Raw genomic sequence first — 55,630 nt, 5'->3', positions numbered from 1 at the left:
AAATCGACCGAAGGCGGCCGCATTTTGCCCATCGACAAGGGCGCCGACCGCGAATGGCGGGTGCGCGAGGCAGACAGCCAGGGCGCCGGGGATGGCGAGTTGGTCGAGGCCGAACCGTCCGGGCCCAAGGGGCGGCTGGGTCTGCCGCAGGCGCGCATTCTCGACCGGCTGGGCGATCCGTCCGCGCCCAAGGCCGTCAGCCTGATCGCCATTCACCAGCACGGAATCCCGGACGCGTTCCCCCAGGAGGTCGTGGCCGAGGCAGAGGCGGCCAAACCCGCCGGGATGAAAGGCCGCGACGACCTGCGCGACCTGCCGCTGCTGACCATTGATCCGGCCGATGCGCGCGACCATGACGATGCCGTCGCCGCCATGCCGGACGACGACCCGACGAATCCGGGCGGGATGGTGATCTGGGTCGCGATTGCCGACGTCGCTCACTACGTGACGCCGGGCAGCGCGCTCGACCGCGAGGCGCGGCGGCGCGGCAACTCCACCTATTTCCCCGACCGCGTGGTTCCGATGCTGCCCGATGCGCTGTCCGGCGATCTGTGCAGCCTGCATGAAGGCGTCGACCGGGCGGTGATGGCGGTCAGGATGCGGCTGGACGCGCAGGGCAACAAGATCGGGCAGAAATTCCATCGCGGCATAATGAATTCTCGCGCCAGCCTGACCTATGAACAGGCCCAGGCCGGCGCGGACGGCAATCCCGATGCGCAAACCGCGCCGCTGATGGACAGCGCGATCACCCCGCTCTGGCAGGCCTATGATCTGTTGAAATCAGCGCGCGCGCGCCGCCAGCCGCTCGATCTCGACCTGCCCGAGCGGCAGATCATGCTGAGCGACGACGGTCGGGTGAAATCCGTTCAGTTCAAGGAGCGTCTGGATGCGCACCGGCTGATCGAGGAATTCATGGTGCTGGCGAATGTCGCCGCGGCCGAGGAACTCACCCGGCTGGGCCGGCCCCTGCTGTTCCGCGTCCATGAAGAACCGAGCGGCGAGAAGATGGAGGCGCTGCGCGAGGTGGCGCAGGCCTCCGGCTTTGTGCTGGCGAAAGGGCAGGTGCTACAGACAAGCCATCTTAACCGGCTGCTGGCGCAGGCCGAGGACTCCGATTTCGCCGAGCTCATCAATATCAGCACGCTGCGCTCGATGACGCAGGCCTATTATCACCCCGAGAATTACGGCCATTTCGGCCTGGCGCTGAAATCCTATGCGCATTTCACCTCGCCCATCCGGCGCTATTCGGACCTGATCGTTCATCGTGCGCTGATCTCGGGGCATGGCTGGGGCAAGGACGGGTTGTCGGAATGGGATATCGAGAATCTGGCCGAGACCGCGACCCAGATCTCGACCACCGAGCGCCGTTCGATGGAGGCGGAACGCGACACCACCGACCGCTACCTGGCCGCCTATCTGGCCGAGCGTGTCGGCAACGAGATGACCGGGCGGATCAGCGGTGTGCAGAAATTCGGCGCCTTCGTGAAGCTGGACGAGACCGGCGCGGACGGGCTGTTGCCGATCCGCGATATCGGCAATGAATATTTCCATTTCGACCGGGACGCCCAGCTTCTCTCGGGATCGGAGACCGGGCTGGAAATCGGCATCGGCCAGCGGGTCCGGGTGCGCCTGGCCGAAGCCTCTCCCCTGACCGGCGGTCTGACGCTGGAGCTTCTGGAGCTGGAAGGGGAGACCGTCGTGCGCGGGCCGAAAGCGAAGCGCGGTCGGGCGCTGCGCCGCAGGCCCGCCCAGGTGAAGGCCAAGGCGCGTGCGGCGGCCAAGAAGGCGAGGCGGCAGCGCCGAAGCTAGCGCTCTGACCAGACCGCCATCTCCGTCCCGCCCGGCTCGCGGAACTCGAACCGTCTGCCGCCGGGGAAATCGAAGATCGTCTTCGTGATCTCTGCGCCCGCTGCTCGGATCTTTTCCAGCGCGGCTTCCAGATCATCTGTTTTCAGAATGACCAGCGGCGGGGCGAGCGGACCGGACGCGATGCCGCCGGATACACCCGCATCCGCGAGCTCCTGATACTCGGGGCCGTAGTCATTAAACGTCCACCCAAAGGCCTGCGCGAAGAAATCTTTGGTGGCCGCCAACTCGGGCGAGGAAAATTCGATGTAATCGATTTTCATGGCATGTCCCTCGATGTGTTCCCGTTTTGTTTGCCCCGATTTCGGGCTCAGCGCAAGACCGGAGGCTGCCCGGCGGGACGCTGCTGATCCTCGACACCCAACCGCAGACCCGCCCCGATCCGGTGGGCGAGCGCAGACCATGCGTCGGCTGCGGGGTCCGGCAGCGTATCCCGCAGGGTCCGGTCGAACAGCGCCAGCCACGGGGTGAAATGCTCGGGGCGGACATCGCCGGCCTCCCGGTGCACGCGCATCGGATTGCCATCATAGCTCCGCTCGAACAGGATCGCATTGCGCCAGAAACGTGCGATTTTCTCCTCATGGGCGGGCCAGTCCGAAACATGGCGGGCAAAAACCGGACCCAGAGTCGTGTCGCGCCGGATGGCGGCGTAGAAACGGGCCACGACCTGGTCGATCTGCGCGGCGGAGATCTCGAAGCGGGACGGAATGCTCATTGCCGCAGCATGAAGGCTTCACCGGAACACCACAACTGCCGAAAACGTCGCAGCCGTCATGCAAGGCAGCGTGGTCATCGTATCAGATGCGCGCCCGGCCGCGTCGTGCGCAACCCGCCGGGGAAAAATCCCCGCGCAGCGACATGCATCGTCAGATGGGGATCAGCGCTGTGAACGACCGCCAGATGAAGATCTGCGCCGGCGTCCCCCGTGCCAGATGCTTCAACCACATGGGCGGACATCGCGTTAATCGGGAATGCCGTGACGAGGCGCAGCCAGATTTCGATATGCCGCTTCACGGCCACCGCACCTGCGGTCGAAAGTCTTCTCGGACTGATGGCGGCACTCGACTGCGCAGACAAATCCAGGCCGCCTGACTGGTGGAGAAAGCGTTTTGACGCGCGGAACTCAGGCTGCTAGGGCGGCGCCACCGGTCGCAGCCCACCCGGTCAAAACAGGAGCCAGACATGAGCCATTATACCGACGGTCTGACACAACTCGGTCAGGCCGCAGCCCTGCCTGCCAGCCCCGATGAGGCTGTGCTGGAACGCGTGCCGAACCCACAGCCGGGCGAGGCCTATGTCGTTCGCTTCATCCAGCCGGAATTTACCAGCCTGTGTCCGATGACCGGCCAGCCTGATTTCGCCCATCTGGTGATCGACTATCTGCCGCAGGACTGGCTGGTGGAATCGAAATCGCTGAAGCTGTTCCTGGGCAGCTTCCGAAATCACGGCGCGTTTCACGAGGATTGCACCGTCTCCATCGGCAAGCGTCTGGCAGAGACGCTCGCTCCGCAATGGCTGCGAATCGGCGGCTATTGGTATCCGCGCGGCGGAATGCCGATAGACGTGTTCTGGCAGACCGGCGCGGTGCCCGATGGGCTGTGGCTGCCCGATCAGGGCGTGGCGCCCTATCGCGGGCGGGGCTGATTTAGCTGCGCCAGCTACGCAGCAGGCTGAGCGCCGCATCCGAGAGATCGCCCATCCGCGCCAGCAGATGCTCGCGCGCGAGCCCGGTGGAGGGCGTGGTCTCGGCCCGGTCCAGACGGTCGAGCAGCCGTCGCAGCCGCCGCCGATGCGTCCCTGTCAGCACCTGCACCGGGTCCGCGATCAGCCCGGCAAAGGTGGTGACGACCGAGGCGATCAGCGCCAGCACGATGCCGGTCGCGATCACCTCCCACGGCCGCAGCTCGACCGGGAAGGCCCAGTACCAGGCCCGGCCCAGCCGGTCGCCCAGCCAGAAATTCTGCACCGCCCAGTCATGGGCGCGCATCTCGGCCAGCGGGCCGGCGAGAGAGATCACCCCCGGCGTCGCCCGGTTGAAGATCAGCAGCCCCAGCGTCAGCACGATCAGCGACGTGGTGATTTCGGCCACCGCGTTGCGCAGATCGGCATGGGCCGCAATCTCGCGCCGGATTGTCTCAGGCGGGGCGATGGGGCCGAGCCCCTTGCGATCCAGGTCGGCGATGAACCCGGCCAGATCCGCCTCGATCCGCCGCGCCACATCCGAGGTCAGAAACACCTGTTTCGACGCCAGCCAGGCACCCGCCCGCTTCGCGCCGATCAGTGACAGCAGTCCCGCGATCAGCTTGAGGATCAGGAAAAGCGGCGAGAGCGCCACGTTCAGCGGTGCCTTGAGCAGATCCCAGCCAAGTGCGGCGCGATGCAGCGCGAAGGTGCCGCGCAGCCCGTAGCGCCGCCGCACGAAGCGCCTTATCTCCACATCGCGCGACGCAGGGACAGCGTCGCCCGCCCGGCCCGAAATGATCGGGCGGGCGGGGCGTCGCCCGGTTCCTGCGCTGTCGTCTTCCGCCATGTCCGCCGCGTGATCCTCTGCCGCTCCTTCCCAGATAGGGGTGTCCTGTGACAGCGCAAGGACAGCGCGGCCGGACAAGGTGGCGGCTTCGGCTTGCGGCGCTGCGCTGCGCTTTCTATAACCGCGCCCATGTTCAGAACGGGCCGGGTCATACGAATTATCCGCCCGGTGGCGTAGGGGTTCCGCGCCGCCGGGATTTTGCGTGCCTGATCTCACCCCGAAGGATTCCCGCCGATGAGCGATACCACCGACTACCGCGACACTGTTTTCCTGCCACAGACCGATTTCCCGATGCGCGCCGGCCTGCCCGCGCGCGAGCCCGAATGGCTCGACCGCTGGGCGCGGCTGAACATCTATGACACGCTGCGCAGCCGCGCCGAGGGCCGCACGCCGTTCATCCTGCATGACGGCCCGCCCTATGCGAACGGCAATCTGCATATCGGTCACGCGCTGAACAAAGTGCTGAAGGATTTCATCACCCGCTCCCAGCAGATGATGGGCCGCGATGCGCGCTATGTCCCCGGGTGGGATTGCCACGGCCTGCCCATCGAATGGAAGATCGAAGAGCAGTATCGCCAGAAGGGCATGGACAAGGACGCGGTCGACACGGTCGAGTTCCGCCGCGAATGCCGCAATTTCGCCGATCACTGGATCGACGTGCAGCGCGAGGAGTTCAAGCGGCTGGGTGTCACCGGCAAATGGGACGATCCCTACCTGACCATGAACTACCACGCCGAGGCGGTCATCGCCGAGGAGTTCATGAAGCTGTTGATGAACGGCTCGCTCTATCAGGGTTCGAAGCCTGTGATGTGGTCTCCGGTTGAGAAGACCGCTCTGGCCGAGGCGGAGGTGGAGTATCACGACCATACCAGCCATACGATCTGGGTGCGGTTCCCGGTGGCGACGCCGCAGGGTATTTTCGTGAAAGAGAAAGACGCGAGCGTGGTGATCTGGACCACGACGCCCTGGACGATCCCGCAGAACCGGGCCGTCGCGTTCAATCCCGAGATTGCCTATGGGCTGTATCGGGTCGGCGCGGTGGCGGAGAAGGCGAGCGCGCAGCAGGGAGAATTGCTGGTGCTGGCCGATGCCCTGGCCGAAAGCGTGATGCAGGCGGCCAAGGTCGAAAGCCATGAGCGTGTCGGTGATGTGACCGAAGCGGATCTGACCGGCCTTGTGCTGGCCCATCCGCTGCGTGGCGTCGAGGGCGCCAATGACGAGTGGGATTACGATGTCCCCATGCTGCCCGGCGACCACGTCACGGATGAGGCGGGGACGGGCTTCGTGCATACCGCGCCCAGCCACGGTGACGATGACTATCAGCTCGGCCTGAAACACGGGCTGAAGATGACCTATAATGTCGAGCCGGACGGGTCTTACCGCCCCGATCTGCCGATCTTCGGCGGCGAGGCAATCATCGAAGCCGATGGCAAGGACGGCCCGGCGAATGTCAGTGTCATCAAGAACCTCGCCTGGGCCGGCAAGCTGCTGGCCAAGGGCAAGATCAAGCACAGCTATCCGCATAGCTGGCGCTCCAAGGCGCCGCTGATCTATCGCAATACCGCGCAGTGGTTCGCCGCCATCGACAAGAAGCTGGATGACGGGATGGGCAAATATGGCGACACGATCCGCGAGCGCGCGCTGACCAGCATCGACGATCTGGTCAAATGGACCCCGCAGACCGGGCGGAACCGGATTCATTCAATGGTCGAGAACCGTCCCGACTGGGTGCTGTCGCGCCAGCGGGCCTGGGGCGTGCCGCTGACCTGTTTTGTCCGCAAGGGCGTAAAGCCGGATGCAGATGGCTTCCTGCTGCGCGATGAGCGGGTCAACGCCCGGATTGTCGAGGCGTTCGAGCAGGACGGGGCGGATGCGTGGTATGCCGAAGGGTTCAAGGAACGCGTGCTCGACGGGATCTTGAACCCGGATGAGTATGAGCAGGTGATGGATGTGCTTGATGTGTGGTTCGATTCAGGCTCGACCCATGCCTTCGTGATCCGCGACCGGGCGGATGGTGCGGCGGACGGGATTGCGAATCTCTATCTGGAAGGCACCGATCAGCATCGCGGCTGGTTCCAGTCCTCGCTGTTGCAGGCAAGCGCGACCAAGGGGCGCGCGCCCTATCGCGGCGTGCTGACCCATGGCTTCACGCTGGACGAGAAGGGCATGAAGATGTCCAAATCGCTCGGCAATACCATCCTGCCGGCCGAGGTGATCAAGCAATACGGCGCAGATATCCTGCGGCTCTGGGTGGCGCAGGTGGATTACACCGCCGACAGCCGCATCGGGCCGGAGATCCTGAAAGGCACCGCCGACAGCTATCGCCGTTTGCGCAACACGCTGCGCTTCATGCTGGGCGCGCTCGACGGGTTCAGCGAGGCGGAGCGGGTCGATCCCGCCGAGATGCCCGAGCTGGAGCAATGGGTGCTGCACCGTCTGGCGCAGCTCGACCATGTCGTGCGGCGCGGCTATGACAGCTATGATTTCCAGGGCGTCTTCCAGGCGCTGTTCCAGTTCGCCACGGTCGATCTGTCGTCGTTCTATTTCGATGTCAGGAAGGATGCGCTGTATTGCGATGCACCGGACAGCCCGCGCCGCCGCGCCGCGCGGACCGTTCTGGACCTGCTGTATCACCGGCTGGTCACATGGCTGGCCCCGATCCTGCCCTTCACCATGGAGGATGTCTGGCTGTCACGCTTCCCGTCAGAGGATGACAGCGTCCATCTGCATGATTTCCCGGCGACCCCGGCGGATTGGCTGAATGAGCCGCTGGCGGCGAAATGGGCCGGGATCCGCAAGGTGCGCCGCGTCGTCACGGCAGCACTTGAGGTGAAGCGGACGGCGAAAGACATCGGCGCCAGCCTCGAAGCCGCGCCGGTCGTGCATGTCCGCGATGCGGAGGTGCTGGCCGCCCTGAAATCGGTCAGCTTCGAGGATATCTGCATCACCTCCGGCATCTGGCTGACCGCCGACCCGATCCCGGCCGAGGCCTTCCGCATGCCCGATGCCGAAGGGGTGGGCGTGGTGTTTGAGTTCGCCGAGGGCGAGAAATGCCAGCGCTGCTGGAAGATCCTGCCCGATGTCGGCACGCACGGTCATCCGGGCGTCTGCGCGCGCTGCGATGCGGTGCTGTCGGCGTGATCTGCCCCGCCTGATCCCGGATGAAGCCGGGGTCAGGTCAACCACCAGCCGCCCTGCTTGATGGCCTGCCGCACGGGTTGCTCATGGAAAGGCAAATGCGCCCGGTCAATGGCCGGGCGCAGCTCGCGCCGCCCGATCCCGTCATAGATCAGCTTCTGCGCCGGCTCCCATTTGCGCAGGATCGGGCGCAGATCCTCTGCGGCCGCCGCCTGTTCCAGCACCTCGACCACCCGGTCGCTCTCACGGCCGTAAAGCAGCGGCAGATTGCGCCAGTGGCAGGTCACCTCGCCATCCAGCCCGTCGAGATCCGGCCCCGGCCGCCCTCCCGCAAAGCTGTGAATGACCAGCGGCAGGGTGATCTGGTCCAGCCACGGGTCCAGCGACTGAACCGCCAGCGCATCACCGGGCGTCTTCTTGATCTCTCGCGCCCAGTCGAGGAAGCGACGGCGGAACTCACCCGGCTCCGCGCCGAAGAACCAGCCCGCGTTGAAATAGAGAAACCGCTCCCAATGCTCGTCGGGCTGGGACAGATCCAGAGAGGATTCGAAATCGAGCCCGAACCGGTCATAGAGCGAGCGCCATATCTGGGCATATCCCGGCCCGTAAAGCGGCGGTTTGGGCCAAGTCCCCTCGCGCCGCATCGAGGCGGAGGGCCGGGCGAAGTCGAATTCGACCTGTCCCAGATCGCCGGTAACGAGCGTATCGGTGTCGAGGAACAGGAAGGGTTTGTTCTTGGGCAGCGCCGACAGCGCCTCGATCTTGTTGCCATAGGGGTAGGCGGCGCCGAAATGCCGCGCGACGAAGGGGCGGATCACGGCACCGCGCGCCTCCAGCGCGGCGCGGGCCGGGCGGGAGAGCTGCGTGTCATGCCCGGCCCACGCGGCCTGCGGCTGCGGTTCGGCCACGATCAGCCGGCCGTGCAATCCCGGCGCGTTCAGCCGCAGCGATTCCGCCAGCAGCAGGGCCTCGTATTCCAGCCGTCCGGATTGCGCGACGACCAGGATGTTGAAATCGCTGCGGGGCGGCGTCACTGATCCGCCATTCGGATTGGCGGCGGATGGCGTGGCGCTCGCTCGCGGGGTCTCGGGCGCGGCGCCATTGCGCGCCGCCTTTTCCGCGGCGCGCGCCTCGCGCCGGGCGCGATTGGCGGCATTCTTCGCCCGCCGCGCAGATTTCTCTGCCTCGGACAGGGTCGGTTTGCTGTCACCCGTCTTCGCCATGCCCGTCGCCACACCCCTCGGATCGCCAGAACCTTAGCTTGTATGGCATGAATGAAAAACAGCCAATACGGCAGTGTCTTGCCGGTTTCCACCCCAACGGCATTGTGACCCGGACCACGCCCGACGGTGATTGTTCGCGCGGTTTCAGTCACCTAGGCTCGGCGCGATATCACCGGATTTTGGCAGCATTGGAACATCCTTATGGACAGAAGACATCTCCTGTCGGCGCTGGCGCTGAGCTTTCTGGGGGCCTGCGGCGCGGGCATGGACGGGATCGCGTCGCGCGACGCGGTGGAAGAGCAGCCGGATGCGATCCCGGAATATGTGCTGGCCCTCGCCGCGCCCGGCCAGAACCTCCAGACCGCCCGTCTGAACCCGGAGGATCAGTGCTACTGGTATATCCATAACGGCCCGGTCGAGACGACCGAGATCCCGCTGCGCTCCGGCCGGGGCCGTCATATCTGCCTGGTGCAGGAGGCCGCCGCGGCAAATTGACGCGGCATGGCGTGCGGGGCGGGGCGGCAGGCCAATGCCTGCCGCCCGGCAATCAACTTATCGCGCCGAGCGCGTTCTCGGCCGGGTAGAGCCGGGCCATCACGTCCAGCTCGACCTGCTCGTATAGCCCGTTGATATGGGCCATCACCATCCGCACGCAACCGGAGCTGGCGCGCGATCCGATGGATTTCGGAAAGGGCGTGCCGTGGATGCGCAGATAGGTGTCCCGGCCGCCCTCATACAGATAGAGCGCGCGTGACCCGAGCGCGTTTTCCGGCCCCGGCTCCATGCCGTCGGCGAATTGCGCGTACACCTCCGGTTCGCGATCGATCATGTTCTGCGTCGGGGTCCAGTGCGGCCAGCGGACCTTGCGGCTGATCGTGTAGGTGCCCGGCTCATACAGATCACCGCGCCCGATCGCGACACCGTAGCGCATCGCGGTCCCGCCCGGCTCGATATGGTAGAGATAGCGGGCCACGGCATCCACATGGATGTCTCCCGGCTTGAGCCCGTCATTCGCCATCACCCGCTGCGGCAGGAACCGGCGGTGCAGCCCCCAGGGATTGGAGGTGGCAGGGTCGTAATAGGGCGGCGTAACCTGCGCGTCCCAGGCCTGCTTCTGGCTTTCATCCGGCCAGACGGAGGCGCCCACCGGCGCCGCGATGGGAGCCGAAAACAGCGCCGCGGTGGTCATCACGAAATGTCGTCTTGTCAGCATGTGCCCTCTGTCCTTTTTCTGCGTCGGACCCGGCATTCTGCCTGCGCGCCCCGGATGGGAAGGCGGTCCAGCCAATTGCGCGCGATCCTGCCAGAGAAGCCCCTCTTTCAACAATGGACTATTCCGTGATCGCGCCGTGAACGGAACCGTGCGGCCCCTAACCGCCGCCCGACACGGTTCAGTCAGATGGCGACTGCTCGCCCAGGGCGATGAGTGCAATCTCCCCGTCCCAGACCGCCGACAGACGTTCCGCCGCCGTCCAGGCCCGCTGCCCGGAGCGGCAGCAGAACACCGCGCGCTGTCCCGCCGCCGGGCGCGGTCCGTCCGGCCCGAACCGATCGACCGTCAGGCGCCGCGCGTCGGGATGCGCAATCGGACCCTCCGACGGCGCACGAAGATCCACGACGAAATCGCGCGGCGCTATGGCAGAGGCGTCGATGAAGCGCGGGCGCCACGCAGGCTCCGCCGCGCCGATGAAGCTGAACCCGCCCGCCCGCTGCGCCAGACCGTCATAGGTCAGCATCCGGCCGAGCGGCGACGGCGTCAGACCGGCCAGGACCGCCAGTGCCATTTGAGCCTGAAACCCGCCGATCACCCCCACGACGGGGCCAAGCACACCATCCTCGGCGCAGGATCCGAGACGCTGCGGCAAGTCTGGAAACACCGCCCGCAGCGAGGGCGCGCCGCCGCAGAACCCGCCGGCGCTGCCATCGGTGCCGACAACCGAGGCGCTGATGAACGGCAGCCCCGCCTCCAGACAGTGGTCCGACAGCATATAGCTGACCGCGAAACTGTCCGCGCAATCCAGCACCAGCGTGACGCCCCGTGTCAGCGCGGCGATGCTGCCCGGCGACAGCGACATGATCAGCGGCTCGATCCGGCAATCCTCGTTCAGCCCCTCCAGGGCGCGCGCGGCCGCGACGGCCTTGGGCTGGCCCAGATCGCTGCGCCGGAACAGCGTCTGGCGATGCAGATTGCTCAACTCCACCCGGTCTGGATCGACAAGGCGGAGATGCCCGACACCGGCTGCGGCGAGATATTGCAGCACCGGAGCCGCCAGACCGCCCGCGCCGACGATCAGAACCGATCCTGCGCGCAGCCGGTCCTGCTTCGCCTGATCCATGCCAGGCACGGCAAGCTGGCGGGCATAGCGGCTCATCGCGTCGCCTCCATCCATTCGCGGATTCGGTCCTCGGGACGCGGGTTCAGCGTGATGTCGGTGACGACAGAGACGATATCGGCCCCGGCCGCGAAGGCTTCGGCGGCGCGCGGCACGCTCAGCCCGCCGATGGCGACCAGCGGCACATCCCCGATCAGCCGCTTCCATTCGGCCAGCTTCTCGACACCCTGCCGGTGCCATTTCATCTTCTTCAGGATGGTCGGCCAGACCGGACCCAGTGCGATGTAGTCCGGTTCGCAGGACAGGGCGCGGTCCAGTTCGTCCCGATCATGGGTCGAAATCCCCAGCCGGATCCCGGCGCGGCGGATGGCCAGCAGGTCGGCCGTGTCCAGGTCCTCCTGCCCCAGATGCACCCAGTCGCAGCCCAGATCCAGCGCCAGCCGCCAGTGATCGTTCACCACCAGCACCGCCGAGGCCGCCTGCGCCAGATCCCGGCCCCGCGCGATCAGGCCGCGCAACTCGTCCTCATCGCGGTCCTTGATGCGCAGTTGCACCAGCCTCACGCCAAGCGGCAGGGCGCGGTCCAGCCAGTCCGGATGATCGAAGATCGGATAGAAGCGGTCCAGCCTCATGCCAGCATCGCCAGACCGATCTGCGGCGTCGATGGCGCGGCCATGTCGCGCGGCTCCATCGGGTCGGCGGCACGCGCCATCCGCCCGGCCTCGACGGCGCGGGCAAAGGCTTCGGCCATGGCAGGCGGATCGCCGGCCCTGGCCACCGCCGTGTTCAGCAGCACGGCGTCAAATCCCATCTCAATCGCCTGCGCCGCCTGGCTGGGCAGGCCGAGCCCGGCGTCAATCACCATCGGCACATCGGGAAACTGCGCCCGCAATGTCCGCAGCCCGTAGATATTGTTCAACCCGCGCCCGGTTCCGATCGGCGCGCCCCAGGGCATCAGCACCTCGCAGCCCGCCTCCAGCAGCCGCGCCGCCAGGATTCCGTCCTCGGTGGTATAGGGGAACACCCTGAACCCGTCCGCCGACAGGATCGCCGCCGCCTCGACCAGCCCGAACGGATCGGGTTGCAGCGTGTCGGCATGGCCGATCACCTCCAGCTTGATCCAGTCCGTATCGAACATCTCGCGCGCCATCTGCGCCGTGGTCACCGCCTCGGCCGCGCTATAGCAGCCGGCGGTGTTCGGCAGCACCCTGACACCCAGCCTGCGGATGATGTCCCAGAAGCCCGAGCCGTCGCCACCCGCCGCCTCGCGCCGCAGCGAGACGGTGGCGATGCCCGCGCCCGACCGGCGAAACGCCTCCGCCAGATCGGCGGGGGAGGGGTATTGCGCCGTGCCCAGCATCAGCGCAGAGGCGATCTCCGTGCCATAGAAAACCGGCATTCAGCCCCCCTGTCTCGGTGCGAGGATCTCGACCCGGTCGCCGGGTTCGAGCGCGTGCGCCTGGCGCGCGGCGGCAGGCACGAAGGCCTCGTTGACGGCGGTCGCCACCCGCGCGTCGCCATAGCCCAGTTCGCGCAGAGCCTCGTCCAGTGTCTGCGCCGCCAAATCCTCGCTGGTTCCGTTCACGGTGATCTTCATGCGATCAGCTCCGGTTCTGTGCCGTTCAGGATCAGATCGGCCGTCATGCGCGCCAAGGCGGGCGCCATCAGAAAGCCATGCCTGAACAGGCCGTTGACATGGATCCGGTCGTCCTGCCGGACGATCCGGGGCAAGTGATCCGCAAAGGCGGGCCGGGCATCGGCGCCCAATTCCAGCACCTCCGCCTCGGCAAAGCCCGGATGGAGCGCGTAGGCTGCGCTCAGCAGCTCGACCACGGATCGCAGGCTGGCCGGGCCGCGCCCGTCGCTTTCGATCTGCGTGGCACCCAGCATGTAATGCCCGTCCCCGCGCGGCACGATATACAACGGGTGGCGCGGATGCAGCAGCCGGACCGGCCGGTGCAGCGTCACGCCGGGCGCGCGCAGCAGCGCCATCTCGCCGCGCACCCCGCGCAGCCCCGGAAGCCGGTCCCGCGCCGCCAGGCCACGGCAGTCGATCAGTATGCCTTCGGGCGCGGGCGGGGCACAGGTCTCGATCTCGACACCGCGTCGGGCGAGAGCCGCTTGAAGAACCTTCAGCGCGTCGCGGACGGAAAGATGCGCCTCGCCCGGAACATGCAGGGCGCGGCGGAACCGTCCGCCCAGATCCGGCTCCAGACCCGCAATCTGGTCGGCATCTAGCGTCTCATGGCCGGTGATGCGGCGCGCGAACAGGTCCAGCTCCCGCCGATCCCGGTCGAGCGCCACGACCAGCGTGCCCTGCGCGACGACCTCGGCCCCTGCATCGCGCCACCAGACCGCCGCCGCCTGACCGAGACGCGTGACCGGCTCCGGTGCGGTCTCGCCCTCGCAATACGGCGCCAGCATCCCCCCGGCCCACCACGAGCAGCCATGCGGCCCCGGCGCACCGGCTTGGTCGATGATGCGGATCTCTGCGCCCCGCGAAGCCAACTCATGCGCAACGCAGAGCCCCGCCACCCCTGCGCCGAGGATGGTCGCAACCGGGCTCACCGAACCAACTCCGGTGCGGTGCGGCAGGATCTCCGATTGGCGGTGGCGCGGCGTCCCATGCGGTCTCCAAGGCGGGGCGACACGGGCGGGAAGTCAGGCGGCAATCGCAAAGGATTGCATGAACTCCGTTCCCTCCGCCGGTATTGCCCGGATCAGGTTCCATGGGTTGGCATTGCGCCTCTCAGCCCCGTGCGGGGCACCCCAACGGTGAAAGGTAAATCTAGGGCGCTTCGCGGGCAGACGCAACAGGCGGCGGTGGCGCGGACGGATGAGGCGCGGAAACCAGGGCACTCGGCAAGGCTGCCCCCCGGCGCGGCGTCATGGATGCGCGTTCAGGCCCGCTCCTGCGCCTTCGCGGCATTCCACAGCGCGTCCATTTCTGCCAGATCCGCATCTTCCGGCCTGCGGCCCTGGGCCTGCAACGCGGCCTCGATGGCGGCGAAGCGGCGGGTGAATTTTTCATTGGCGGCGCGCAGCGCGCCCTCGGGATCGATGTCCAGATGCCGGGCCAGATTGGCCATGACGAACATCAGATCCCCGAATTCCTCGGTCAGATGCGCGTGATCGCCGGCATCGCGGGCCTCGACCAGCTCGGCGGTTTCCTCGGCGATCTTGTCCAGCACATCCGCCGCCCCCGGCCAGTCGAACCCGACCCGCGCCGCGCGGTTCTGCAGCTTGAGCGCGCGGGTCAGCGCCGGCAGGCCAAGCGCCACCCCGTCCAGCACCCCCTTCTCGGCCTTGGCCGCGCGCTCCGCCGCCTTGATCGCCTCCCAGTCCTTCACCTGCTGGGCTGCGGATTTGTCGCGCGATTCGTCGCCGAACACATGCGGATGGCGGTCGATCAGCTTGTCCGAGATCTTTGCCGCTACGTCGGCAAAACCGAACATGCCCTTCTCGGCCGCCATCTGGGCGTGAAACACCACCTGCAACAGCAGATCGCCGAGCTCGCCCGGAAACTCGTCCCAAGCCTCGCGCGCAATCGCGTCCGCGACCTCGTAAGCCTCCTCAATCGTATAGGGCGCGATCGAGGCGAAATCCTGTTCGATGTCCCAGGGGCAGCCTGTTTCAGGGTCGCGCAGCGCGGCCATGATCTCGATCAGCCGGGTGATCTCGGCCCGGTTGCGCTCGGCGTCGGCGCGGGGATCGGCGTTCGGGGCAAGATCGGTCATCGTCGGGCATCTCCTGAGGCGCTTCAGCCGTGCCACAGCGAAAGGGCCATGTCCATCGCCGCGTGGCCGGCATCGCCCGCGCGTGCCAATGCGCCGCGCCCTGTCCGCCTTTCCTTGCCATCCGGCCGCGCGAAGATTAGGTTGCGCCGCAATTCCGGGGCCCTGGCGTCCGGACCAAGCCTGACCTTTCCGAGAGGACCGAAGATGTTCGTGACCCCCGCATATGCACAGGCCGCCGGCGGCGGCGCCGGTGCCATCGCGCAGTTCATACCGCTGATCCTGATCTTCGTGATCATGTATTTCCTGATCCTGCGCCCCCAGCAGAAGCGGGTCAAAGAGCATCGCAACATGGTCGAGGCGCTGAAGCGCGGCGATCAGGTGATCACTCAGGGCGGGCTGATCGGCAAGGTGACCGACGTGAAGGATGACGAGCTGACCGTCGAGATCGCTCAGGGCGTCAAGGTCCGCGTCGTGCGCGCCACCATCGCTCAGGTCGTCAACAAGACCGCGCCCGTCGCCGCGAACAGCTAAGGCCCGCCCGCCATGTTGGACATCCCGCTGTGGAAACGCGTCCTGATTCTGGGCGTGGTGGCAATCGGCCTGATCTGGGCCATGCCGAACCTGTTCTATTCGCGGGTCGAGGCGCATAACGATGCCCTCGCCGCCTCCGAGCAGGCCGGTTTCGTCACCGATGAGCAGCAGGCCGCGATTGACGGCTGGCCAAGCTGGCTGCCCAGCGGGCTGGTCAATCTGGGGCTCGACCTGCGCGGCGGTGCGCATCTTCTGGCCGAGGTCCGGGTGGAGGATGTCTATAAATCCCGCATGGATTCGCTCTGGCCGGAGCTGCGCCGCAGCCTGGCCGAAGAACGCGACGTGATCGGCGCCGTGCGCCGGGTCGAGGGGCCGGCGGACGAGTTGCATGTCCAGATCGAGAATGGCGACCAGATGGCCCGCGCGGTGGAGATCGCCCGTGGGCTGGCATCGCCGGTCGTGTCGCTGACCGGAACGGGGCAGAACGATCTGGAGTTTTCCGCCAGCGGCAACACGCTGACCGTGCGGCTGTCCGATGCCGAAAAGACCGCCACCGACGATCGCACCATCCAGCAATCGCTGGAAATCGTGCGCCGCCGCGTGGATGAGGTCGGCACGCGGGAGCCGACGATCCAGCGCCAGGGTGCGGACCGCATCCTGATCCAGGTGCCGGGCATCGGCTCGGCCGCCGAGCTGAAAGAGCTGATCGGCACCACCGCGAAGCTGACATTCAACCCGGTGATCGGGCGCGGCACCGACGCCGAGGCGCGGGCCGGGATCGGCAATGTCGTGCTGCCCTCGCAGGACGAGAACGGCGTCTTCTATACCGTCGAGGAGGCCCCCGTCGTCACCGGCGAGGAGCTGACCGATGCCTCGCCCAGCTTCGACCAGAACGGCCAGCCGGCCGTCGATTTCCGCTTCAACCCGTCGGGCGCGCGCAAGTTCGGCGCCTATACGGCCGCCAATATCGGCCAGCCCTTCGCCATCGTGCTCGATAACGAGGTGATCTCGGCCCCGGTGATTCGCGACGCGATCACCACCGGCTCCGGCCAGATCTCGGGCGCGATGGATGTCGAGGGCTCGACCCGGCTGGCGGTGCTGCTGCGCGCCGGTGCCCTGCCGGCGGAGCTGACCTTTCTCGAGGAGCGCACCATCGGCCCGGAACTTGGCCAGGACAGCATCGACGCGGGCAAGATCGCATCCATCGTGGCGATCATCGGCGTGGTCGCCTATGTCGTCGCCAGCTACGGCATTTTCGGGGTGTTCGCCTCCGTCGCGGTCATCACCAACGTGATCCTGGTGCTGGCCTTCATGTCGGCCATCGGCGCGACGCTGACCCTGCCCGGCATTGCCGGGATCGTGCTGACCGTGGGCACGGCGGTCGATGCCAATGTCATCATCTACGAACGCATCCGCGAGGAGCTGCGCCGCGGCAAGCGCGTCGCCAGCTCCATCGACACCGGCTTCCGCGAGGCGATGTCGGCGATCATCGACGCCAATGTCACCACCTTCATCGCCGGGCTGGTGATGTTCTTCCTGGGCTCCGGCCCGGTCAAGGGCTTCGCGGTGACGCTGACCATCGGGCTTGCGACCTCGGTGTTCACGGCGATCTACTTTACCCGGATGATGATCGTCATCTGGCTCGACCGGCGCCGGCCGAAAGAACTGGTTCTGTAAGGGGAAATGACATGGCATTCCGTCTGAAACTCGTCCCCGACCAGACCAGCTTCAATTTCTTCCGCTGGCAGAAATACACCTTCGGCCTGTCGGCAGTGCTGATGGCGCTGTCGGTGATCCTGCTGCTGACCATGGGCCTGAATTTCGGCATCGACTTCCGCGGCGGCACCACCATCCGCACCGAAAGCACGACCGCGTTCGAGATCGGTGACTACCGCGACGCGCTGACGGCGATTCCCGATCTTGGCGACATCTCGATCACCGAGGTGTTCGATCCGACCTTCGGTGAGGATAGGCATGTGGCCCAGGTCCGCATCGGCGCGACCGAAGGCATGGAGGCGATGACGCCCGAACAGATCGGGCAGGTCGAGACGGCGCTGAAAGAGGTCGATCCGAACGTCACCTTTGCCGCCGTCGAATCGGTCGGACCGAAAGTGTCGGGCGAGCTCATCAAGACCGCGATCTACGCCGTTCTGGCGGCGTCCTTGGGGATCCTCCTCTATATCTGGATGCGGTTCGAATGGCAGTTCGCCGTCGGCGGCGTGGTGGCGATCGTCCATGACGTGCTGCTGACCATGGGCATCTTCTCGGCGCTGCAACTGCGATTCGATCTGTCCACCATCGCGGCGCTGCTGACGATTCTGGGCTATTCGATCAACGACACGGTGGTGGTGTTCGACCGGCTGCGCGAGAACCTGATCCGCTTCAAGAACATGCCCCTGGTCGAGGTGATGAACCTCTCGGTGAACGAGACCCTGTCGCGCACGGTGATGACCGCGGTGACAACGGCCATCGCGCTGTTTGCGCTGTTCGCGCTTGGCGGCGACGTGATCCGGGGCTTCGTCTTCGCGATGCTGTGGGGGGTGTTCGTCGGGACCTATTCCTCGATCTACGTGGCCAAGAACATCGTGCTGTGGCTGGGCGTGAAGCGCGACTGGTCCAAGCCCGACCCCGACAAGCTGCCCGAACAATTCACCGAATCGCCCTGATGCAGCTCACCGACGCCCGATATCCCGGCGGTGCCCTGCCCGTGGACGGGTATGGTCCGGGCTATTTCCGCGTCGGCGGCAAGATCCATGACGGCCCGGTGCTGGTCGCGCCGGGGCAGGGGGCAATCGATTGGGCCGGGCTGGACGACCAGGCTCCGCTTCTGGCGCTGGAAGGCGCGGTGGATGTGCTTTTCCTGGGCATGGGTGCGGACATCGACCGGCCGCCCCACGATCTGGTCGCCGCACTCGATCAGCGCGGCATCATGGTCGAGGCGATGTCGTCGCCCTCTGCCGCGCGCAGCTACAACGTGCTTCTGTCCGAGGGCCGCCGCGTCGCCTGCGCGCTCCTCACGGTATGAGCATGCTTGCCGTCCGCGACCTGGCCGTTGCGCGCGGCGGGATGCGGGTGGCGGAGGGGATCAGCTTCACGCTCGACCCCGGCAAGGCGCTGATCCTGCGCGGCCCGAACGGCATCGGCAAGACCACGCTGCTGCGCACGATTGCCGGGCTTCAGCCTCCGGCCGCCGGACAGATCGAGACGACGCCGGACAGCCTGGCCTATGCCGCCCATGCCGACGGGCTGAAATCCGCGCTGAGCGTGGCGGAGAATCTGCGATTCTGGGCATCCATCTTCGGCGCGCAAGGCATTGACGCGGCGCTGTCGGCGCTGGATCTGACCGGGCTCGCCGACCGGCCCGCCGGCACGCTCTCCGCCGGTCAGAAGCGACGGTTGGGGCTGGCCCGGCTGCTGGTGACGGGCCGGCTGGTCTGGCTGCTGGACGAACCGACCGTGTCGCTGGACGCCGATGCCGTGGCGTTGTTCGGGCAGGTGATCCGCGCCCATCTTCGGACGGGCGGTGCCGCGCTGATCGCCTCGCATATCGATCTGGGTCTGCCAGAGGCGGAGATGCTGGACCTGACGCCCCACCGCGCCGCACCGCGCGGCGCAAACGCCGTCCCGGCCGGTTTCAACGAGGCCTTCGGCTGATGCCCGGTTGCCGCGTCCGCGCCGCACCGGCCCCGCACCATGCAGGATCGCGGCCCTTGCTGCGACAGCCGGGGGCACCGGCATGAGGGCGCTGCTGATCCGCGATCTGCGCCTCGCCACCCGCGCGGGCGGGGGGTTCGGGCTGGGCCTCGCTTTCTTCCTGATCCTCTGCACGCTGGTCCCGTTCGGTGTCGGACCCGACGCCGCGATGCTGTCGCCCATTGCGCCGGGGATCCTGTGGGTCGGGGCGCTTCTGTCCTGCCTGCTGTCTCTCGACCGCATCTTTGCACTGGATCACGAAGACGGCTCGCTCGACCTTTTGGCCACCGCGCCGATCCCGCTGGAAGCGGTGGTCGCAGTCAAGGCCGCCGCGCATTGGCTGACCACCGGCTTGCCGCTGACGCTCGCCGCCCCGATCTTCGCCCTGCTGCTGCACCTGCCGGGCGCGGCGACCGGAGACCTGGTGCTCTCGCTCCTCATCGGCACGCCGGCCCTGTCGCTTCTGGGCGCGTTCGGCGCCGCGCTCACGGTCGGGCTGCGCCGGGGTGGGCTGCTGCTGTCGCTGCTGGTCCTGCCGCTTTATGTGCCGACGCTGATCTTCGGGGCCGAGATCGTGCGCCGCGGGGCCATCGGCGCGGATGCCGCAAGCCCGCTGGCCCTTCTGGCGGGCATCACCCTGCTCTCCGCCGCGCTGATCCCCTTTGCCGCGGCTGCGGCATTGCGTATCAATCTGCGCTGACCCCTTCACCGCATCGCCGCCACGCGCTAGGACTGCCGCCATGTCGATCTGGGAATACGCCAATCCGGTCCGGTTCATGCGAAGCACCGCGAAGCTGCTGCCCTGGGTGGTGGCGGCTGCGGCCATCTGCGTGACCGCGGGGCTGGTCTGGGGGGTCCTGACCCCGCCCGATTACCGCCAGGGCAGCACGGTCAAGATCATGTTCCTGCATGTCCCCGCGGCGCTCATGGCGATCAATGGCTGGCTGATGATGCTGGTGGCCTCGCTGATCTGGCTGATCCGCCGCCACCATGTCAGCGCGCTCGCCGCCAAGGCGGCCGCCCCGATCGGCGCGGTGATGACGGTCATCGCGCTCGTCACCGGCGCGATCTGGGGCCAGCCGATGTGGGGGACATGGTGGGAATGGGATCCGCGCCTGACCAGCTTTCTGATCCTGTTCCTGTTCTATCTGGGCTATATCGCGCTCTGGTCCGCCATCGAGGATCCCGACAGCGCCGCCGACCTGACCGGGGTGCTGTGCCTGGTCGGATCCGTCTTCGCGCTTCTGTCGCGCTACGCGGTGAATTTCTGGAATCAGGGGCTGCATCAGGGCGCATCCCTCTCCGTCGCGCCGGGGGAACGGATGAGCGAGGTCTATCGCTATCCGCTCTATCTCTGCATGCTGGGCTTCTTCCTGCTGTTCCTGGCGCTTCTGCTGATCCGCACCCGGACCGAGATCCGCCTGCGCCGCACCGCCGCCCTGCGCGCAAGGGAGGCGCGGAGATGATCGAGCTGGGCAAATATGCCGGCACCGTGCTGCTGGCCTACGGGGTGAGCCTCGCCCTGCTGATCGCGCTGATCTGGCACAGCGTGGCGCGCAATGCCCGCGCCCGCGACGAGCTCGAGGCGCAGGAGGGACGGCGCGATGCGCGTTAAGCCGCTGATGCTGCTACCGCCGGTGATCTTTTTGTCGCTGGCACTGGTTTTCCTGTGGGGCATGGGGCGCGAGGATCCGACAACGCTGCCCTCGACCATGATCGGGCGCGAGGCCCCGCCGCTGCCTGAGACCGCGCTGCCCGGCACCGATCTCCTGACGCCCGAGATGCTGCGCGAACCCGGCGTGAAGCTGGTGAATTTCTGGGCGAGCTGGTGCCCGCCTTGCCGCGCCGAACATCCGACGCTGACCGAGCTGTCGCAGCGCCTGCCGGTCTATGGCGTCGATCTGAAGGATCAGGAGGCGGATGCGCTGCGCTTCCTCGCCCAGGACGGCAACCCGTTCCGCGCCATCGCCACCGACCCGCGCGGCCGCGCCGCCATCGACTGGGGCGTCACCGCCCCGCCCGAGACCTTCATCCTCGACGGCCAGGGCCGCGTCGTCTACCGCCATGTCGGCCCGCTGATCCGCGAGGATTACACCAACCGCTTCCTGCCCGAGCTGGAGAAGGCGCTGGCGGCGGAGGCGGGCTAGTCGCGCGTTTCCAGATCCTGCTGGATCCATTCCGGGCTGTGGTGCACATCCACCGTGCGCAGCCGCCCCGGCCCGAGATTCCAGAATTTATGCGGCACGTCTGGCGGCCCGATCAGCACATCGCCCGCCGTGGCGTCGATCACCTGATCGCCGACCTGATAGCGGCCATTCCCGTCCAGCACGATAAACGTCTCGGCATAGGGATGGGTGTGCAGCACCGGCCCTATGCCGATCTCGTCGGTCTCATAAAAGGCCAGCGTGATCTCGGTTCCCATCCGTGCCCCGGTGAGGCTGCCACGCCATGTGTCGGGAAAGCGTTCCCATTCGGATTGGGTGAATTTCCGGGTCTCGACCATCTTGCCCTCCGACTCGCTATGCTCCCGAACAGATCACCGCATTGCCGGAAAAAGCGCAACAGAGGGCGCGCGCCTGCCCGTGGGACGGCGCCGCATCGGGCCGGGCTGCGCGCTTTATCGCGCAACCCGCATTTCTTCGCTGAGCTGTCGGCCAAGCGTCACCAAAGCGCCAGCCCGCCGGGACGGGCAGGCGCTCGCCCGGCGGGCTGCGCCCTTGTTCCGGGCGGGGTTATATCTGGAGGCAACGTCGGCTTTGAGCCCTTCGGCGACGTTCGGCGGAGCAACAGGCGCATTCAAGAACCAATCAGAGGGAACCGAAAAGACAGTCTCTCGCGGCATGCCAGCTGTCTTGATCGGTGGCGCAAATCAAGCCCCCTGTGGTGTGGAAGGGCTTGTAATGGGAGCCATCGAAATGCGCGCTGAAGCCACCAGCTTCCTGATGCAAAAGCCACCCGGCGGCGTGATCCCACGGCTTCAGCTTGTTGTAGACCAATAATTCGCAATTCCCGCTCGCAGCGAGTCTGTACTCGTGCGCCGCACAACGCAGCCAGAAGTTCATAGCGAATTTCGACAAGTTCTTCTGGACGACCGGGCGAAGCTCGGGAGGCAGGAAGTTCGTTCCGGCAACGATGTTCATTTGGGACGGCTCGCAAGGCAAGGCGACCCTGAGACGCTGGTCATCGCCTTCTGCTCGCCGAAGCCATGCGCCCGCCCCGCGGAGTGCAGTTGCCGTCCCCACAGTGATGGGGTCGTGAATTGCTGCGAACACAATCTCCCCTTTGGATACCGCTGCGATCATCGCTCCGAAGAGGGGCAGCCCCGATGTGAAATTCTTCGTTCCGTCAATTGGGTCGATCAGGAAGGCGATTGGCGCATCAGCCAACTTCTCTATGGTCCCCGGTGCATTGCCGGTTCGTTCCTCGCCGATGATCAGTGCATCGGGGAACATGACGGCAATCGCTTCCGAAATGCGATCTTCGGCAGCTTCGTCGGCTTCACTGAACACGTCGAAGGACGAGGTCTTTTCGTGAACAGGGTTCGGGACTTGTGCCCGAAACCTGGGAAGTAACTCCTCGTCTCCGACACGGCGCAGAAGGTCACACAACTGATCGACATGAGTGGCGCTGAGCAAGGCTACGGCCTTTCATTGATGGGTGCACGTGGACGCGGAAGAATGTTATTCGTCACGAACGTCGATGTCAGCGGCAGAACGTTGGGTCAAGCGCCAGGCCACTTGTAGCCAGGGTCCTCTGAGACGAACTTCCGCTTTGTCCGCATAGCCGACCTTCAACCAACCCCTCAAAACGGCACATCATCCCCAGCCCCCACCGGCTGCACATATCCCGCCTTCACATTCTTGAACCCGGCCCCAAACTGGATCGTCAGCGTGTCCTCGGCGATGCCCATCACCACGCCTTCGCCGAATTTCACATGGCGCACCCGGTCGCCCACCGAAAACCCCACCGCCTCCGCGTCGATCACCACGGCCGCCGGCGCGCGCGGTTTTGCGCGCATATCGCCGCGCGCCGCCATCCGCTTCCACCCCGGAGAGCTATAGACATCCGCATGTGCCGCCCGGTTCTGCATCGCTGCCCCGAATTCCGTGCCCGCCGCTGTGGCCGACGCCCCGTAACCCTGCCCATACAGCCCCGGCGCGGTCAGCACCTCGACATGCGCCTCGGGCAGCTCGTCGATAAAGCGCGAGGGCAGGGAGCTCTGCCATTGCCCATACATCCGGCGGTTCCCGGCAAAGCTGATCGTGGCCAGCTTTTCGGCCCGCGTGATGCCGACATAGGCCAGACGCCGCTCCTCCTCCAGCCCCTTCATGCCGGTCTCATCCATGCTGCGCTGCGACGGAAACAGCCCGTCCTCCCAGCCCGGCAGGAACACGATCGGATATTCCAGCCCCTTCGCGGCGTGCAGCGTCATGATGCTGACCGCATCCTGCGCCTCGTCATTGTCGCGATCCATGACTAGCGCGACATGCTCCAGAAAGCCCTGAAGATTGTCGAACTCTTCCAGAGCCTTCACCAACTCCTTGAGGTTCTCCAGCCGCCCCGGCGCATCGGGGGATTTGTCGTTCTGCCACATGGCGGTATAGCCGGTCTCGTCCAGGATCCGCTCGGCCAGCTCGACATGGTTGGCGCTGGAATCCAGCACATCGGCATGAAACCGGCCCATCGCCGCGACGAATTCGCGCAGATTGGCCAGCCCCTTGCCGCCCAGCAGCCCATTCGCCACCACCGATTGCGCCCCGATCAGCAAGGGCTGACCCAGTTCGCGCGCCTCGGCCTGGATGGTCTTCACCGCCTTGTCGCCCAGCCCGCGCTTCGGCGTATTTACCACCCGCTCGAAGGCGAGATCATCCGCGGGCGACACCGCCAGCCGGAAATAGGCCATCGCATCGCGGATCTCCTGCCGCTCATAGAAGCGCGGGCCCCCGATGACGCGATAGGGCAGGCCGATGGTCAGGAACCGGTCCTCGAAGGCCCGCATCTGGTGGCTGGCGCGGACCAGAATCGCCATATCGTTCAGATCGTGCTTGCCGACGCTGCGCCGCGTGCCCGAATGAAAATCCTCGATCTCCTCCCCGATCCAGCGGGCCTCGGCCTCGCTGTCCCAATGCCCGATCAGCCGGACCTCATGCCCGCCGGTCGCCTCGGTCCATAGCGTCTTGCCGAGCCGGCCCTTATTCGCCGCAATCAACCCCGAGGCCGCGCCCAGGATATGCGGCGTCGAACGGTAATTCTGCTCCAGCCTTATCACCTGCGCGCCAGGAAAATCCTGTTCAAAGCGCAGGATATTGCCGACCTCGGCCCCCCGCCAGCCATAGATGGACTGGTCGTCATCGCCCACGCAGCAGATATTGCGACGCGCCTGCGCCAGCAGCCGCAGCCACAGATATTGCGCGACATTCGTGTCCTGATACTCGTCCACGAGGATATAGCGGAACCGCCCCTGCCATTGCGCCAGCAGATCGGGATGGGCCTGGAACAGCGTCACGCAATGCAGCAGCAGATCGCCGAAATCCACCGCGTTCAGCGCCAGCAGCCGGTCCTGATAGGCGCGGTACAGCTGCACCCCCTTGCCATCGAACCCGGCCCCCTCGTTGCGGCTGACCTTGTCCGGGGTCAGCGCCCGGTTCTTCCAGCCATCGATCAGCCCGGCCAGCTGCCGCGCGGGCCATCTTTTCTCGTCGATATTCTCGGCCGCGATCAACTGCTTCAAGAGCCGGATCTGATCGTCGGTATCGAGGATGGTAAAGCTGCTCTTCAGATGCAGATCGCCGCGCCCGACCAGCTCGGCATGGCGGCGCAGGATCTTGACGCTGACGCTGTGAAACGTGCCGAGCCAGGGCATCCCCTCCACCGCCTCGCCCAACAGCCGCCCGATCCGGTCGCGCATCTCCCGCGCCGCCTTGTTGGTGAAGGTCACCGCCAGGATCTCGCGCGGATAGGCCCGCCCGGTCGAGATCAGATGCGCGATCCGCGTGGTCAGCGCCCGCGTCTTGCCGGTCCCCGCCCCCGCCAGCATCAGCACCGGCCCGTCCAGCGTCTCCACCGCCAGGCGCTGGGCCGCGTTCAGCCCGTCCATGTAAGGCGGCGGCCCCGCAGGCACCCCCATGGCGCGCTGCGACAGGCTCAGCCGCGCCTCGGCCGCCTCGAAAGCATCATCATCACTCATGGCCCCACCATAGCCGCACCACCGCGCCGCGAAAAGTGGTGTTCGCTAATTGTTCATTTCTTCTTCACCCCAATACCCCGGGGGAGAGGCGCGTTCCGCGCCTCGGGGGCAGCGCCCCCTCAACCCCGGTGCAGCAGGCTCGCAAAGGCCGTGGGATCCAGGCTGTCCTGCGCGAAGGTCTCGCCATTGACCAGCATCGACACCGCATCATGGGAGTGCAGCGATTCCTGGTGGCTGGCGATGATGCGGAAATCGCCGACGCGGGGCTCTGCGATCAGCTGCTCGGCAAAGCTGCGCACCGCATCCTCGACAAAGATCGGGTTGGCGGCGTTGAGTTCCGCGAAAGCCTGCTCATCCTCGCGCTTGACCATCACCTGCGTCTCGGTCGGCACGGCGCGGCGGCACAGCGCGATCAGATCCTCGAACCACAGCCGCTCGCGCCCTTCCATCACCACCGACAGCCGCGCGACCGAACGCTGCGAATGCGGCGTGGCCAGCCGGGCGCGGCTTTCGCGGGCATGTTCGGACAGCTCCAGCGAGCAGGGGCAGGTCGAGCTGTAGACATAATCCAGATGCAGGATCCGCCGCCGCTGCCCGCCATGCTCGATCAGCTCCTGCGCGATGTCGTAATATTGCCAGCCCGACAGGCCCGAGCGCAGCGAATCCACCCGCATCGGATAGGAGAGCCGCATCTGGATGCGCGCATCCATGCTGTCCAGATCGTCCTTGTAGTCATCCAGCGCGGTTTCCATCACCGCCATGCTGAATTCCTTGTCGGCATGGGCATAGAAGCTGCGCATGATCCGCGACATGTTGATGCCCTTGCGATCCGCCTCCAGGCTGACCGTGCCGGTGACGCTGGTCTCCAGCGTGATCTCGCCCTTGTCGCGCATGCGATAGCGGATCGGCAGGCGGAAATTCGAGATGCCCACATGCTGGATCAGCACATTCGCACCCACGATCAGGCTGGCCGGCCCGTTCTGCAGATCGGGCAGGCCGGCCTTGTATTGCGGGTCCACCTTGAAATCGGCGTCATATTCGCGCGAAAGCGCGGGATAGAGGGCAGGCGGGCGCGGCGTGTTCACGGGGCGGCTCCTTCATGTTCGCGCCTTGGGATATATGACAATATTCCGCAGACCAAAGGGTTCCGCGCCAATTTCGGACGTCTGATCCAGAAAACACCGCAATCCGGGTGAGATTATCCAAGGGCCTGCCGTAGATCCGCGATCAGATCATCGGGATCTTCCAGCCCCACCGACAGCCGCACCAGACCCGGGGTGATGCCCAGCGTCGCGCGCTCCTCGTCGCTCAGCCGCTGATGGGTGGTGGTGGCGGGATGAGTCACGATGGTCTTCGCATCCCCCAGATTGTTCGAGATCAGCACCAGATCCAGCCGGTTCAACATCTCGAAGGCGGCGTCCTTGCCGCCCGCGACCTCCATCGCGATCATCGTGCCGCCCGATCCCATCTGCGCCATGGCCAGATCGCGCTGCGGATGGTCGGGCAGGCCGGGATAGATCAGCCGGATCAGCCTGTCATGGCCGCGCAGCGCCTCGGCGATGCTGCGGGCGCTGTCAGCCATGGCGCGGACGCGCAGATCGATGGTGGTCAGCCCGGTCAGCATCAGCCAGGCATTGAACGGGCTGATCGCGCCGCCGGAATGTTTCAGATAGGGCTCGGCCACCTCGCGCACGAACTGCCGGGCGCCGCAGATCACCCCGCCAAGCGCCCGGCCCGCCCCGTCGATATGCTTGGTGGTCGAATAGATCACCACATCCGCGCCCTGTTCGACGGCGCGAGAGAAGACCGGCGTGGCGAACACATTGTCCACCATCACCAGCGCGCCATGTTCATGCGCGATTTCCGCCACCGCCGCGATGTCGATCACCTCCAGCGTCGGGTTGGAGACGGATTCGAAGAACACCGCCGTGGTGCCCGGCCGCACCGCGGCGCGCCACTGCGCCAGATCGGTGCCGTCAACCAGCGTCACCTCGACCCCGAAGCGCTGCATCACGTCCAGCAGATACAGGTTCGACCCGAACAGCGCGCGGGCGGCGACGATATGGCTGCCGGATTGGCACACCGCCATCAGCGCCCCGTTCACCGCCGCCATGCCGGAGGTGGTGGCGAACGCGTCCTCGGTGCCTTCCAGCGCCGCGATCCGGTCCTCGAACATGCGGTTGGTCGGGTTGCCATAGCGGGCATAGATGAACTCGTCCTCGCCCACCTGCTGGAACCGCGCCTCGGCCTGCTCGGCGGTGTCATAGACAAAGCCCTGGGTCATGAACATCGCCTCGGCCATCTCGCCATACTGGCTGCGGCGGGTGCCGGCGTGGACGGCAAGGCTGCGCTTGTGCAGGTTGCGGGTGGTCATCTCGGGCCTCTTGCGTTGCGCATCTGCGATACGCCGCCCATGGCGGATTGGCAAGGATCGCGGCCGAGGGCCCCGGCGGCGGAGGGCGCCGCAGGGCTGTTGCGCTTGTGCCACAGCACGGGGCATCGCCGCGATGCGCCACAAGATATGGTGGTTTGTCACCAACCCGTCACAACCCGGTCACGCCGCTGTCGCGCAACGCGCCTATCCGGCAGGGGACGGAAATGCTGCGTGACATCGAGCCATGGCGATCATCCCGATCAATGCCGGACAGACGCTTCCCCCGCATCTCTTGCGCCGGGCCGCGGCGCTGCCGGAGGGCGCGCCGGTCATCGTGATGATCCACGGCTACCGCTTCTGCCCCTCGCGCCCCGAACATGATCCGCATCGCCATATCCTCGGGCTCGGCCCGGTGGCGCCGGGGGCGCGGCGGATGCGGTCCTGGCCGCGCGCGCTGGGCTTTGCCGAGCACGGGGCCGAAGGTCTGGGCCTGCCCTTCGGCTGGCCCGCCCGCGGCAGCCTGCGCGCCGCCTATCGCCGCGCCGCGGCCTCCGGGGCGGATCTGGCGCGCAGCCTCGATCTTCTGTCGCAGGCGGCGCAGCGCCCGGTCCATCTCATCGCGCATTCGCTGGGGGCGCGGGTGGCCATGCAGGCGCTGGCGCGGGCGCGGCCGGGCAGTGTCGGGCGGCTGGTGCTGATGGCCGCGGCAGAGCTGCGCCCGCAGGCTCAGGCCGCCATCGACAGCCCCGCCGGGCGGCGGGCCGAGATCATCAACGTCACCTCGCGCGAGAATGACCTCTTCGATCTCGGGCTGGAAATGCTGGTCGGCGCGGGCCGCCACCGGGCGCTTGGGCTGGGGCTTGCCCAGCCGCGCGGCAACTGGCTGGATCTTCAGATCGACGCGCCGGATGTGCGCGCCAGCCTGACCCGTCTCGGCTTTCCCATCGGCCAGGACATCGCCCGCGCCTGCCACTGGTCGCCCTATCTGCGCGACGGCCTGTTCGAGTTCTACCGCGTGGCGCTGGGCCAGCCCTGGGCGCTGCCGCTGCCCATGCTGCGCAGCCATCTGCCCGCGCGCCAGGCGCCCCGCTGGTCGCGCCTGCTGGAGATGCCGATCCGGCGTCAGCCCTCGTCATTGTCCAGCGCATAGCGGTTGAACAGCCGCGCATTCGCCATGAAGAAGGCGAACATGATCAGCGGCAGGCCGAATGTCTTGAAATTGACCCAGGCGGTGTCAGACATGGTCCGCCAGACGAACTCATTGGCCACCGCCATCGCCGCGAACAGCAGGACCAGCCGCCGCGTCAGCCTGACCCAGCCCTCATGCTGCATCGGCAGCGCCTCGCCAAGCACCAGCTCCAGCCAGTTCCTGCGCAGCGCCAGACCCAGCCCCAGCAGCCCGGCGAAGATCGCATAGATGATCGTCGGCTTCATCTTGAAGAAGCGCTCGTCGTTCAGCCACACGGTCAGCCCGCCGAACACCACCACCAGCACCAGCGTCATCACCTGCATGGCCGACAGCCTGCCGGTCAGCCGCCACAGCGCCAGGATCGAGGCGGCCAGCACCGGCACGAACACCATCGTCGCCAGCACGAAGCCGCCATAGTCCTCGCCGCCCAGCGTCACCACCCGGTCGCGGGCCAGCATGAACACGGCGAAGAACACGATCAGCGGCCCGTATTCCAGCGCGATCTTCAGGCCGGGGCTGATCTTGCGGTTGTCAGTGTCGCTCATTGCCTTGCCTCGCTTGCTGGCGTCATCGCGCGCCGAATTCCATGATGACCGCACCGGCGGCGATCAGCGCCATAAGCGCGGCCCGGCGCGGCCCCACCTTTTCGCCCAGCACGAGCCAGCCGACAAGGGCCGCGAACACGGTCGAGGTCTCGCGCAGCACCGCCGCCCGGCCCACCTCGTCGATCCGCGTCGCCATCATGATCGATCCGAAGCTGGCAAAGGCCACGAAGGCGCCGATGAACCCGCGCAGCGACAGCGCCGCCCAGTCGGCGCGGGGCAGGGCGGCCAGCCTGCGGCGCGACCAGATCGGCATGAAGATCCCGTCCAGCAGGAAGAACCACGCCAGGAAGGTGAACGGATCCGCCGCCTGCCGGATGCCCCAGGCGTCATAGGTGGTATAGGCGGCGACGAAGACCCCGGTGATCAGCGCCCAGCCCAAGGCCGGGATCAGCGTCTCGCGCCCCACCTCCAGCTTGCGGTAATTATAGACGGCGAGCCCCAATATCCCCGCCACCAGCGTAGCCACCCCGGCCCATTGGGTCAGGTTGTAGCGTTCACCGAACACGATCCCCGCGGCGATCACCGTGACCAGCGGGCCGGTGCCGCGCACCACCGGATAAACCACCGTATAGGCGCCGCGCTGATAGCTCATCGCCTGCGCCAGCTTGTAGCCGATATGGATCGCCATCACGCCCGCAAAGATCGGCCACATATGCGGCTGGGGCCACGGCACCACGAACAGCGCCACCGGCAGCGCCAGGATCATCACCCAGATGTCGATCGCCGCCCGGCTGACCCACGGGTCGTGCCGCCCCTTCTGCAACGCCCCGAAAATCGCGTGCAGCAGTGCGGCGGACAGCGCCAGAAGCGAGGCGATCCGCGCGCCCTCCGGCGTGCCCGAGATCTGGTTGATCCATTCGACCATGCTGCCGTCATGCGACCGATCGGCGGCAAGGTCCAGTGCTGAACATCGCGGGGCCATGCGGATGGGAACCCGGCTGACCCGCCCGCCACGCGACGCGGGGCCGGATCAGTCCAGCGGAATCGCCGCGAAGATCTCTCCGGGCAGGTCGCCCTGCTGATGCTGGACGAGGATCGCGTGGCGCGTGTCCTCGGGCAGATCCGCAGCCTTGCCCGCCCCCAGCGTCACCGTCATCCGCATCACCGCGCGCCCGTCCCACATCGCCAGGACCTCGCTGGCCGCGACGATGTTGCGCATCCCCAGCACGCGCCCGGCATTCTCGCCCGCGCCCACCTCGACCTCGCGGTAAGGGAGGTATCGCACCAGCCGCACCGCAATGGAGCGGGGCAGCTTCCCCAGCGGGGTCAGCGCGATCTCGCGGCGCGGCCCCGTGCTGCGCGTGTCGATGGCGACATGGTCCGGCTCGGCCCGCTCGGCCTTGACGGCTTCCATCAGATCGGCGGGGCGCGGCAGGTTGATCGCGCGCTGCCCGCCCACGATGATCTGCGGCGTGAACAGCATCCGCGAGCCTGCGGCGACGTTATAGCCCTTCTGCCGCTTGCTGAAGGCGGGGCGCGCGAAGGGATCGGGCCAGCCCAGGTAATCCCAGTAATCGACGTTCCAGCTCAGCGCCAGCACGTCACCGCCGCGGGCCAGATCGGCCAGCAGATCGTCGGCCGGCGGGCAGGCGGCGCAGCCCTGCGCGGTGAACAGTTCGACCACCACCGGCGAATGCTGGGCCGGTCCCTGCGGCTGTGGCGCGTTGGGCGTGATATCCTCGGGCGCAAGCCCGCGCGGCGTCCCGAGGGCAGGCGCACCGGAGGCTTCCGCCCGCGGCGACGCGGCCATCCGCCCGGAACCTCCATCGCCCGCCCGCGCGCCGCCCGCACGCTCGCCCGGTCCCGCCTCGGCGGATCCGCGCTCCGGGGCGGCGTCGCGCATCGCGTCGATCACCGCGTTCACATCGTCCATGATGTCGTCATAACCGCGCGCGGCCTCGCCCGGCGTATCTTTGCCCTGCCAGCCGCCCGCACCGGTCAGCCCCGCCCCGTCCTGCGCCAGCAGCGGCAGCGGCAGGATCAGCGCCAGCGTCAGCATCAGCACCCATCCCGGCGCCAACGCCCGGATCATCGCCGCAATCTCACGCCCTCTTCGCATCATGTCCTTTCCCGCCAGGGTCTCTGGGGGATAGGGCATCGCGCGCGAAATCCCAAATCAACGCTATGTGACGCCGCGCCGGGAGCGGGCAAGTTGCAGTTGCGCAACAAGCGCGTGATTGGTATACAATCGCATACACAACGCGCGCCGGCCTCTTGAATCGTGCCCCTGAATGGGGCATTTCAATCCCGAACCGACCCGCCGTACCCATCCAATTGACAGGGAGGCCCCCATGCCCATCGTTACCGGAACCGACACCGCCAAGACCCGCCGCCAGCTCAGCGCCGGCGGGCAAAGCGTCGATTACTACTCCATCCCCGCCGCGACCGAAGCCGGCCTGGGCGATTTCTCGAAACTGCCCGCGGCGCTGAAAGTGGTGCTGGAGAACATGCTGCGCTTCGAGGATGGCGGCAAGACCGTCTCCACCGATGACATCAAGGCCTTTGCCGAATGGGCGGAAAAGGGCGGCAAGAACCCGCGCGAGATCGCCTATCGCCCGGCCCGCGTGCTGATGCAGGACTTCACCGGCGTCCCCGCCGTGGTCGATCTGGCGGCGATGCGCGACGGCATCGTGGGTCTGGGCGGCGACGCGCAGAAGATCAACCCGCTCAACCCGGTGGATCTGGTCATCGACCACTCGGTGATGATCGACGAATTCGGCACGCCCCGCGCCTTCCAGTTCAACGTGGAGCGCGAATATGAACGCAACATGGAACGCTACACCTTCCTGAAATGGGGCCAGAAGGCGTTCAACAATTTCCGCGTCGTGCCGCCCGGCACCGGCATCTGCCACCAGGTGAACCTGGAATACCTGGCCCAGACCGTCTGGACCGACAAAGACCAGGACGGCCGCGAGGTCGCCTATCCCGACACGCTGGTCGGCACCGACAGCCACACGACGATGGTCAACGGTCTGGCCGTGCTGGGCTGGGGCGTCGGCGGGATCGAGGCCGAGGCCGCGATGCTGGGTCAGCCGATTTCGATGCTGATCCCCGAAGTCGTCGGCTTCAAGATCTCCGGCGCGCTCAAGGAAGGCGTGACCGCCACCGACCTCGTGCTCAAGGTGGTGGCCATGCTGCGCGAACATGGCGTGGTGAACAAATTCGTCGAATTCTACGGCGACGGGCTGTCCAACATGCCGCTGGCCGACCGCGCCACCATCGCCAACATGGCCCCCGAATACGGCGCCACCTGCGGCTTCTTCCCGGTGGACGAGGAAACCCTGCGCTATCTCGAACAGACCGGCCGCGACAAGGACCGCATCGCGCTGGTCGAGGCCTATGCCAGGGAAAACGGCTTCTGGCGCGACGAAAGCTACGATCCGGTCTATACCTCGACGCTGGAGCTGGATCTGGGCGATGTCGTCCCCGCCATCTCCGGCCCCAAGCGCCCGCAGGACCACACCCCGCTGGATCAGTCCGCCCGCGCATTCTGGGAACTGGTCATGGGCGAGCGCTACCCCGAGGAATCCGAGCGCGCCGAGATCCGCTGGGACATGGAAGGCGGCGCGGACGAGCCGGGCTATGTCCCCGGCGGCCGCCACAAGGGCTTCTCCGAAGGCGCGGTCGAGGGCGAGGAGTACACGCTCCATGACGGCTCCATCGTCATCGCGTCCATCACGTCGTGCACCAACACCTCGAACCCCTATGTGCTGATCGCCGCGGGTCTCGTGGCCCGCAAGGCGCGCGAGCTGGGTCTGGACCGCAAGCCCTGGGTGAAAACCTCGCTGGCACCCGGCTCGCAGGTCGTGTCCGAATATCTCGAAGCCGCCGGGCTGCAGGACGATCTGGACGCGATCGGCTTCAACCTGGTCGGCTACGGCTGCACCACCTGTATCGGCAATTCCGGCCCGCTGGAGCCGGCGATCTCCAAATCGATCAACGACAACGACCTGATCGCGGTGTCGGTGCTCTCCGGCAACCGCAACTTCGAAGGCCGGATCTCGCCCGATGTGCGCGCCAACTATCTGGCCTCGCCGCCGCTGGTGGTGGCCTATGCGCTGGCCGGCGACATGAATATCGACCTGACCCGCGATCCCATCGCGCAGGACAAGAACGGCAAGGATGTCTATCTGAAAGACATCTGGCCCTCGACCCAGGAAGTGGCCGAGATGGTCAGCCGCGTCGTCACCCGCGAGATGTTCCAGGAAAAATATGCCGACGTGTTCAAGGGCGATGAGCGCTGGCAGGGCGTCGAGGTCACCGACAGCGAGACCTATGACTGGCCTTCGACCTCGACCTATATCCAGAACCCGCCCTATTTCCAGAACATGTCGAAACAGCCCGGCGAGATCGAGGACATCAAGGGCGCCCGCGTCCTGGCCCTGCTGGGCGACATGATCACCACCGACCATATCTCGCCCGCGGGGTCGTTCAAGGAATCCACCCCGGCCGGGAAATACCTCACCGACCGTCAGGTCCCGCCGCGGGAGTTCAACTCCTACGGCTCGCGCCGCGGCAATCACGAGGTGATGATGCGCGGCACCTTCGCCAATATCCGCATCAGGAACGAGATGCTGGACGGCGTCGAGGGCGGCTATACCAAGGGCCCGAAAGGCGAGCAGGAATCGATCTATGACGCCTCGATGCAATATCAGGATCAGGGCACCCCGCTGGTGGTGATCGGGGGCGAGCAATACGGCGCCGGCTCCTCGCGCGACTGGGCGGCCAAGGGCACCAACCTGCTGGGCGTCAAGGCGGTCATCGCTGAATCGTTCGAGCGTATCCACCGCTCCAACCTGGTCGGCATGGGCGTCATCCCCTTCGAGTTCACCGAGGGCGACAGCCGCAAATCGCTCAATCTGACCGGGGATGAAGAAATCACCATCGAGGGTCTGGGCGATGTGAAACCGCTGGAAGTGGTGGACGCGCAGATCAAATATGCCGACGGCACCGAAAAGACGATCAAGATCAAGGCCCGCATCGATACCGAGGTGGAGATCGAGTATCTGAAAAACGGCGGCGTGCTGCATTACGTGCTGCGCAACCTCGCCGCCGCCTGATCGGCCGATCCGGTTCTCACCGGCTGACATGCAAAACCCCCGGCCGCCATGCCGGGGGTTTTTTCGTGCCGGGTTTCGCCCCATGCATTGCTGCCGCAGACCCGGCCCGTAAACGAGGGGCGCAAGCCCCGCCCGGCCAACCGCAGATCCGGCCGTTTAAGACGGACGCATCACCCACAGACCCGGCCCGGAACAAGGGGCGCAGCCCCGCCGGGCCAGCGGCCGACCGCCCCCCAGGGCGGCCGCTTCGGCGCCGGTCCGCGCCGAACGGTCGTTCAGCGGGGATGCGAGATAAAGGGATCAGCTCACCCGCCGGCGGCGGCCCCCCGCGGTCGTCCGCTGGCCCTCTGTGATCGCTTAGAAGTAACCCAACCTAGAATCATCCCGAATTGATTGGTGATCAGACCCTGCCCGGCACCTTCTCCGCCGCCTTCCACCGCCTCCCGCCATGACCCCCGGCCCGGAACAAGGGGCGCAAGCCCCGCCGGGCCAGCGGCCGACCGCCCCACAGGGCGGCCGCTTCTTCGCCGGTCCGCGCCGACCGGCCGTTCAGCGGTGATGCCCGATAAAGGCGCTGACCACAGCAGCCGGCGGCGGCCCCCCCGCGGTCGTCCGCTGGCCCTCTGTGATCGCTCAATGGCACTATGCCGCAGTTCATCCCGGACCAGATGGCGATCAGACAAGACCCGGCAGCTTTCTCGCTTCTCCCCCATTGCCGCCCGCCATGACCCCCGGCCCGGAACAAGGGGCGCAGCCCCGCCGGGCCAGCGGCCGACCGTCCCCAAGGGCGGCCGCTTCTTCGCCGGTCCGCGCCGACCGGCCGTTCAGCGGTGATGCCCGATAAAGGCGCTGACCACAGCAGCCGGCAGCGGCCCCCCCCGCGGTCGGCCGCTGGCCCTCTCTCAGCGCAAGGCAACCACGGGGGTGCAGCGCTCCGCAGCTTGCACCGTCACGGCCGTCCGCGCCCCCGCCTCAATCCTCCGCCGGATCCTCGTTGATATGGCTGGCCATGTCCTTGAGCATATCGCTCACATGCCGGTCGGAGAGCTGGTAGAACACCTGCCGCGCCTGCCGCTCCGCCCGCACCAGCCGCGCCCCGCGCAACAGACGCAGATGATGGCTCACCAGCGTCTGCGACAGATCCAGGCTCTCGGCGATGTCGCCCACCGGTTTCGGCGCGTCGAGGCAGTGGAACAGGATGCGCAGCCGCGTCGGATCGCCCAGCAGGCGGAAGGTCTCGGCCAGGATGGTGATCTCGTGCTGCGACGGCACCGGCCCGCTCATGTGGCGCGCCCGGCGATGAGGCTGGCGTCATCGGGCGTGTCGTCATGGGGATGGCCCGCCTCCTCCTGCGTCAGGCTGCACCCGCCCGGCGCGTCGCCCCAGTCAATCGCAATCGTCGCGTGCTCGATCGAGAATTCCGCGAACAGCGCCGCTTCCGCCGCCGCCACGACCGCGCGCGCCTGCGCCGGATCCTCGGGGCGGACATGCATCGTCGCCAGCACCCGGCCCGAGGTGATCGACCAGACATGGATGTGATGCACCGCCGCCAGCCCCGGCACCGCGCCCATCAGATGCGCCTCGATCTTCGCCGGCGTGGCGTCGTCCGGCGCGCCCTCCAGCAGGATATGCATCGCGTTGCGCAGAAGCGACCGGGCGCTGCGCAGGATCAGCAGCGAGACCACCACCGACAGGATCGGGTCGATCGGCGTCCAGCCCGTCGCCATGATGATGATCGCCGCCAGGATCGCCCCGACCGATCCCAGCAGATCGCCCATCACATGCAGCGCCGCGCCCTTGATGTTCACATGCTCCGAATCGCCGCGGGTCAGGATCCAGAAGGCCAGGATATTGACCAGAAGCCCGGCCACCGCGACCGCCATCATCGAACCGGCCAGCACCGGCTGCGGATCGCTGAAGCGCCGCCAGGCCTCGAACATGATCCAGGCCACGATCAGGAACAGCGTGGCGGCGTTCAGGAACCCGGCCACCACCTCGAACCGCGCATAGCCGTAAGTCCGCTTCTCATCCGCCGCGCGGCGGCCCAGCCGGAACGCCATGTAGGACAGCGCCAGCGCCGCCGCATCGGTCAGCATATGTCCGGCATCGGCCAGAAGCGCCAGCGAGCCCGAAATCAGCCCCCCGATCACCTCCACCACCATGAAGCTGGCGATCAGGAAGAAGGAGATCAGCACCTTGCGCTCATTCTCGTTCGTCACCGTCGGCGCGTGGGAGTGGTCGTGCCCGGCATGGTCATGGGCATGGCCGTCGCCATGGCTGTGACCGGGCCGATGGTCGTGGCCTTCCGGGCCGGGGGCGGACGGGCGGGGCGAATCGGACATGCGGGCTACTCCATACAGATTTGCACATATGAATATGTGATCATGTATGGGCAGTCAACCGCTGTGCCGCAGCGCGGTCAAGACGCCCGGCCGCACCGCCCAAGGCCGACGCAATCTGACAAATTCAGCGGAATATCCCGCGAGTCCGGTGTACGCGCGGTGTACAGGCTGTGCACCCGCGGTGCACGCATTGTGCGGCCCTGTTTCGCGCCGCTCAGCGCCGGAACAGCGCCGCGATCCGGTCGGCCTCTCCGGCCAGCCCCCAGGGCGGATTGACCACGAACATCCCCGATCCGACCATGCCGTGACCCGGCTTCGCGGGCGGGAATCCGACCTCCGCGCGCAGCCCCTCGGGGAAGCTGTCGCACAGCGCCTTAATCATTTCTGTCTGCAACTTGTCATCGCGCAGGATCGGGTACCACAGCGCCAGGATCCCGACATTCCATTTTCGCGCGATGTCGCGCAGAAACCCCGGAATCGCCGCGTAATCCGCCTTCACCTCATAGCTCGGATCGACCAGCATCAGCCCCCGCCGCGGGGTGGGCGGCGTCATCGCGCGGGCCATGGCAAACCCGTCCTGGCGGTGCAGCGTCGCCCGGCCCGCGACCTCCGCCAGCGCCGCGTGCTCAGCCGGATGCAGCTCCGCCAGATGCATGCTGTCGCCGTCGCGCAGGACATGCCGCGCAATCAGCGGCGATCCCGCATAGGCCTCTGCCCCGTATCGCGCCCGTATCGCCTGCAGGGCCTGTGCCAGCGGATGGTCCGGCGCCAGCCATCCCTGCGCCTCGGCCCGCCTTATCCCGGCATCCGCCTCGGCCGTCTTGCGCGCCTCGGCCGCGCCCAGATCATACAGGCCGCGCCCGGCATGGGTCTCGATATAGCTCAGCGGTTTCGGCTTGGCGGTCAGGTAATCCAGCATCCAGGCCAGCAGCGCGTGCTTGTGGAAATCGGCCGCGTTTCCGGCGTGATAGATGTGCTGATAGGAAAGCATCCCCCCTTTTTCCACGCGCCCCGCGAAAAGAAAAGCGGCGGCGCCCAGGGAGGAGGAGGGGCGCCGCCGCATCAACGCTGGCCCAGGGAGGAGGAGGGGCCGCGTATGGGTTGCGATACAGGCAGGGAGGAGGAGACGCCTGCATCGCTGTCCCCGGCCTCAGGGAGGAGGAGGGCCGGGTATGGGGTGCGACGCAGGCAGGGAGGAGGCGCCCGCATCGCAAACGTCTCACCCGGGGAGGAGGTCGGGCTGACGTATCCGGTGTTCAGCGGGCCCTCGCAGGGAGGAGGAGGGCGAGGGCCCGCTTGCACCAACAGGACCGGGGAGGAGGATCGGTCCCGTCGTATCTGGTTGGCGGCACCTCCAGGGAGGAGGAGGGGAGGTGCCGCCGCAACCCGGACCCAGGGAGGAGGAAGGGTCGGGTATTCGCGTTCTTACTTGCCCCAGGCCGCTTCGTGGGCGATCCGGGTGATCATGCTGCGGTGGATGCCCAGATCGTCCAGTTCGCGGCTCGACAGGCTGTTCAGCTCCGCAACGGTCTGGCGGTAGACGGCGCGGCGCGCGCGTGCCTCTTGCAGGCGCACGATCATCCCCATGAGGCCGGTGCCTGCAGCGCGGTCGTCGCGGGCGGTGTGGGTCAGTGTGTTCGTCGCAGCCATGTGTCTATCGCTCATCTTTCGGTCTGGTCTAACGATGCGGCCCATCCGCGTCGTTGGGATGAAGATGGCCCCAATGCTGCGATTGCACAACGAATAATGCGGCAATGCTGCTATGCAGCAAGTGCAAGACAGGTGCATGATCTCTCAACAATGTGAGAGACTTGTAGTTGAAATGTCGCAAATGACCGCGGTGAAGCGGCAGGAAACCTGACGTTTTGGGCAGGTTTCGCTGTCCGCGGGCCGAAACGGGCCGCCGCGCACGACTTCAAGCGCCATCAGGTTCCGTGTGACGCCGCGTCTCGACGTGTCGGCCGCACCCGCGCGATTTCGGTCGCGACGATGCTCGATCGGCCCCGCTCACGCCGCGCCCGGTGACATTTAAGCGGTGACGTTCGCGCTTGCGCCGGCTCAGCCGATCAGCGTCAGCGCAACCCCGCCCGTCGCGCCCAGGATCACCACCGCCCAGGAGGGCAGATTCCAGACGCTCAGCGCCACGAAACAGGCAAGGGCCAGGTTGAAATCCCGCATATCCGAGATAGCGGAGGTGAATACCGGCATATACAGCGCCGCCCCCAGCACCCCCACCACCGCCGCGTTGGCCCCCCGCAACCCGGCGCGAATCGCGTTGATCCGGCGGACCCGGTTCCAGAACGGAATCACCGCGATCAGCAGCAGGAAACCCGGCAAGAACAGGGCGATCAGCGCCAGAGTCGCGCCCGCGATGCCGTTCGGCTCCGGTCCCAGGACCGCGCCCAGATAGGCCGCGAAGGTGAAAAGCGGCCCCGGCACCGCCTGCGCCGCGCCGTATCCGGCAAGGAAGGCATCCGGCGTCACCCAGCCCGGCGCCACCACCCCTGATTCGAGCAGCGGCAGCACAACATGCCCGCCCCCGAAGACAAGCGCACCCGCCCGGTAGAAGCTGTCGATCACCGCGAATCCCTGCGACCAAACCGCCAGCAGCGGAAGCAGCAGCAACAGCCCGCAAAACGCCAGCAAGGCCGCCCATCCCTCGCCGGTCGTGACCGGCATGTGCAGCGCCGCCGCGCCCGGCTCCGCACTCCCGCGCGGCAGCGCCAGCCCGGCTACGGCACCCGCGACAATCGCGGCGATCATGCCCGCCGCGCCGGGCAGAAACGCGATCAGCGCCACGGACAGAACCGCGATCCCCGCGCGCGCAGCGTCGGGGCAGAGTTGCCGCGACATGCCCCAGACCGCTTGCGCCACGATCGCGACCGCCACGATCTTCAGCCCGCCGAGCGCCCCCGTCGCCACCGGCCCGGACACCGCCGCAGCCGACAGGCCGAAGACCAGCAACAGCAATGCCGAGGGCAGGGTAAAGGCGGTAAACGCGGCAAGCGCCCCCCACCAGCCGCCGCGCATCAGACCGATCGCGAACCCCGCCTGCGAGGAGGCCGGGCCGGGCAGGAACTGGCACAGCGCGATCAGCTCGGCATAGGAGTCGTCGCTGAGCCATTTGCGCCGAATGACAAATTCCTCGCGGAAATACCCCAGATGCGCGACGGGACCGCCGAAGGAGGTGAGGCCGAGTTTCAGGAACGCCCGGAACACCTCTCCGGCATGCCCGCCGGACGGCGCGCCGCTCATGCCGCCACCACAGCAGCGCGCGAGAGGCGACGAGCAGGGCAGACGATCGGCCCTGCGGCAGGGCTGAATAAGCTGCGAACGGTCATCCGGTCATCTTCAACGATTTCGCGTGACGCGTCATCTCGCAGATTGTCGTGGCAGTTCCGTGACATTCTGCCGACAGCGATGCGGCCGGGTTGGTGGACCGGGAAATTCCGGGAACGATCTGCGCGTAGAACTGGGAAAGCGTGGGAAACAGCCGCGAAACCCGAATCACTCCGCCGTGACTCGCCGTGATTCCGCCGGGTCTCGCGCGGCCGTCGGGCAGGAATCCGGCGCACTCGACCGGTTGAGCCGGCTTTTTTGGGAATTTCTGGGACTGGGATTATGCTGCGAGTGCAGCACCATATTTGGTATGATTTGCTACCGTCCTGCCCAAATTTGCTCGGATCGCCGCGCCGGTGCTCTGATGTTCACGAATAGTTCACGGGCCCTCGCCGGCCGGGCTTCGTGCCTTGCCCGTGATTTTCCATTGCGTCCCATAAAATCCCATGGCATCACAAGGTCACGGAGACGGGCACAAGGGGCGCTCAAGACCCCGAAGGCGACAAAGGCTTCATACAGGCACCCGCATCCGAAGACGACGGTTCCAAGCGTGTGAGCAGCACCTCCCCCAAGGTGACACCAGGAACCGGCCCGCGTCGGACGCGGGACCCAGAGATGGGAACGAGGGCGGCGGATCGGGCGGTGGCAGCGGCCCGGTCCGCCTTTCTTTTCCGGGCGGCCGGAAGGGGAGTGACGGGATCGTAGGAAAGGCTTGCCGGTGGCGCGCAAGTTCAGAGGCTCTGAAGAGGTCAAGGTGGATGGCAAGGGTCGCATGTCGATCCCGGCCCGGTTCCGCCGTATCTTCGAGGCCGGCGATCCCGACTGGAAGCCCTCGGACCGCACCCGTCTGATCGTGGTTTACGGTCCCGAAAGCTGGAAGAAACTGGAATTCTATACGGTCGAGGCGGCCGATCGGATCGACCGGGAAATCGACGCCCTGCCGCGCGGCTCGCAGCAGCGCCTGTGGCTGGAAACCCTGATGAACGGCACCGCCACCGAGGCCGAGATCGACACCGATGGCCGGCTGGTGCTGCCGCAGAAGCTGCGCGACAAGGTCGGGCTGGAGAGCGAGGCGTTCTTCACCTCGAAAGGCGATTTCATCGAGGTCTGGAACCCGGGGAATTACTCGGAGGCCAGCGGCACGTTGCAGGAGTTCATGGCGCAGTTCCCCGCCGATTTCGATCCGCGCAGCTTCCTGTCGGCCGGGCCAGCCCAAGCACCGCAAGAGGGCTAGGCCATGGCCGCGCCCGGCAGCCCCGCCACAGATCCCCATATCCCGGTCCTGATCGCGCCGCTGATCCGGGCGGTCGCGCCGGTCGAAGGCGTCTGGGTCGATGGCACCTTCGGAGCGGGCGGCTATGCGCGGCATCTGCTGGAGGCGGGCGCAGCGCGGGTCATCGGGATTGACCGGGATCCGACCGTGTTTGCGATGGCGGCGGATTGGGCCGGGCAATACGGCGACCGGCTGGAGATGGTCGAAGGGACGTTCTCCGATCTCGACCGGCTGGCATCGCAGCCGCTCGACGGCGTGGTGCTGGATCTGGGCGTCAGCTCCATGCAGCTCGATCAGGCCGAGCGGGGTTTTTCGTTCCTGCGCGAAGGTCCTCTGGACATGCGCATGGGCGGCGACGGGCCGAGCGCGGCCGATCTGCTGAATGCGGCCGATGAGACCGAGATCGCGGATGTGCTCTATCACTATGGCGAGGAGCGCGCGTCGCGCCGGATCGCGAAAGCGATCGTCGCGGCGCGTCCGCTGCGGACGACGGCAGAGCTGGCCGAGATCGTCGCCAGCCAATTGCCGCGCGCCAAGCCGGGTCAGAGCCATCCCGCGACGCGCAGTTTCCAGGCGATCCGCATCTGGGTGAATGACGAATTCGGCCAGCTTGCCGCCGGTCTGGCGGCGGCGGAGCGGGCGCTGAAACCCGGCGGCGCGCTCGCCGTGGTCAGCTTCCATTCGCTGGAGGACCGGGTGGTGAAACGCTTTTTGCAATCGCGCGCGGCCACGGCGGGCGGCGGGTCGCGCCATGCCCCGGTGGAAGAGGTCGCGGCGCCGACCTTCACCCTGCCCACACGCCGCGCCATCGGCGCGGATGAGGCGGAGCTTGCGGCGAACCCGCGTTCCCGCAGCGCCTTTCTGCGCGTCGGCATCCGCACCGAGGCGCCCGCCCGCGACATCGACCCGGGGTCTATTGCCCTGCCGCGCCTGCCGCAGAAAGGCGGGCGGAAATGAGGCCGGTTCTGTATCTGCTGGTCGCCATGGTGGTGATGTCGCTGGCCTTCTGGGCTTACCGCGAGAATTACCGCACGCAGGATGCGCTCAACGAGATGGAAGACGTCCAGTCCGACATCGCCGGGCTGCGCGAGGAGTTGGTCGTGCTGCGCGCGGAATGGGCCTATCTGAACCGCCCGGCGCGGCTGCGCGAACTGGTGGCGCTGAATGCCGACCGGCTGAACCTCGCGCCGATCACCGCAGACCAGTTCGTCGGCAGCCGCAGCATCGACTATCCGCCGCCGCCGGTGAAATACCCGCCGCGGCGGCCCGAGAATTTCGTCCCGCCCACGGACGGCGCCATCACCGACGCCGATCCGACCCCGTCCGAACAGGAGCAACAGTGATGATCCGCATCCCCCTGCGCCCGCTGGCCCGCATCCTCCGCGCCCGGGAAACCGGGCAGGATCCCGACGCGATCGAGGCCGAGAACCGCGCCCGGCGCCATGCCGAGATCCAGGACCGCGCCCGCAAGCGGGCCGAGGGGCGGCTGGTGCTGATGGCGCTCGGGTTTCTGGCGGCGTTTGGCACGGTCGGGTTCCGCATGGGCGCGCTTGCCTCCTCTGATCCGTCCGAGCCGAGGGTGCAGGCGACGGGGGCGCAGATCCTCAGCCAGCGGGCCGATATCACCGACCGCAAGGGCAGGGTGCTGGCGACGAACATGCTGACCCACAGCCTCTATGCGCAGCCGCATCAGATGGTGGATGGCAAGGGCGCGGCGGATGCGCTGGCGAAGATCTTCCCCGATCTGGACCATGAAAGGCTGGTCAAGGATCTGACCAATGACAAGCGCAAGTTTATCTGGATCAAGAAGAAGATCAGCCCCGAACAGATGCAGGCGGTGCATGACATCGGCGAGCCCGGCCTGCTCTTCGGCCCGCGCGAGATGCGGCTCTATCCCAATGGGCGGATCGCAAGCCATATCCTCGGCGGCTCTGGCTTCGGCGCGGAGGGGGTCAACAGCGCCGAGGTGATCGGCACGGCAGGGGTGGAGAAAGCCTTCGACGGCTGGCTGCGCAACCCGGCCAACGAGGGCGCGCCGCTGACCCTGTCCATCGACCTGACCGCGCAATCGGCGATGGAGGAGGTGCTGGATTCCGGCATGCGCCGCCTGAACGCCAGGGGTGCGGCGGGGATCCTGATGGAGGTGGAGACCGGAGAGATCGTCGCCATGGCCAGCCTGCCGGATTTCAACCCCAATGACCGGCCGCGCCCGGCGCTGAAGGGCGATCCGTCGGACAGCCCGCTGTTCAACCGCGCGGTGCAGGGGCAATACGAGCTGGGCTCGACCTTCAAGATCTTCCCGGTCGCGCAGGCGATGGATCTCAAGCTCATCAACCCCAACACCCACATCAATTCGCGCAGCCCGATGAAGATCGGCAAATACAAGATCAACGACTATCACAATTACGGCCCCAGCCTGTCGGTGACCGATATCATCGTGAAATCCTCGAATGTCGGCACGGTGCGGATCGCGCAGATGATCGGCGTCGACCGGCAGAAGGAATTCCTGGACGAGATGGGGTTCTTCGATCCCACCAGCCTGGAAATGGTCGAGGCCCCCACCGGCCGGCCGATCGTGCCGGAGCGTTGGCCGGCGGTGACGGCGGCGACGGTCAGCTTCGGTCACGGGCTGGCCGCCAGCCCGCTGCACCTGGCCGCGGCCTATGCCACGCTGGCCAATGGCGGGCGCAAGGTCTCGCCCACGCTGGTCCATGGCCGCAAGCGGGCGGCGGGCGAACAGATCGTCTCGCCGCAGGCGGCGAAGCTGTCGCTGGGCCTGCTGCGTCAGGTGGTCGAACGCGGCACGGCGCGATCGGGCAATGTCGAGGGCTACGAGATCGCCGGCAAGACCGGCACGGCGGACAAGCCGCGCCCCGGCGGCGGCTATTACGACAACCGTGTGGTCGCGAATTTCGCCGCCGTCTTCCCCTATGACGATCCGAAATACGTGCTGGTCGTCACGCTGGACGAGCCCACCGCGGTGCTCGGCGGCGGCGAGAGCCGGGTGGCCGGTGCGACCGCCGTGCCGGTCGCGGCCGACGTGATCGCCCGCCTTGCCCCGGTGCTGGGGCTGCGCCCGGTCGGCACCAAGCCGCTGCCCGTGATTGAAGCGCCACCCGAAACTAAGGTAAAGCTCGCCGTGAACGAGTGACGGAGAGATCATGCAGCAAGGCGTCAAGCGGCTGTCCCGGCTGGGGCTGAACGCAGTCGGCGGCCGGGACCCGGAAATCACCGGGATGTCGGTCGACAGCCGCAATTTGAAGCCGGGGCATCTGTTCGCGGCGCTGCCCGGCTCTGCCATTCATGGCGGCGAGTTCATCCCCTATGCGCTGCGCATGGATGCGGCGGCGGTGCTGACGGATGCGGCCGGGGCGGCGCTTGCCGCGGAGCAATTGCGCGGCTGGGACGGCGCGCTGATCGTCGTCGAGGATCCCCGCGCGGCCCTGGCCGGCGCTGCCGCGCTGTGGTTCGGGCGGCAGCCCGAGACGGTGGTGGCCGTGACCGGGACGTCCGGCAAGACCTCCGTCGCCAGCTTCACCCGCCAGATCTGGCAGGCGCTCGGCCACAAGGCCATCAGCCTGGGCACGATGGGGGTGCAGGGCGATTATGAGGCCAAGCTGGCCCATACCACGCCCGAGCCGGTGACGCTGCATCGCGTCCTGTCCGAGGCGGCAGCGAACGGGGTGACCCATGCCGCGATGGAGGCGTCCTCGCACGGGCTGGATCAGCGCCGGCTGGACGGGGTGGAACTGCTGGCCGGTGCTTTCACAAATTTCAGCCAGGACCACCTGGATTATCACGCGAATTTCGACGAATATTTCGCCGCCAAGGCGCTGCTGTTCAATCGCGCGCTCGAGGCGGGTGGCACGGCCGTCATCAATATCGACGGCGCGCGGGGCCGGCAGATGGCCCGGATCGCGCAGGACCATGATCTGGCCGTCATCACCATCGGTCAGCAGGAGGAATGCGATTTCCGCATCCTAGGGCAGCGATATGACGCGACCGGGCAGGAGCTGCGCTTCTCCTGGCGCGGGCAGACCCATATGGCGCGGCTGAGGCTGATCGGCGGATTCCAGGCCGAGAACGTCCTGGCCGCCGCGGGGCTGGCGATTGCATCGGGGGATGCGCCCGACGCGGTGATCGGCACGCTGCCGGATCTGGTCACGGTGCGGGGCCGGATGCAGCTTGTCGCACAGCGAGAGAATGGTGCTGCCGTGTTTGTCGACTACGCCCACAAGCCCGGCGCGGTGATCGCCGCGCTGCAATCTCTGCGTCCGCATGTGATGGGCCGGATCATCGTGGTGCTGGGCGCGGGCGGCGACCGCGACCGGGGCAAGCGTCCGCTGATGGGCGAGGCGGCACGCCAACATGCCGATCTGGTGATCGTCACCGACGACAACCCGAGATCCGAGGATCCGGCGTCGATCCGGGGCGAGGTGATGGCCGGGGCCGGGGCCGAGGCCGTCGAGGTCGGCGACCGGGCCGAGGCGATCCTGCGCGGCGTCGATGCGTTGCAGCCGGGTGATGCGCTGCTGATCGCGGGCAAAGGGCACGAGACCGGCCAGATCGTCGGCAGCGACGTGTTCCCCTTCGACGACGCGGAACAGGCCTCGGTGGCGGTGGCCGCCCTGGACGGGAAGATTTGATGGCCTTGTGGAATTCGGAGGATGCGGTCCGCGCAACGGGCGGCAGAACCACGCGCGACTGGCGGGCCCAGGGGGTCAGCATCGACACGCGCTCGATCCGGCAGGGCGATCTGTTCGTGGCGCTGACCGACCGGCGCGACGGGCATGAATTCGTCGCGCAGGCCCTGGAAAAGGGCGCGGCCGCGGCACTTGTCAGCCGGGTGCCGGAGGGCGTGACCAAGGATGCGCCGTTGCTGATCGTCGATGACGTTCTGGATGCGCTCGGCGATCTTGGCCGGGCAGGGCGCGCGCGGATGCAGGGCAAGGTCATCGGCGTGACCGGGTCGGTCGGCAAGACCTCGACCAAGGAGATGCTGCGCGCGGCGCTGTCGAAACAGGGCAAGGTCCATGCGGCGGAGGCGTCTTACAACAACCATTGGGGCGTGCCGCTGACGCTGGCGCGCATGCCGGTGGACAGCGATTTCGCCATTATCGAGATCGGCATGAGCAACCCCGGCGAGATCGCGCCGCTGGCCCGCATGGCCCGGCCGCATGCGGCGCTGATCACCACCATCGCCGCCGCCCATATGGGCGCCTTTGACGGGCTGGAGGGGATCGCGCGCGAGAAGGCTGCCATCTTCGAGGGGCTGGTGCCGGGTGGGGCGGCGATCATCCCCACGGGGCTCTCCACCACCTGGCTTCTGCGCGATGCCGCGGATGCGGCCGGCGCGCCGATCCTGAGCTTTGGCGATGAGGGCGAGGCCCGGCTGGTCTCCTCTGCCGTCGAAGGCGAGCGGATGGATCTGCGCGCCACCTTGTCGGGCAAGCCGATCAACTTCTCGCTGCAATCGGTCGGCACGCATTTCGCGGCAAACGCGGTCGGCGTGCTGGCCACGGTCAGCGCCATCGGGGCGGATGTGATCGAGGCGGCGAAATCGCTGTCCGACTGGCTGCCCCCGCAGGGCCGCGGACGGGTCGAGGAGCTGGGCGAGATCCGCCTGATCGATGATGCGTTCAACGCCAATCCCAGCTCCATGCGGGCGGGGCTGGCCACGCTGGCCCTGCTGCCCGGCGTGCGCCGGGTGGCGATCCTGGGCGACATGCTGGAGCTGGGACCGGCCGAGATCGAGGATCACCGCGGCCTCGCCTGCGACGCCGCCATGGCGTCGGTGGATGTGGTCCATGCGGCAGGCCCGCTGATGCGACATCTCCATGACGCGCTGCCGCCGGAAAAGCGCGGGATCTGGGCGGAAACCGCCGATGAGCTGGCCGCGCGTCTGGACGAACTGATCCGTCCCGGCGATACGGTCATCGTTAAGGGCTCCAAGAGCTCGTATATCAGCCGCGTCGTGGATGCGATGCGCAAGGCCGGGAACACGGTCGGCAGAACGAGGGCGTAAGACAATGCTGTACTGGCTGTCCGAACTGAATGGCGGGGACGGGGTGTTCAACCTGTTCCGATATATCACCTTCCGCGCCGGCGGCGCGTTCTTCACGGCGCTGCTTTTCGCATTCATCTTCGGCAAGCCGCTGATCGACTATCTGCGCCGGGTCCAGAAAAAGGGCCAGCCGATCCGCGATGACGGGCCGGAGGGGCATTTCGTCAAGGCCGGCACCCCGACCATGGGGGGCATATTGATCCTGTCGGCGCTGCTGGTGGGCACGCTGATGTGGGCGCGGCTGTCCAACGCCTATGTCTGGATCGTGCTGATGGTGACTTACGGCTATGCCGCGATCGGGTTCGCGGATGATTACGCCAAGGTGTCGAAACACACCACGCACGGGGTCTCGGGCCGCACCCGCATGGCGCTCGGCTTCGGGCTGGCGCTGCTGGCCTCGGCCTGGACGATGTTCCTCCATCCCGCCGGGCTGACCGGGCAGGTGGCGTTTCCCTTCTTCAAGGATGCGCTCTTGAACATGTCGATCCTGTTCGTGCCCTTCGCGATGATCGTGATAGTCGGCGCGGCCAATGCGGTGAACCTGACCGACGGGCTGGACGGGTTGGCGATCATGCCGGTGATGATTGCGGCGGCCACGTTCGGGGTCATCGCCTATATGGTCGGCAACGCCAATTTCGCGGATTACCTGGGCCTGCACGGCGTGCCCGGATCGGGCGAGCTGGTGATCTTCGTTGCGGCGCTGATCGGCGGCGGGCTGGGGTTCTTGTGGTATAACGCCCCGCCCGCGGCGGTGTTCATGGGCGATACCGGCAGCCTTGCGCTTGGCGGGGCGTTGGGCGCCATTGCCGTCGTCACCAAGCACGAGATCGTGCTGGCCATCGTCGGCGGGCTGTTCGTGGTCGAGGCGCTGTCGGTCATCATCCAGGTGCTGTATTTCAAGCGCACCGGCAAGCGGGTCTTCCTGATGGCCCCGATCCATCACCATTTCGAAAAGAAGGGATGGAAGGAAAGCCAGATCGTCATCCGGTTCTGGATCATCGCACTTGTGCTCGCCCTAATCGGGCTGGCCACGCTGAAGCTGCGGTAGACCGATGATCCCCGTCCAAGGCGTCACCGGCCAGACCATCGCCGTTCTGGGCCTCGGCCGCTCCGGCAAAGCCACCGCCGCCGCGCTGAAGGCGGGCGGGGCGCATGTCGTCGTCTGGGATGACGGGCAGGAGGCCCGCGCGCAGGCCGAGGCCGAGGGGTTGGAGCTGCGCGATCTGAACCGCGCCGACGCGTGGGAGGGGATTGCGGCGCTGATTACCTCGCCCGGTATCCCGCATCTCTATCCCGATCCGAACCCGGTCATCGCCCGTGCACTCGATCTGGGTGTGCCGGTCGACAACGATATCGGGCTGTTTTTCCGCAGCTTTGCCACGCCGGACTGGGACAACTTCGGGACGACGCCGAAGGTCATCACGGTGACCGGCTCGAACGGGAAATCCACGACCACGGCGCTGATCCATCACATCCTCACCAGCGTCGGTCGGCCCGCGCAGATGGGCGGCAATATCGGCACCGGCGTTCTGTCGCTGGAACCGGCCCATGACGGCGAGGTGGTGGTGATCGAGCTGTCCTCCTATCAGACCGATCTGGCGCGCGCGCTGACCCCGGATGTGGCCGTCTTCACCAATCTGTCGCCGGATCATCTGGACCGTCACGGCGGACCGGGCGGCTATTTCGCGGCCAAGCGCCGGCTCTTTGCCGAGGGCGGGCCGGATCGCTGCGTGATCGGGGTCGATGAGGTCGAGGGGCGCTATCTCGCCAACCAGATGGGGCAGGGGCCGGGCGATGACCGGGTGATCCGCATCTCCTCCGGTCAGAAGCTCGAGAGATTCGCCTGGGGCGTGTTCGCCCGCAAGGGGTTTCTCAGCGAATACCGCAAGGGAAGGCAGGTGGCGTCGGTCGATCTGCGAGAGATCACCGGCCTGCCCGGCGCGCATAACCATCAGAACGCCTGCGCGGCCTACGCGGCCTGCCGCGCCATCGGCATCGCCCCGCGCGAGATCGAGGCGGCGTTTCGCAGCTTCGGCGGCCTGCCGCATCGCAGCCAGACGGTGCGCGAACTGGACGGCGTCCGCTATGTCAACGATTCCAAGGCCACCAATGTCGATGCGGCGGAACAGGCGTTGCAGGCGTTCAAGAATATTCGCTGGATCGCGGGCGGGCTGGGCAAGGATGGCGGCATCGCCGCGCTGCAGCCGCATCTGGGCCATGTGGTCAAAGCCTATCTGATCGGTCACTCGGGCCCCGATTTCGCGCTGCAACTGGCGGGCACGCCCTATGAGGTCTTCGACGGGATGGACGCGGCGCTTGCGCGGGCGCATGCCGAGGCGCTGCCGGGCGATACGGTCCTGCTGGCGCCGGCCGCTGCCAGCTTCGACCAGTATCCGAATTTCGAGAAACGCGGCGAGCATTTCACCGCGCTTGTCAACGCGCTTGGGTCGTAAGGGCGGTCAGGGGCGGCTGGCGGACAGGAACTGCGCCGACATGAACCCGGTCCGGCCCTGACCGTCGCGCAGCTCGATCCAGTCGCCATCCCGCGTGCCGATCGCCGTCACCATCTGGCCGCGCGACAAGCGGCCGACCACCTGATCGCTGGTGGAGGGTCCGGCGCGGAAATTCACCGTATTGCCTGTGACATAGAGCGTATCGGTCGGCGCGTCGGACAGGGTCTCCTGCGGCTCCTGCCCGGCGAATTCGGGCGAGGGGCGCAGATCCGGCCCGGCGAATTTCGGCTGCTGCTCAGGCGTCTGCTCCACCGCGGCGGCGCTTTCTTCGGCGGCGCGTTCGGCCGCTGCCTCTGCCGCTGCCTCGGCATCCGGGCTGTCGGGGTCGGGCGTGCTGGCGGCGGCCGCCTGCGGTTCGGGCTGCGCGACGCGCCGCCCCTCGCCATCACCGAAGACGGTCAGCACCACGACGAACGCCAGAAGCGTCAGGAAGATAAGTTTGAACATGTTCCCTCACCCGTTAACCATAATATACGGCATCTTGACGCACCGCGATACGCTGGCTGAACGCTTCTGCCGTGACAGCCGTTCCGCGAAGATCGGCCGGGCGGGAAATTCCGACTGGACCGGCTGGGCCGCGCGGCCTAAATCCGTCCCATGTCTGACGATCTGACCCCCGAGCCGCCCGAGAACCTCAGCGCCGAGCCGTTGTCGCGTGCCATTGGCGAGCGCTATCTGACCTACGCGCTGTCCACGATCATGAACCGGGCGCTGCCCGATGCGCGGGACGGGCTGAAGCCGGTGCATCGCCGCATCCTGTATGCGATGCGCGAATTGCGTCTGGCGCCGAATGGCGCCTTCCGGAAATCCGCCAAGATCGCCGGCGACGTGATGGGCAATTACCACCCGCACGGCGACGCCGCGATTTACGATGCCATGGCGCGGCTGGCGCAGGATTTCGCCATGCGCTACCCGCTGGTGGACGGGCAGGGCAATTTCGGCAATATCGATGGCGACAGCCCCGCTGCCTCGCGCTACACCGAGGCGCGTCTGGCCGAACCGGGCAGTGCGCTGATGGACGGGCTGGCCGAGGATTCGGTGGAGTTCCGGCCCAATTACGACGGCACGCTGACCGAGCCGGTGGTGCTGCCCGCGGCGTTTCCGAACCTGCTGTGCAACGGCGCGTCCGGCATCGCGGTGGGCATGGCCACGAATATCCCGCCGCATAACCTGCATGAGGTGATCGACGCCTGCCTGCATCTGATCAAATCGCCCGATGCGCGCGACGATACGCTGCTGAATTTCGTGCAGGGTCCGGATTTCCCCACCGGCGGGGTGCTGGTCGAGGATGCCGAGACCCTGCGCGAGGCCTACCGGACCGGGCGCGGCAGCCTGCGGCTGCGGGCGCGGTGGACGCAGGAGGATCTGGGCCGCGGCACCTGGCAGGTGGTGGTCACCGAGATCCCCTATCAGGTGCAGAAATCCAAGCTGATCGAGCGGCTGGCCGAGCTGATCCAGCTGAAGAAGATGCCGATCCTGGCCGATGTGCGCGACGAATCCGCCGAGGATGTGCGCATCGTGCTGGAGCCGAAGACCCGCAGCGTCGATCCGGCGCAGATGATGGCGGCGCTGTTCCGCGCATCCGACCTGGAGACCCGCTTCGGGTTGAACATGAATGTGCTGATCGACGGCCGCGTGCCCAAGGTCTGCTCGCTCAAGGAGGTGCTGCGCGCGTTTCTCGATCACCGGCGCGAGGTTCTGCTGCGCCGCTCGCAGTTCCGGCTGGGCAAGATCGAAGCGCGGCTGGAGGTGCTGGAGGGCTATATCGTCGCCTTCCTGAACCTGGATCGCGTGATCGAGATCATCCGGTTCGATGACGATCCGAAGGCCGGTCTGATTGCGGAGAACTGGGGTGCCGCGACGGGCTACACGCTGCATCTGACCGAGGTTCAGGCCGAGGCAATCCTGAACATGCGCCTGCGCGCGCTGCGCAAGCTCGAGGAGATCGAACTGCGGGCCGAGCGCGACGCGCTGCTGGAAGAGCAGCGCGGGCTGGTTGCGCTCGTGGCGGATGAGGGGCTGCAATGGGGCCGCATCACCGAAGAGCTGCGCGAGGTGCGCAGCCAGTTCGGCAAATCGGCCGATGGCGGCATGCGGCGGACCGAGATTTCGGCCGCGGCGAACGAGCAGCCGGTCAATCTGGACGCGATGATCGAGCGCGAGCCGGTGACGGTGATCGTGTCGAAAATGGGCTGGATCCGCGCCATGAAGGGCCATCAGCCGCTGGAGGCCGAGGTCAAGTTCCGCGACGGCGACGGCCCGTTCATGGCCTTCCACGCCGAGACCACCGACAAGCTGGTCCTCTACGGCTCGAATGGCCGGTTCTACACCTTGTCGGCCAATGACCTGCCCGGCGGGCGCGGCCTGGGCGAGCCGGTGCGGCTGATGGTCGATCTGCCCAACGATGCGGCGATCATCGATCTGTTCCCGTGGCGCGAAGGCGCGAAATATCTGCTGGCCTCCAGGGCCGGGGATGGGTTCGTGGTGAATGCCGCCGACATCATCGCGCAGACGAAATCCGGCAAGCAGGTGCTGAACGGTCATGCGTTGCTGTGCCGCCCCGTTGCGGGCGATCACGTCGTGACGGTGGGCGAGAACCGCAAGATGCTGGTCTTTGCGCTGAGCGAATTGCCTGAGATGTCGCGCGGCAAGGGGGTGCGGTTGCAGAAGTTCAAGGATGGCGGCCTGTCGGATGCGACCTGCATCACCCTGGCTGACGGGCTGCGCTGGCAGGAAAGCGGCGGTCGCACGAGAACCGAGGCCGATCTGGGCGAATGGCTGGGAAAGCGCGCGAGCGCCGGACGCATGGCACCGCGCGGCTTTCCACGCGACAACAAGTTCAACTGAGCGTCAGCGGGGGTGTCACGCCATGGCCGATGGTCAGCAGGGCGGGATGATCCCGCCCTGCGTCACAGTCAGGCGTTCACGTCCTTGGGAATGACAACCGGCTCCGATGTTTCGGCCGATTTGTCATGCGGAACGCCCGTGCAGCCGGCGGATGCCGGAAGTGCGGCCAGAAGCGCAAATCCGGCGGCGGCTGCCGCGGTCAGGAGTTTGGTCATGACATTGCTCCTTTCGTGCAGGTCACGTCAGGGCCTTCGCGGCGCCGCGATCAGACGCAGCGCCGTGGGATCATTATCACATGCCGGCGCGATTCGATCAATGCAATGCCCCCGGCGGGGGAGGCCGCGGGCACAACCGCTCAGTCGCGGTCCTTCACCAGCTTGCGCCCGGTCAGCATGGGCTTGACGAGATCCTCCCGCTTCCAGAGCCGGTAGAACAGGATGATCGCCAAGTGCAGCAGCACCAGCACCAGCACGATATTCGCGCCCAACTCGTGCCAGTCCACCGCGCCGGTGCTGACATCGGACCCGACATAACCGGCCAGCGGACCGACATTGATGTAATCCTCGGGATCCGAGATCAGCCCGGTCGTGACCTGCCCGGCCAGCACCGCCAGCATTGCGATGACCGACAATGCACCCAGCGGGTTGTGGCCGGGCCAGTAGCTTGGCTCGCGCAGGAACATGTGACGGGTGTAATCCGACACCTTGCCGGGACCGCGCAGGAAACTGGAGAAACGCGCGGGTGCAGGCCCGACGAAGCCCCAGACCAGCCGAAAGATCAGCAGCCCGGCCACTGCATAGCCGCAATAGAAATGCAGCGTCATCACATCGGGGCCGTATTTCCCCAGCAGCCAGGCGGCAATCACGAAGACGGCGAGCAGCCAGTGGAACAGCCGCAAGGCCGGATCCCACAGGCGGATCTCGCGCGGTGTCCGGCCCGGCTCCGCCATGCTCAATCCCGGTAGTCGTCGTGGCAGGCCTTGCAGGCCCCGCCGAGTTGGCCGAGCACCGGGCCGATATTGCCCTGGCCGCCCCGGACGGCATCGCTGGCCCCGGCCGCCGCCTCACCGAGCGCGGCGAACTTGGCCTCGAAATCGTCGCGGTTTTCCCAGATGGCGGGCAGCGCGTCGGTATTCTCCGCCTCGGCGTTGGAACTGCCTTCGATGAAATGCATCGGCACGAAATATTGTGTCAGTGCCTCGATATTGGCGGCATGGCGCGCGACCAGTTCCTCGTCATACTCCATGTCGCCCTTCGCCATGGCGGATAGCGCGCCCATATTGGCGCCAAGCAGCGTATAGAAGCTCTGCCGGGCCTCGATGGCCTGGCTGACGGGATCGTCCTGGGCGGCCGCGGCAAGCGGCAGGACGGCAAGAGCACTGGCGAGGATGAGCTGGCGCATTTCAATTCCCTTTCATGGCGTGCAGGCGGCGCCCGTCCGTCACGAGATACGGTGCCACCGCCGGTTGGCAGGTTCACTCTGCCTGGCTGACATGACAAATCAATGCGCAAACGCCGCCCGAAGTTCGGGCGGCGGTGAAATTATTGTCAATTGACAGCAGACGGATCGCGTCAGGCGATCCATTCGCGTCAGCTATAGAGGTTCTGGACGCCGACCTCGTCATGGATCTGGTTGATCGTCTGCGGCTGAAGTCCAAGCGCCTGCGCAAGCTGATGCAGATACTGCGCCTCCTCCTGGCTGTCGAAATCGATCGCCATGATCGACATCAGATAGACCTGCGGCTCCAGCCCTTTCGGCACGTCGCGGGCGAGCGCCTGCGCATCGACGGGGGCGGCCATTTGTTCGCGGATGAACTGGCGCTCCTCCTCGTCCAGATCGCCGAGTTCGCCCAGAAGGCGGTCCTTCTCGGCATCGTCGATCTTGCCGTCGGCCTTGGCGGCCTGGATCATCGCGCGCAGCATCAGCCCGGCCACGGCATTCTGTTCCGCGGTGGGAGCGACCTCCGGCTCGCCGCCATTGCTGAGCGAGTCGTTCAGCAGTTCCCCGAAGGAGGCGTCATTCTGTTCCTGCGCCCCACGGCTGGCCAGCCCGCCCGCGGCCGCACCGCCCAGCATGCCACCCAGCAGATCACCGAGCCCGCCACCCTGTCCGGCGCGCGTGCTGCGGCTGCCGCCCGAGACCTGGTCAAGGATGCCGCCGCCGCCGGCGCTGCGGCCGGAATTGGTCAACTGGTCGAGGATGCCGCCAAGCCCGCCCGACGCGCCGGTCGAGTTCGGCCCGCCATAGCGCCGCCCGGTTCCGCTGCCGCCCGACTGGCCGCCCAGCAATCCGCCGAGCAGATCACCGATCCCGCCGGAGGACGACCCCTGCGAGCCGCGGGTGAGCTGGTCAAGCAGCCCGCCGCCGCTGCGCCGCGACCTGGTGGATGTCCGGCCCTGCTGGTTGTTTTTCATCACGCTGCTCAGGCCTTTCGCCAGGATCACGCCTCCGGCGACGCGGGCGAGGGTTTTCATCAGACTCATCTTGGTCCTCCAATCAGAACGGATGCCGCGGATCGGTCCGCGGCATGATGCGGAAATGGAACGCAAATCCAGCCCCCCGGTTCCGCCACGGGACCATATAACAAGCGGGCCCGGCTGCACTTGATTTTTCGTGAATCAGCTTTTATTTCCGCGTCCGATACGACAACCGGGGAGCGGACAGCCATCTGCCCCGATCAAGGAGGCCTCAATGGCAAAAGCTAAGTTTGAACGGAACAAGCCGCACGTCAACATTGGCACGATCGGCCATGTTGACCACGGCAAGACGACGCTGACCGCGGCGAT

Annotated in this window: 55 protein-coding genes and 1 riboswitch (1 of these 56 cut by a window edge); of the genes, 25 read left to right on the top strand and 30 right to left on the bottom strand. The window is 66.8% G+C overall.

Annotated features, from left to right (window positions below; genetic code table 11):
- Positions 1–1,809 carry the 3' portion of a ribonuclease R gene (gene rnr / locus BLT73_RS10580; protein ID WP_090523707.1) on the top strand. It extends 447 nt beyond the left edge of the window, so the window shows 1,809 of its 2,256 coding nt (coding positions 448–2,256); its start codon lies beyond the left edge, outside the window; it ends in the stop codon at positions 1,807–1,809.
- Here rnr and BLT73_RS10575 read toward each other — a convergent pair.
- The 3 genes from BLT73_RS10575 to BLT73_RS17035 form a co-directional block, all read right to left on the bottom strand.
- Entirely contained in the window at positions 1,806–2,129 is a 324-nt protein-coding gene (locus BLT73_RS10575) for a VOC family protein (RefSeq protein ID WP_090523705.1), read from the bottom strand. The genes rnr and BLT73_RS10575 overlap by 4 nt on opposite strands.
- Positions 2,130–2,176: 47 nt before the next feature.
- The gene (locus BLT73_RS10570) at positions 2,177–2,581 is read right to left on the bottom strand and encodes a group III truncated hemoglobin (protein WP_090523704.1); all 405 of its coding nucleotides are present in this window, start codon (positions 2,579–2,581) and stop codon (positions 2,177–2,179) included.
- Positions 2,582–2,655: 74 nt separating this feature from the next.
- Complete coding sequence (locus BLT73_RS17035) at positions 2,656–2,880, bottom strand: hypothetical protein (RefSeq protein WP_143025663.1); 225 nt, start codon at positions 2,878–2,880, stop codon at positions 2,656–2,658.
- Positions 2,881–3,048: 168 nt separating this feature from the next.
- Between BLT73_RS17035 and queF the strand changes: the two genes are divergently transcribed.
- Positions 3,049–3,510 (top strand): preQ(1) synthase, encoded by a 462-nt coding sequence (gene queF / locus BLT73_RS10565; protein ID WP_090523702.1) that lies wholly within the window; start codon positions 3,049–3,051, stop codon positions 3,508–3,510.
- Position 3,511: 1 nt separating this feature from the next.
- On the opposite strand, the gene BLT73_RS10560 is transcribed toward queF, so the two are convergent.
- Positions 3,512–4,396, bottom strand: a complete 885-nt coding sequence (locus BLT73_RS10560) for a DUF6635 family protein (protein ID WP_245727250.1) — start codon at positions 4,394–4,396, stop codon at positions 3,512–3,514.
- Between the two features lie 234 nt (positions 4,397–4,630).
- On the opposite strand from BLT73_RS10560, the gene ileS reads away from it, so the two are divergent.
- On the top strand, positions 4,631–7,537 hold the full coding sequence (gene ileS / locus BLT73_RS10555) for an isoleucine--tRNA ligase (protein ID WP_090523701.1): 2,907 nt from the start codon (positions 4,631–4,633) through the stop codon (positions 7,535–7,537).
- 32 nt (positions 7,538–7,569) lie between these two features.
- Here ileS and BLT73_RS10550 read toward each other — a convergent pair whose 3' ends face one another.
- On the bottom strand, positions 7,570–8,757 hold the full coding sequence (locus BLT73_RS10550; protein ID WP_245727248.1) for a hypothetical protein: 1,188 nt from the start codon (positions 8,755–8,757) through the stop codon (positions 7,570–7,572).
- Positions 8,758–8,958: 201 nt separating this feature from the next.
- On the opposite strand from BLT73_RS10550, the gene BLT73_RS10545 reads away from it, so the two are divergent.
- A complete protein-coding gene (locus BLT73_RS10545) occupies positions 8,959–9,252 on the top strand; it encodes a hypothetical protein (protein ID WP_090523699.1) in 294 nt (97 codons plus the stop codon).
- A gap of 52 nt (positions 9,253–9,304) precedes the next feature.
- Here the strand turns inward: BLT73_RS10545 and BLT73_RS10540 are convergent, their stop codons facing one another.
- The 7 genes from BLT73_RS10540 to mazG form a co-directional block, all read right to left on the bottom strand.
- Positions 9,305–9,970 carry a L,D-transpeptidase gene (locus BLT73_RS10540; protein WP_090523698.1) on the bottom strand — a complete coding sequence of 222 codons (666 nt, stop codon included), beginning with the start codon at positions 9,968–9,970 and terminating at the stop codon, positions 9,305–9,307.
- Between the two features lie 178 nt (positions 9,971–10,148).
- Entirely contained in the window at positions 10,149–11,129 is a 981-nt protein-coding gene (locus tag BLT73_RS10535; protein WP_090523955.1) for a HesA/MoeB/ThiF family protein, read from the bottom strand.
- A complete protein-coding gene (locus BLT73_RS10530; protein WP_090523696.1) occupies positions 11,126–11,722 on the bottom strand; it encodes a thiamine phosphate synthase in 597 nt (198 codons plus the stop codon). Before BLT73_RS10530 ends, BLT73_RS10535 begins: the two co-directional genes overlap by 4 nt.
- Positions 11,719–12,489, bottom strand: a complete 771-nt coding sequence (locus BLT73_RS10525; RefSeq protein ID WP_090523695.1) for a thiazole synthase — start codon at positions 12,487–12,489, stop codon at positions 11,719–11,721. The genes BLT73_RS10530 and BLT73_RS10525 overlap by 4 nt, the downstream gene beginning before the upstream one ends.
- On the bottom strand, positions 12,490–12,687 hold the full coding sequence (gene thiS / locus BLT73_RS10520; protein ID WP_090523693.1) for a sulfur carrier protein ThiS: 198 nt from the start codon (positions 12,685–12,687) through the stop codon (positions 12,490–12,492).
- A complete protein-coding gene (locus BLT73_RS10515) occupies positions 12,684–13,658 on the bottom strand; it encodes an FAD-dependent oxidoreductase (protein WP_090523692.1) in 975 nt (324 codons plus the stop codon). The genes thiS and BLT73_RS10515 overlap by 4 nt, the downstream gene beginning before the upstream one ends.
- Positions 13,659–13,770: 112 nt before the next feature.
- A riboswitch (TPP riboswitch) is annotated at positions 13,771–13,872 on the bottom strand.
- Positions 13,873–13,990: 118 nt separating this feature from the next.
- On the bottom strand, positions 13,991–14,827 hold the full coding sequence (mazG, locus tag BLT73_RS10510) for a nucleoside triphosphate pyrophosphohydrolase (RefSeq protein WP_090523690.1): 837 nt from the start codon (positions 14,825–14,827) through the stop codon (positions 13,991–13,993).
- A gap of 204 nt (positions 14,828–15,031) precedes the next feature.
- Between mazG and yajC the strand changes: the two genes are divergently transcribed.
- From yajC to BLT73_RS10465, 9 genes are all read left to right on the top strand, one after another.
- Positions 15,032–15,358 (top strand): preprotein translocase subunit YajC, encoded by a 327-nt coding sequence (gene yajC / locus BLT73_RS10505; RefSeq protein WP_090523689.1) that lies wholly within the window; start codon positions 15,032–15,034, stop codon positions 15,356–15,358.
- A 12-nt stretch (positions 15,359–15,370) separates the two neighbouring features.
- Positions 15,371–17,035 carry a protein translocase subunit SecD gene (secD, locus tag BLT73_RS10500; protein WP_090523687.1) on the top strand — a complete coding sequence of 555 codons (1,665 nt, stop codon included), beginning with the start codon at positions 15,371–15,373 and terminating at the stop codon, positions 17,033–17,035.
- Positions 17,036–17,046: 11 nt separating this feature from the next.
- On the top strand, positions 17,047–18,024 hold the full coding sequence (secF, locus tag BLT73_RS10495; protein WP_090523686.1) for a protein translocase subunit SecF: 978 nt from the start codon (positions 17,047–17,049) through the stop codon (positions 18,022–18,024).
- Positions 18,024–18,383, top strand: a complete 360-nt coding sequence (locus BLT73_RS10490; RefSeq protein WP_090523684.1) for an Mth938-like domain-containing protein — start codon at positions 18,024–18,026, stop codon at positions 18,381–18,383. The genes secF and BLT73_RS10490 overlap by 1 nt, the downstream gene beginning before the upstream one ends.
- Positions 18,380–19,012 (top strand): heme ABC exporter ATP-binding protein CcmA, encoded by a 633-nt coding sequence (gene ccmA, locus BLT73_RS10485; protein WP_090523682.1) that lies wholly within the window; start codon positions 18,380–18,382, stop codon positions 19,010–19,012. Before BLT73_RS10490 ends, ccmA begins: the two co-directional genes overlap by 4 nt.
- An 82-nt stretch (positions 19,013–19,094) precedes the next feature.
- Positions 19,095–19,751, top strand: coding sequence for a heme exporter protein CcmB (gene ccmB, locus BLT73_RS10480; RefSeq protein ID WP_090523681.1), 657 nt, complete (start codon positions 19,095–19,097; stop codon positions 19,749–19,751).
- Between the two features lie 40 nt (positions 19,752–19,791).
- Positions 19,792–20,517, top strand: a complete 726-nt coding sequence (locus BLT73_RS10475; RefSeq protein WP_090523679.1) for a heme ABC transporter permease — start codon at positions 19,792–19,794, stop codon at positions 20,515–20,517.
- The gene (gene ccmD, locus BLT73_RS10470) at positions 20,514–20,666 is read left to right on the top strand and encodes a heme exporter protein CcmD (protein ID WP_090523677.1); all 153 of its coding nucleotides are present in this window, start codon (positions 20,514–20,516) and stop codon (positions 20,664–20,666) included. Before BLT73_RS10475 ends, ccmD begins: the two co-directional genes overlap by 4 nt.
- Positions 20,656–21,198, top strand: a complete 543-nt coding sequence (locus BLT73_RS10465; RefSeq protein WP_245727245.1) for a DsbE family thiol:disulfide interchange protein — start codon at positions 20,656–20,658, stop codon at positions 21,196–21,198. Before ccmD ends, BLT73_RS10465 begins: the two co-directional genes overlap by 11 nt.
- Here the strand turns inward: BLT73_RS10465 and BLT73_RS10460 are convergent.
- The 5 genes from BLT73_RS10460 to metZ all read right to left on the bottom strand — a co-directional run bounded on the left by BLT73_RS10460 (position 21,195) and on the right by metZ (position 27,612).
- The gene (locus BLT73_RS10460) at positions 21,195–21,554 is read right to left on the bottom strand and encodes a cupin domain-containing protein (RefSeq protein WP_090523674.1); all 360 of its coding nucleotides are present in this window, start codon (positions 21,552–21,554) and stop codon (positions 21,195–21,197) included. The genes BLT73_RS10465 and BLT73_RS10460 overlap by 4 nt on opposite strands.
- A gap of 304 nt (positions 21,555–21,858) precedes the next feature.
- The gene (locus BLT73_RS10455; RefSeq protein WP_090523672.1) at positions 21,859–22,686 is read right to left on the bottom strand and encodes an inositol monophosphatase family protein; all 828 of its coding nucleotides are present in this window, start codon (positions 22,684–22,686) and stop codon (positions 21,859–21,861) included.
- A 167-nt stretch (positions 22,687–22,853) separates the two neighbouring features.
- Complete coding sequence (locus BLT73_RS10450; protein ID WP_090523671.1) at positions 22,854–25,238, bottom strand: ATP-dependent helicase; 2,385 nt, start codon at positions 25,236–25,238, stop codon at positions 22,854–22,856.
- 119 nt (positions 25,239–25,357) lie between these two features.
- Positions 25,358–26,323 carry a GTP cyclohydrolase FolE2 gene (folE2, locus tag BLT73_RS10445; RefSeq protein ID WP_090523669.1) on the bottom strand — a complete coding sequence of 322 codons (966 nt, stop codon included), beginning with the start codon at positions 26,321–26,323 and terminating at the stop codon, positions 25,358–25,360.
- Between the two features lie 113 nt (positions 26,324–26,436).
- On the bottom strand, positions 26,437–27,612 hold the full coding sequence (metZ, locus tag BLT73_RS10440) for an O-succinylhomoserine sulfhydrylase (RefSeq protein ID WP_090523667.1): 1,176 nt from the start codon (positions 27,610–27,612) through the stop codon (positions 26,437–26,439).
- 244 nt (positions 27,613–27,856) lie between these two features.
- Between metZ and BLT73_RS10435 the strand changes: the two genes are divergently transcribed.
- Positions 27,857–28,762 carry an alpha/beta hydrolase gene (locus tag BLT73_RS10435; RefSeq protein WP_090523666.1) on the top strand — a complete coding sequence of 302 codons (906 nt, stop codon included), beginning with the start codon at positions 27,857–27,859 and terminating at the stop codon, positions 28,760–28,762.
- Here BLT73_RS10435 and BLT73_RS10430 read toward each other — a convergent pair.
- The 3 genes from BLT73_RS10430 to BLT73_RS10420 all read right to left on the bottom strand — a co-directional run bounded on the left by BLT73_RS10430 (position 28,735) and on the right by BLT73_RS10420 (position 31,468).
- On the bottom strand, positions 28,735–29,346 hold the full coding sequence (locus BLT73_RS10430; protein WP_090523664.1) for an inner membrane-spanning protein YciB: 612 nt from the start codon (positions 29,344–29,346) through the stop codon (positions 28,735–28,737). The two genes, BLT73_RS10435 and BLT73_RS10430, sit on opposite strands and share 28 nt — an antisense overlap.
- Before the next feature lie 22 nt (positions 29,347–29,368).
- On the bottom strand, positions 29,369–30,271 hold the full coding sequence (locus BLT73_RS10425; protein ID WP_090523954.1) for an EamA family transporter: 903 nt from the start codon (positions 30,269–30,271) through the stop codon (positions 29,369–29,371).
- Between the two features lie 105 nt (positions 30,272–30,376).
- Positions 30,377–31,468: a DUF1223 domain-containing protein gene (locus tag BLT73_RS10420; RefSeq protein WP_143025662.1), complete on the bottom strand. Its 1,092-nt coding sequence runs from the start codon at positions 31,466–31,468 to the stop codon at positions 30,377–30,379.
- A gap of 229 nt (positions 31,469–31,697) precedes the next feature.
- On the opposite strand from BLT73_RS10420, the gene acnA reads away from it, so the two are divergent.
- Positions 31,698–34,466, top strand: coding sequence for an aconitate hydratase AcnA (gene acnA / locus BLT73_RS10415; protein WP_090523663.1), 2,769 nt, complete (start codon positions 31,698–31,700; stop codon positions 34,464–34,466).
- 972 nt (positions 34,467–35,438) lie between these two features.
- On the opposite strand, the gene BLT73_RS10410 is transcribed toward acnA, so the two are convergent.
- From BLT73_RS10410 to chrA, 5 genes are all read right to left on the bottom strand, one after another.
- Positions 35,439–35,750 carry an ArsR/SmtB family transcription factor gene (locus tag BLT73_RS10410; protein WP_090523661.1) on the bottom strand — a complete coding sequence of 104 codons (312 nt, stop codon included), beginning with the start codon at positions 35,748–35,750 and terminating at the stop codon, positions 35,439–35,441.
- A complete protein-coding gene (locus BLT73_RS10405) occupies positions 35,747–36,808 on the bottom strand; it encodes a cation diffusion facilitator family transporter (protein ID WP_090523660.1) in 1,062 nt (353 codons plus the stop codon). Before BLT73_RS10405 ends, BLT73_RS10410 begins: the two co-directional genes overlap by 4 nt.
- Positions 36,809–37,022: 214 nt before the next feature.
- Positions 37,023–37,799: a 23S rRNA (adenine(2030)-N(6))-methyltransferase RlmJ gene (locus BLT73_RS10400; protein WP_090523658.1), complete on the bottom strand. Its 777-nt coding sequence runs from the start codon at positions 37,797–37,799 to the stop codon at positions 37,023–37,025.
- Between the two features lie 434 nt (positions 37,800–38,233).
- Positions 38,234–38,473, bottom strand: a complete 240-nt coding sequence (locus BLT73_RS10395; protein WP_425438816.1) for a DUF1127 domain-containing protein — start codon at positions 38,471–38,473, stop codon at positions 38,234–38,236.
- A 393-nt stretch (positions 38,474–38,866) separates the two neighbouring features.
- Positions 38,867–40,063 carry a chromate efflux transporter gene (gene chrA / locus BLT73_RS10390; protein WP_090523657.1) on the bottom strand — a complete coding sequence of 399 codons (1,197 nt, stop codon included), beginning with the start codon at positions 40,061–40,063 and terminating at the stop codon, positions 38,867–38,869.
- 802 nt (positions 40,064–40,865) lie between these two features.
- Between chrA and mraZ the strand changes: the two genes are divergently transcribed.
- Genes mraZ through murD form a run of 8 tightly spaced genes read left to right on the top strand, consistent with a single transcriptional unit; the run spans position 40,866 to position 49,937 of the window.
- Positions 40,866–41,381 carry a division/cell wall cluster transcriptional repressor MraZ gene (gene mraZ, locus BLT73_RS10385; RefSeq protein WP_090523950.1) on the top strand — a complete coding sequence of 172 codons (516 nt, stop codon included), beginning with the start codon at positions 40,866–40,868 and terminating at the stop codon, positions 41,379–41,381.
- A gap of 3 nt (positions 41,382–41,384) precedes the next feature.
- Positions 41,385–42,377 carry a 16S rRNA (cytosine(1402)-N(4))-methyltransferase RsmH gene (gene rsmH / locus BLT73_RS10380; protein WP_090523655.1) on the top strand — a complete coding sequence of 331 codons (993 nt, stop codon included), beginning with the start codon at positions 41,385–41,387 and terminating at the stop codon, positions 42,375–42,377.
- Positions 42,374–42,763 carry a cell division protein FtsL gene (ftsL, locus tag BLT73_RS10375; protein ID WP_245727243.1) on the top strand — a complete coding sequence of 130 codons (390 nt, stop codon included), beginning with the start codon at positions 42,374–42,376 and terminating at the stop codon, positions 42,761–42,763. The genes rsmH and ftsL overlap by 4 nt, the downstream gene beginning before the upstream one ends.
- Positions 42,763–44,571, top strand: a complete 1,809-nt coding sequence (locus BLT73_RS10370; protein WP_090523653.1) for a peptidoglycan D,D-transpeptidase FtsI family protein — start codon at positions 42,763–42,765, stop codon at positions 44,569–44,571. Before ftsL ends, BLT73_RS10370 begins: the two co-directional genes overlap by 1 nt.
- Positions 44,572–44,581: 10 nt before the next feature.
- Positions 44,582–46,066, top strand: coding sequence for a UDP-N-acetylmuramoyl-L-alanyl-D-glutamate--2,6-diaminopimelate ligase (locus tag BLT73_RS10365; protein ID WP_090523652.1), 1,485 nt, complete (start codon positions 44,582–44,584; stop codon positions 46,064–46,066).
- Positions 46,066–47,445, top strand: a complete 1,380-nt coding sequence (locus BLT73_RS10360; protein ID WP_090523650.1) for a UDP-N-acetylmuramoyl-tripeptide--D-alanyl-D-alanine ligase — start codon at positions 46,066–46,068, stop codon at positions 47,443–47,445. The genes BLT73_RS10365 and BLT73_RS10360 overlap by 1 nt, the downstream gene beginning before the upstream one ends.
- A gap of 4 nt (positions 47,446–47,449) precedes the next feature.
- A complete protein-coding gene (gene mraY / locus BLT73_RS10355; protein WP_090523648.1) occupies positions 47,450–48,532 on the top strand; it encodes a phospho-N-acetylmuramoyl-pentapeptide-transferase in 1,083 nt (360 codons plus the stop codon).
- 4 nt (positions 48,533–48,536) lie between these two features.
- A complete protein-coding gene (gene murD, locus BLT73_RS10350; RefSeq protein WP_090523647.1) occupies positions 48,537–49,937 on the top strand; it encodes a UDP-N-acetylmuramoyl-L-alanine--D-glutamate ligase in 1,401 nt (466 codons plus the stop codon).
- A gap of 6 nt (positions 49,938–49,943) precedes the next feature.
- On the opposite strand, the gene BLT73_RS10345 is transcribed toward murD, so the two are convergent.
- On the bottom strand, positions 49,944–50,444 hold the full coding sequence (locus BLT73_RS10345; RefSeq protein WP_090523646.1) for an SH3 domain-containing protein: 501 nt from the start codon (positions 50,442–50,444) through the stop codon (positions 49,944–49,946).
- A gap of 150 nt (positions 50,445–50,594) precedes the next feature.
- Between BLT73_RS10345 and parC the strand changes: the two genes are divergently transcribed.
- Positions 50,595–52,844, top strand: coding sequence for a DNA topoisomerase IV subunit A (gene parC, locus BLT73_RS10340; RefSeq protein WP_090523645.1), 2,250 nt, complete (start codon positions 50,595–50,597; stop codon positions 52,842–52,844).
- 68 nt (positions 52,845–52,912) lie between these two features.
- Here the strand turns inward: parC and BLT73_RS17300 are convergent, their stop codons facing one another.
- The 4 genes from BLT73_RS17300 to BLT73_RS10325 form a co-directional block, all read right to left on the bottom strand.
- The gene (locus BLT73_RS17300) at positions 52,913–53,059 is read right to left on the bottom strand and encodes a hypothetical protein (RefSeq protein WP_176805038.1); all 147 of its coding nucleotides are present in this window, start codon (positions 53,057–53,059) and stop codon (positions 52,913–52,915) included.
- A gap of 140 nt (positions 53,060–53,199) precedes the next feature.
- Entirely contained in the window at positions 53,200–53,793 is a 594-nt protein-coding gene (locus BLT73_RS10335; protein WP_090523643.1) for a cytochrome b/b6 domain-containing protein, read from the bottom strand.
- A gap of 2 nt (positions 53,794–53,795) precedes the next feature.
- A complete protein-coding gene (locus BLT73_RS10330) occupies positions 53,796–54,245 on the bottom strand; it encodes a c-type cytochrome (protein WP_090523642.1) in 450 nt (149 codons plus the stop codon).
- 188 nt (positions 54,246–54,433) lie between these two features.
- Positions 54,434–55,327 (bottom strand): tellurite resistance TerB family protein, encoded by an 894-nt coding sequence (locus BLT73_RS10325; protein ID WP_090523640.1) that lies wholly within the window; start codon positions 55,325–55,327, stop codon positions 54,434–54,436.
- A 208-nt stretch (positions 55,328–55,535) separates the two neighbouring features.
- Between BLT73_RS10325 and BLT73_RS17030 the strand changes: the two genes are divergently transcribed.
- Positions 55,536–55,630: GTP-binding protein (locus BLT73_RS17030; protein ID WP_018590913.1), on the top strand; the 95-nt coding region annotated here is incomplete at its 3' end.

Source organism: Paracoccus isoporae, assembly GCF_900101865.1.
Lineage (GTDB): Bacteria > Pseudomonadota > Alphaproteobacteria > Rhodobacterales > Rhodobacteraceae > Paracoccus > Paracoccus isoporae.
The sequence above is the reverse complement of the archived record's forward strand: the minus strand, read 5'-3'. Positions and strand labels throughout refer to the sequence as shown.

Excerpts from the sequence above, each read along its gene's own strand:
- BLT73_RS10575 (WP_090523705.1), bottom strand. The coding sequence starts at position 2,129 with ATGAAAATCGATTACATCGAATTTTCCTCGCCCGAGTTGGCGGCCACC.
- BLT73_RS10570 (WP_090523704.1), bottom strand. The coding sequence starts at position 2,581 with ATGAGCATTCCGTCCCGCTTCGAGATCTCCGCCGCGCAGATCGACCAG.
- queF (WP_090523702.1), top strand. The coding sequence starts at position 3,049 with ATGAGCCATTATACCGACGGTCTGACACAACTCGGTCAGGCCGCAGCC.
- BLT73_RS10560 (WP_245727250.1), bottom strand. The coding sequence starts at position 4,396 with ATGGCGGAAGACGACAGCGCAGGAACCGGGCGACGCCCCGCCCGCCCG.
- ileS (WP_090523701.1), top strand. The coding sequence starts at position 4,631 with ATGAGCGATACCACCGACTACCGCGACACTGTTTTCCTGCCACAGACC.
- BLT73_RS10550 (WP_245727248.1), bottom strand. The coding sequence starts at position 8,757 with ATGGCGAAGACGGGTGACAGCAAACCGACCCTGTCCGAGGCAGAGAAA.
- BLT73_RS10545 (WP_090523699.1), top strand. The coding sequence starts at position 8,959 with ATGGACAGAAGACATCTCCTGTCGGCGCTGGCGCTGAGCTTTCTGGGG.
- BLT73_RS10540 (WP_090523698.1), bottom strand. The coding sequence starts at position 9,970 with ATGCTGACAAGACGACATTTCGTGATGACCACCGCGGCGCTGTTTTCG.
- BLT73_RS10535 (WP_090523955.1), bottom strand. The coding sequence starts at position 11,129 with ATGAGCCGCTATGCCCGCCAGCTTGCCGTGCCTGGCATGGATCAGGCG.
- BLT73_RS10530 (WP_090523696.1), bottom strand. The coding sequence starts at position 11,722 with ATGAGGCTGGACCGCTTCTATCCGATCTTCGATCATCCGGACTGGCTG.
- BLT73_RS10525 (WP_090523695.1), bottom strand. The coding sequence starts at position 12,489 with ATGCCGGTTTTCTATGGCACGGAGATCGCCTCTGCGCTGATGCTGGGC.
- thiS (WP_090523693.1), bottom strand. The coding sequence starts at position 12,687 with ATGAAGATCACCGTGAACGGAACCAGCGAGGATTTGGCGGCGCAGACA.
- mazG (WP_090523690.1), bottom strand. The coding sequence starts at position 14,827 with ATGACCGATCTTGCCCCGAACGCCGATCCCCGCGCCGACGCCGAGCGC.
- yajC (WP_090523689.1), top strand. The coding sequence starts at position 15,032 with ATGTTCGTGACCCCCGCATATGCACAGGCCGCCGGCGGCGGCGCCGGT.
- secD (WP_090523687.1), top strand. The coding sequence starts at position 15,371 with ATGTTGGACATCCCGCTGTGGAAACGCGTCCTGATTCTGGGCGTGGTG.
- secF (WP_090523686.1), top strand. The coding sequence starts at position 17,047 with ATGGCATTCCGTCTGAAACTCGTCCCCGACCAGACCAGCTTCAATTTC.
- BLT73_RS10490 (WP_090523684.1), top strand. The coding sequence starts at position 18,024 with ATGCAGCTCACCGACGCCCGATATCCCGGCGGTGCCCTGCCCGTGGAC.
- ccmA (WP_090523682.1), top strand. The coding sequence starts at position 18,380 with ATGAGCATGCTTGCCGTCCGCGACCTGGCCGTTGCGCGCGGCGGGATG.
- ccmB (WP_090523681.1), top strand. The coding sequence starts at position 19,095 with ATGAGGGCGCTGCTGATCCGCGATCTGCGCCTCGCCACCCGCGCGGGC.
- BLT73_RS10475 (WP_090523679.1), top strand. The coding sequence starts at position 19,792 with ATGTCGATCTGGGAATACGCCAATCCGGTCCGGTTCATGCGAAGCACC.
- ccmD (WP_090523677.1), top strand. The coding sequence starts at position 20,514 with ATGATCGAGCTGGGCAAATATGCCGGCACCGTGCTGCTGGCCTACGGG.
- BLT73_RS10465 (WP_245727245.1), top strand. The coding sequence starts at position 20,656 with ATGCGCGTTAAGCCGCTGATGCTGCTACCGCCGGTGATCTTTTTGTCG.
- BLT73_RS10460 (WP_090523674.1), bottom strand. The coding sequence starts at position 21,554 with ATGGTCGAGACCCGGAAATTCACCCAATCCGAATGGGAACGCTTTCCC.
- BLT73_RS10450 (WP_090523671.1), bottom strand. The coding sequence starts at position 25,238 with ATGAGTGATGATGATGCTTTCGAGGCGGCCGAGGCGCGGCTGAGCCTG.
- metZ (WP_090523667.1), bottom strand. The coding sequence starts at position 27,612 with ATGACCACCCGCAACCTGCACAAGCGCAGCCTTGCCGTCCACGCCGGC.
- BLT73_RS10435 (WP_090523666.1), top strand. The coding sequence starts at position 27,857 with ATGGCGATCATCCCGATCAATGCCGGACAGACGCTTCCCCCGCATCTC.
- BLT73_RS10430 (WP_090523664.1), bottom strand. The coding sequence starts at position 29,346 with ATGAGCGACACTGACAACCGCAAGATCAGCCCCGGCCTGAAGATCGCG.
- BLT73_RS10425 (WP_090523954.1), bottom strand. The coding sequence starts at position 30,271 with ATGGTCGAATGGATCAACCAGATCTCGGGCACGCCGGAGGGCGCGCGG.
- BLT73_RS10420 (WP_143025662.1), bottom strand. The coding sequence starts at position 31,468 with ATGATGCGAAGAGGGCGTGAGATTGCGGCGATGATCCGGGCGTTGGCG.
- acnA (WP_090523663.1), top strand. The coding sequence starts at position 31,698 with ATGCCCATCGTTACCGGAACCGACACCGCCAAGACCCGCCGCCAGCTC.
- BLT73_RS10410 (WP_090523661.1), bottom strand. The coding sequence starts at position 35,750 with ATGAGCGGGCCGGTGCCGTCGCAGCACGAGATCACCATCCTGGCCGAG.
- BLT73_RS10405 (WP_090523660.1), bottom strand. The coding sequence starts at position 36,808 with ATGTCCGATTCGCCCCGCCCGTCCGCCCCCGGCCCGGAAGGCCACGAC.
- BLT73_RS10400 (WP_090523658.1), bottom strand. The coding sequence starts at position 37,799 with ATGCTTTCCTATCAGCACATCTATCACGCCGGAAACGCGGCCGATTTC.
- BLT73_RS10395 (WP_425438816.1), bottom strand. The coding sequence starts at position 38,473 with ATGAGCGATAGACACATGGCTGCGACGAACACACTGACCCACACCGCC.
- chrA (WP_090523657.1), bottom strand. The coding sequence starts at position 40,063 with ATGAGCGGCGCGCCGTCCGGCGGGCATGCCGGAGAGGTGTTCCGGGCG.
- rsmH (WP_090523655.1), top strand. The coding sequence starts at position 41,385 with ATGGCCGCGCCCGGCAGCCCCGCCACAGATCCCCATATCCCGGTCCTG.
- ftsL (WP_245727243.1), top strand. The coding sequence starts at position 42,374 with ATGAGGCCGGTTCTGTATCTGCTGGTCGCCATGGTGGTGATGTCGCTG.
- BLT73_RS10370 (WP_090523653.1), top strand. The coding sequence starts at position 42,763 with ATGATCCGCATCCCCCTGCGCCCGCTGGCCCGCATCCTCCGCGCCCGG.
- BLT73_RS10365 (WP_090523652.1), top strand. The coding sequence starts at position 44,582 with ATGCAGCAAGGCGTCAAGCGGCTGTCCCGGCTGGGGCTGAACGCAGTC.
- BLT73_RS10360 (WP_090523650.1), top strand. The coding sequence starts at position 46,066 with ATGGCCTTGTGGAATTCGGAGGATGCGGTCCGCGCAACGGGCGGCAGA.
- mraY (WP_090523648.1), top strand. The coding sequence starts at position 47,450 with ATGCTGTACTGGCTGTCCGAACTGAATGGCGGGGACGGGGTGTTCAAC.
- murD (WP_090523647.1), top strand. The coding sequence starts at position 48,537 with ATGATCCCCGTCCAAGGCGTCACCGGCCAGACCATCGCCGTTCTGGGC.
- BLT73_RS10345 (WP_090523646.1), bottom strand. The coding sequence starts at position 50,444 with ATGTTCAAACTTATCTTCCTGACGCTTCTGGCGTTCGTCGTGGTGCTG.
- parC (WP_090523645.1), top strand. The coding sequence starts at position 50,595 with ATGTCTGACGATCTGACCCCCGAGCCGCCCGAGAACCTCAGCGCCGAG.
- BLT73_RS17300 (WP_176805038.1), bottom strand. The coding sequence starts at position 53,059 with ATGACCAAACTCCTGACCGCGGCAGCCGCCGCCGGATTTGCGCTTCTG.
- BLT73_RS10335 (WP_090523643.1), bottom strand. The coding sequence starts at position 53,793 with ATGGCGGAGCCGGGCCGGACACCGCGCGAGATCCGCCTGTGGGATCCG.
- BLT73_RS10330 (WP_090523642.1), bottom strand. The coding sequence starts at position 54,245 with ATGCGCCAGCTCATCCTCGCCAGTGCTCTTGCCGTCCTGCCGCTTGCC.
- BLT73_RS10325 (WP_090523640.1), bottom strand. The coding sequence starts at position 55,327 with ATGAGTCTGATGAAAACCCTCGCCCGCGTCGCCGGAGGCGTGATCCTG.